The sequence below is a fragment of the Sulfitobacter sp. S223 genome (assembly GCF_025143825.1).
Taxonomy (GTDB): domain Bacteria; phylum Pseudomonadota; class Alphaproteobacteria; order Rhodobacterales; family Rhodobacteraceae; genus Sulfitobacter.
This window is the reverse complement of record NZ_CP083560.1, coordinates 3,144,925-3,202,422: the sequence shown is the minus strand read 5'-3', so window position 1 is coordinate 3,202,422 and position 57,498 is coordinate 3,144,925. Positions and strand designations below refer to the sequence as shown.

Annotated in this window: 53 protein-coding genes, 1 tRNA gene and 1 pseudogene (2 of these 55 cut by a window edge); 21 read left to right on the top strand and 34 right to left on the bottom strand. The window is 55.3% G+C overall.

Annotated elements, in window-relative coordinates; genetic code table 11:
• Positions 1-1,138: the 3' portion of a hypothetical protein gene (locus tag K3757_RS15320; protein WP_259996768.1), read on the top strand. 410 nt of this gene lie to the left of the window's left edge; only the last 1,138 of its 1,548 coding nucleotides appear in the window; its start codon lies beyond the left edge, outside the window; the stop codon is at positions 1,136-1,138.
• An 11-nt stretch (positions 1,139-1,149) separates the two neighbouring features.
• Positions 1,150-1,992 (top strand): CpsD/CapB family tyrosine-protein kinase, encoded by an 843-nt coding sequence (locus K3757_RS15315; RefSeq protein ID WP_259996767.1) that lies wholly within the window; start codon positions 1,150-1,152, stop codon positions 1,990-1,992.
• Positions 1,993-2,184: 192 nt separating this feature from the next.
• Here K3757_RS15315 and K3757_RS15310 read toward each other — a convergent pair whose 3' ends face one another.
• The gene (locus K3757_RS15310; RefSeq protein ID WP_259996765.1) at positions 2,185-4,497 is read right to left on the bottom strand and encodes a right-handed parallel beta-helix repeat-containing protein; all 2,313 of its coding nucleotides are present in this window, start codon (positions 4,495-4,497) and stop codon (positions 2,185-2,187) included.
• Positions 4,498-5,188: 691 nt separating this feature from the next.
• Here K3757_RS15310 and K3757_RS15305 point away from each other — a divergent pair.
• The 5 genes from K3757_RS15305 to K3757_RS15285 all read left to right on the top strand — a co-directional run bounded on the left by K3757_RS15305 (position 5,189) and on the right by K3757_RS15285 (position 11,159).
• Positions 5,189-6,526 carry an O-antigen ligase gene (locus K3757_RS15305; protein ID WP_259996764.1) on the top strand — a complete coding sequence of 446 codons (1,338 nt, stop codon included), beginning with the start codon at positions 5,189-5,191 and terminating at the stop codon, positions 6,524-6,526.
• A 406-nt stretch (positions 6,527-6,932) separates the two neighbouring features.
• Entirely contained in the window at positions 6,933-7,628 is a 696-nt protein-coding gene (locus K3757_RS15300; protein ID WP_259996763.1) for a PEP-CTERM sorting domain-containing protein, read from the top strand.
• Between the two features lie 38 nt (positions 7,629-7,666).
• Positions 7,667-9,307 carry a GMC family oxidoreductase gene (locus K3757_RS15295; RefSeq protein WP_259996762.1) on the top strand — a complete coding sequence of 547 codons (1,641 nt, stop codon included), beginning with the start codon at positions 7,667-7,669 and terminating at the stop codon, positions 9,305-9,307.
• 2 nt (positions 9,308-9,309) lie between these two features.
• Positions 9,310-10,257, top strand: coding sequence for a glycosyltransferase family 2 protein (locus K3757_RS15290; protein WP_259996759.1), 948 nt, complete (start codon positions 9,310-9,312; stop codon positions 10,255-10,257).
• Positions 10,254-11,159, top strand: coding sequence for a glycosyltransferase family 2 protein (locus K3757_RS15285; RefSeq protein WP_259996758.1), 906 nt, complete (start codon positions 10,254-10,256; stop codon positions 11,157-11,159). Before K3757_RS15290 ends, K3757_RS15285 begins: the two co-directional genes overlap by 4 nt.
• Before the next feature lie 94 nt (positions 11,160-11,253).
• Here the strand turns inward: K3757_RS15285 and K3757_RS15280 are convergent, their stop codons facing one another.
• Positions 11,254-11,826, bottom strand: coding sequence for a 3'-5' exonuclease (locus K3757_RS15280; RefSeq protein WP_259996756.1), 573 nt, complete (start codon positions 11,824-11,826; stop codon positions 11,254-11,256).
• 261 nt (positions 11,827-12,087) lie between these two features.
• The gene (locus K3757_RS15275) at positions 12,088-12,522 is read right to left on the bottom strand and encodes a TetR/AcrR family transcriptional regulator C-terminal domain-containing protein (RefSeq protein ID WP_259996755.1); all 435 of its coding nucleotides are present in this window, start codon (positions 12,520-12,522) and stop codon (positions 12,088-12,090) included.
• 164 nt (positions 12,523-12,686) lie between these two features.
• Between K3757_RS15275 and K3757_RS15270 the strand changes: the two genes are divergently transcribed.
• A complete protein-coding gene (locus tag K3757_RS15270; RefSeq protein ID WP_259996752.1) occupies positions 12,687-13,421 on the top strand; it encodes a molybdopterin cofactor-binding domain-containing protein in 735 nt (244 codons plus the stop codon).
• Here the strand turns inward: K3757_RS15270 and K3757_RS15265 are convergent.
• Positions 13,414-14,460, bottom strand: coding sequence for an alcohol dehydrogenase family protein (locus K3757_RS15265; RefSeq protein WP_259996750.1), 1,047 nt, complete (start codon positions 14,458-14,460; stop codon positions 13,414-13,416). The genes K3757_RS15270 and K3757_RS15265 overlap by 8 nt on opposite strands.
• A gap of 66 nt (positions 14,461-14,526) precedes the next feature.
• Here K3757_RS15265 and K3757_RS15260 point away from each other — a divergent pair, with 66 nt between their 5' ends.
• Complete coding sequence (locus K3757_RS15260; protein WP_259996748.1) at positions 14,527-15,063, top strand: TetR/AcrR family transcriptional regulator; 537 nt, start codon at positions 14,527-14,529, stop codon at positions 15,061-15,063.
• Between the two features lie 71 nt (positions 15,064-15,134).
• Entirely contained in the window at positions 15,135-16,658 is a 1,524-nt protein-coding gene (locus K3757_RS15255) for a catalase (protein WP_259996747.1), read from the top strand.
• Positions 16,659-16,855: 197 nt separating this feature from the next.
• Here K3757_RS15255 and K3757_RS15250 read toward each other — a convergent pair whose 3' ends face one another.
• The 5 genes from K3757_RS15250 to K3757_RS15230 all read right to left on the bottom strand — a co-directional run bounded on the left by K3757_RS15250 (position 16,856) and on the right by K3757_RS15230 (position 20,605).
• A complete protein-coding gene (locus tag K3757_RS15250) occupies positions 16,856-17,143 on the bottom strand; it encodes an aminotransferase class I/II-fold pyridoxal phosphate-dependent enzyme (RefSeq protein ID WP_259996746.1) in 288 nt (95 codons plus the stop codon).
• A 425-nt stretch (positions 17,144-17,568) separates the two neighbouring features.
• Positions 17,569-18,393, bottom strand: coding sequence for an aldo/keto reductase (locus K3757_RS15245; RefSeq protein WP_259996745.1), 825 nt, complete (start codon positions 18,391-18,393; stop codon positions 17,569-17,571).
• The gene (locus K3757_RS15240) at positions 18,390-19,073 is read right to left on the bottom strand and encodes an LLM class flavin-dependent oxidoreductase (RefSeq protein ID WP_260001293.1); all 684 of its coding nucleotides are present in this window, start codon (positions 19,071-19,073) and stop codon (positions 18,390-18,392) included. Before K3757_RS15240 ends, K3757_RS15245 begins: the two co-directional genes overlap by 4 nt.
• Positions 19,070-19,360, bottom strand: a complete 291-nt coding sequence (locus K3757_RS15235) for a hypothetical protein (protein ID WP_259996743.1) — start codon at positions 19,358-19,360, stop codon at positions 19,070-19,072. The genes K3757_RS15240 and K3757_RS15235 overlap by 4 nt, the downstream gene beginning before the upstream one ends.
• Positions 19,361-19,423: 63 nt before the next feature.
• Positions 19,424-20,605, bottom strand: a complete 1,182-nt coding sequence (locus K3757_RS15230) for an MFS transporter (protein WP_259996742.1) — start codon at positions 20,603-20,605, stop codon at positions 19,424-19,426.
• Positions 20,606-20,698: 93 nt separating this feature from the next.
• Here K3757_RS15230 and K3757_RS15225 point away from each other — a divergent pair, with 93 nt between their 5' ends.
• A complete protein-coding gene (locus K3757_RS15225; protein ID WP_260001292.1) occupies positions 20,699-21,616 on the top strand; it encodes a LysR family transcriptional regulator in 918 nt (305 codons plus the stop codon).
• Positions 21,617-21,748: 132 nt separating this feature from the next.
• Here K3757_RS15225 and K3757_RS15220 read toward each other — a convergent pair whose 3' ends face one another.
• The 6 genes and pseudogenes from K3757_RS15220 to K3757_RS15200 all read right to left on the bottom strand — a co-directional run bounded on the left by K3757_RS15220 (position 21,749) and on the right by K3757_RS15200 (position 26,438).
• A complete protein-coding gene (locus K3757_RS15220) occupies positions 21,749-22,264 on the bottom strand; it encodes a hypothetical protein (protein WP_259996741.1) in 516 nt (171 codons plus the stop codon).
• Positions 22,265-24,595: 2,331 nt separating this feature from the next.
• Positions 24,596-24,772, bottom strand: a complete 177-nt coding sequence (locus K3757_RS15215; RefSeq protein ID WP_259996739.1) for a hypothetical protein — start codon at positions 24,770-24,772, stop codon at positions 24,596-24,598.
• Complete coding sequence (locus tag K3757_RS15210; protein WP_259996737.1) at positions 24,769-25,494, bottom strand: tyrosine-type recombinase/integrase; 726 nt, start codon at positions 25,492-25,494, stop codon at positions 24,769-24,771. The genes K3757_RS15215 and K3757_RS15210 overlap by 4 nt, the downstream gene beginning before the upstream one ends.
• Before the next feature lie 378 nt (positions 25,495-25,872).
• Positions 25,873-26,055: pseudogene (locus K3757_RS19070) on the bottom strand (DUF6538 domain-containing protein); the annotation flags it as partial.
• Between the two features lie 25 nt (positions 26,056-26,080).
• Entirely contained in the window at positions 26,081-26,278 is a 198-nt protein-coding gene (locus K3757_RS15205; RefSeq protein WP_259996735.1) for a hypothetical protein, read from the bottom strand.
• Positions 26,271-26,438 carry a hypothetical protein gene (locus K3757_RS15200; protein WP_259996733.1) on the bottom strand — a complete coding sequence of 56 codons (168 nt, stop codon included), beginning with the start codon at positions 26,436-26,438 and terminating at the stop codon, positions 26,271-26,273. The genes K3757_RS15205 and K3757_RS15200 overlap by 8 nt, the downstream gene beginning before the upstream one ends.
• A 298-nt stretch (positions 26,439-26,736) precedes the next feature.
• Between K3757_RS15200 and K3757_RS15195 the strand changes: the two genes are divergently transcribed.
• Positions 26,737-28,356 carry a DNA cytosine methyltransferase gene (locus K3757_RS15195; protein ID WP_259996731.1) on the top strand — a complete coding sequence of 540 codons (1,620 nt, stop codon included), beginning with the start codon at positions 26,737-26,739 and terminating at the stop codon, positions 28,354-28,356.
• Here the strand turns inward: K3757_RS15195 and K3757_RS15190 are convergent.
• Positions 28,353-28,970, bottom strand: coding sequence for a BglII/BstYI family type II restriction endonuclease (locus K3757_RS15190; protein WP_259996729.1), 618 nt, complete (start codon positions 28,968-28,970; stop codon positions 28,353-28,355). The two genes, K3757_RS15195 and K3757_RS15190, sit on opposite strands and share 4 nt — an antisense overlap.
• Before the next feature lie 96 nt (positions 28,971-29,066).
• On the opposite strand from K3757_RS15190, the gene K3757_RS15185 reads away from it, so the two are divergent.
• The 3 genes from K3757_RS15185 (at position 29,067) to K3757_RS15175 (ending at position 32,603) form a co-directional block, all read left to right on the top strand.
• Positions 29,067-29,807 (top strand): BglII/BstYI family type II restriction endonuclease, encoded by a 741-nt coding sequence (locus K3757_RS15185; RefSeq protein ID WP_259996727.1) that lies wholly within the window; start codon positions 29,067-29,069, stop codon positions 29,805-29,807.
• A 588-nt stretch (positions 29,808-30,395) separates the two neighbouring features.
• Entirely contained in the window at positions 30,396-31,829 is a 1,434-nt protein-coding gene (locus K3757_RS15180; RefSeq protein ID WP_259996725.1) for a hypothetical protein, read from the top strand.
• Positions 31,830-31,862: 33 nt separating this feature from the next.
• The gene (locus tag K3757_RS15175) at positions 31,863-32,603 is read left to right on the top strand and encodes a hypothetical protein (protein WP_259996724.1); all 741 of its coding nucleotides are present in this window, start codon (positions 31,863-31,865) and stop codon (positions 32,601-32,603) included.
• A gap of 263 nt (positions 32,604-32,866) precedes the next feature.
• Here K3757_RS15175 and K3757_RS15170 read toward each other — a convergent pair.
• The 4 genes from K3757_RS15170 to K3757_RS15155 all read right to left on the bottom strand — a co-directional run bounded on the left by K3757_RS15170 (position 32,867) and on the right by K3757_RS15155 (position 36,010).
• Positions 32,867-32,941 (bottom strand) — tRNA-Gln (locus tag K3757_RS15170).
• Positions 32,942-33,015: 74 nt separating this feature from the next.
• Positions 33,016-34,338 carry a mechanosensitive ion channel domain-containing protein gene (locus K3757_RS15165; RefSeq protein WP_259996723.1) on the bottom strand — a complete coding sequence of 441 codons (1,323 nt, stop codon included), beginning with the start codon at positions 34,336-34,338 and terminating at the stop codon, positions 33,016-33,018.
• An 86-nt stretch (positions 34,339-34,424) separates the two neighbouring features.
• Positions 34,425-35,414 carry an NADPH:quinone reductase gene (locus K3757_RS15160; protein ID WP_259996722.1) on the bottom strand — a complete coding sequence of 330 codons (990 nt, stop codon included), beginning with the start codon at positions 35,412-35,414 and terminating at the stop codon, positions 34,425-34,427.
• Positions 35,415-35,476: 62 nt separating this feature from the next.
• On the bottom strand, positions 35,477-36,010 hold the full coding sequence (locus K3757_RS15155; RefSeq protein ID WP_259996721.1) for an SH3 domain-containing protein: 534 nt from the start codon (positions 36,008-36,010) through the stop codon (positions 35,477-35,479).
• A 128-nt stretch (positions 36,011-36,138) separates the two neighbouring features.
• Here K3757_RS15155 and K3757_RS15150 point away from each other — a divergent pair, with 128 nt between their 5' ends.
• The 5 genes from K3757_RS15150 to K3757_RS15130 all read left to right on the top strand — a co-directional run bounded on the left by K3757_RS15150 (position 36,139) and on the right by K3757_RS15130 (position 43,521).
• On the top strand, positions 36,139-37,125 hold the full coding sequence (locus K3757_RS15150; protein WP_259996720.1) for a D-glycerate dehydrogenase: 987 nt from the start codon (positions 36,139-36,141) through the stop codon (positions 37,123-37,125).
• 59 nt (positions 37,126-37,184) lie between these two features.
• Positions 37,185-38,963 (top strand): gamma-glutamyltransferase, encoded by a 1,779-nt coding sequence (gene ggt, locus K3757_RS15145; protein ID WP_259996719.1) that lies wholly within the window; start codon positions 37,185-37,187, stop codon positions 38,961-38,963.
• Positions 38,964-38,966: 3 nt separating this feature from the next.
• Complete coding sequence (locus tag K3757_RS15140; RefSeq protein WP_259996718.1) at positions 38,967-40,367, top strand: FAD-binding oxidoreductase; 1,401 nt, start codon at positions 38,967-38,969, stop codon at positions 40,365-40,367.
• 204 nt (positions 40,368-40,571) lie between these two features.
• Positions 40,572-43,064 carry an FAD-dependent oxidoreductase gene (locus K3757_RS15135; RefSeq protein ID WP_259996717.1) on the top strand — a complete coding sequence of 831 codons (2,493 nt, stop codon included), beginning with the start codon at positions 40,572-40,574 and terminating at the stop codon, positions 43,062-43,064.
• On the top strand, positions 43,027-43,521 hold the full coding sequence (locus tag K3757_RS15130; protein ID WP_259996715.1) for a hypothetical protein: 495 nt from the start codon (positions 43,027-43,029) through the stop codon (positions 43,519-43,521). The genes K3757_RS15135 and K3757_RS15130 overlap by 38 nt, the downstream gene beginning before the upstream one ends.
• Positions 43,522-43,524: 3 nt before the next feature.
• On the opposite strand, the gene K3757_RS15125 is transcribed toward K3757_RS15130, so the two are convergent.
• The 8 genes from K3757_RS15125 to K3757_RS15090 form a co-directional block, all read right to left on the bottom strand.
• On the bottom strand, positions 43,525-44,307 hold the full coding sequence (locus K3757_RS15125; RefSeq protein ID WP_259996714.1) for a glycoside hydrolase family 25 protein: 783 nt from the start codon (positions 44,305-44,307) through the stop codon (positions 43,525-43,527).
• Positions 44,304-44,951 carry a class I SAM-dependent methyltransferase gene (locus K3757_RS15120; protein WP_259996713.1) on the bottom strand — a complete coding sequence of 216 codons (648 nt, stop codon included), beginning with the start codon at positions 44,949-44,951 and terminating at the stop codon, positions 44,304-44,306. Before K3757_RS15120 ends, K3757_RS15125 begins: the two co-directional genes overlap by 4 nt.
• Entirely contained in the window at positions 44,948-46,021 is a 1,074-nt protein-coding gene (locus K3757_RS15115; protein WP_259996712.1) for an FAD-binding oxidoreductase, read from the bottom strand. Before K3757_RS15115 ends, K3757_RS15120 begins: the two co-directional genes overlap by 4 nt.
• Positions 46,018-46,953, bottom strand: a complete 936-nt coding sequence (locus tag K3757_RS15110) for an aldo/keto reductase (protein WP_259996711.1) — start codon at positions 46,951-46,953, stop codon at positions 46,018-46,020. The genes K3757_RS15115 and K3757_RS15110 overlap by 4 nt, the downstream gene beginning before the upstream one ends.
• Before the next feature lie 47 nt (positions 46,954-47,000).
• Positions 47,001-47,609 carry a glutathione S-transferase family protein gene (locus K3757_RS15105; protein ID WP_259996709.1) on the bottom strand — a complete coding sequence of 203 codons (609 nt, stop codon included), beginning with the start codon at positions 47,607-47,609 and terminating at the stop codon, positions 47,001-47,003.
• 69 nt (positions 47,610-47,678) lie between these two features.
• On the bottom strand, positions 47,679-48,722 hold the full coding sequence (locus K3757_RS15100; protein ID WP_259996708.1) for a succinylglutamate desuccinylase/aspartoacylase family protein: 1,044 nt from the start codon (positions 48,720-48,722) through the stop codon (positions 47,679-47,681).
• The gene (gene rimK, locus K3757_RS15095) at positions 48,719-49,624 is read right to left on the bottom strand and encodes a 30S ribosomal protein S6--L-glutamate ligase (protein ID WP_259996707.1); all 906 of its coding nucleotides are present in this window, start codon (positions 49,622-49,624) and stop codon (positions 48,719-48,721) included. Before rimK ends, K3757_RS15100 begins: the two co-directional genes overlap by 4 nt.
• Entirely contained in the window at positions 49,621-50,100 is a 480-nt protein-coding gene (locus tag K3757_RS15090; RefSeq protein WP_259996706.1) for a RimK/LysX family protein, read from the bottom strand. Before K3757_RS15090 ends, rimK begins: the two co-directional genes overlap by 4 nt.
• A 274-nt stretch (positions 50,101-50,374) precedes the next feature.
• On the opposite strand from K3757_RS15090, the gene K3757_RS15085 reads away from it, so the two are divergent.
• Complete coding sequence (locus K3757_RS15085) at positions 50,375-50,800, top strand: PACE efflux transporter (protein ID WP_259996705.1); 426 nt, start codon at positions 50,375-50,377, stop codon at positions 50,798-50,800.
• A gap of 71 nt (positions 50,801-50,871) precedes the next feature.
• On the opposite strand, the gene K3757_RS15080 is transcribed toward K3757_RS15085, so the two are convergent.
• The 6 genes in view from K3757_RS15080 to xdhB are tightly spaced (at most 51 nt apart) and all read right to left on the bottom strand, a layout consistent with a single transcriptional unit that may run on beyond the window.
• A complete protein-coding gene (locus K3757_RS15080; RefSeq protein WP_259996704.1) occupies positions 50,872-51,945 on the bottom strand; it encodes a BMP family ABC transporter substrate-binding protein in 1,074 nt (357 codons plus the stop codon).
• A 51-nt stretch (positions 51,946-51,996) separates the two neighbouring features.
• On the bottom strand, positions 51,997-52,917 hold the full coding sequence (locus tag K3757_RS15075) for an ABC transporter permease (RefSeq protein WP_259996701.1): 921 nt from the start codon (positions 52,915-52,917) through the stop codon (positions 51,997-51,999).
• Positions 52,917-53,999, bottom strand: coding sequence for an ABC transporter permease (locus tag K3757_RS15070; protein WP_259996700.1), 1,083 nt, complete (start codon positions 53,997-53,999; stop codon positions 52,917-52,919). The genes K3757_RS15075 and K3757_RS15070 overlap by 1 nt, the downstream gene beginning before the upstream one ends.
• Positions 54,000-54,032: 33 nt before the next feature.
• Positions 54,033-55,550: an ABC transporter ATP-binding protein gene (locus K3757_RS15065; protein WP_259996699.1), complete on the bottom strand. Its 1,518-nt coding sequence runs from the start codon at positions 55,548-55,550 to the stop codon at positions 54,033-54,035.
• Positions 55,547-56,350: a xanthine dehydrogenase accessory protein XdhC gene (gene xdhC / locus K3757_RS15060; protein WP_259996697.1), complete on the bottom strand. Its 804-nt coding sequence runs from the start codon at positions 56,348-56,350 to the stop codon at positions 55,547-55,549. The genes K3757_RS15065 and xdhC overlap by 4 nt, the downstream gene beginning before the upstream one ends.
• Positions 56,347-57,498: the final stretch of a xanthine dehydrogenase molybdopterin binding subunit gene (gene xdhB, locus K3757_RS15055; RefSeq protein WP_259996694.1), read on the bottom strand. It continues 1,260 nt past the right edge of the window; the window shows 1,152 of its 2,412 coding nt (coding positions 1,261-2,412); its start codon lies off the right edge, out of view; its stop codon occupies positions 56,347-56,349. The genes xdhC and xdhB overlap by 4 nt, the downstream gene beginning before the upstream one ends.

Below are 57,498 nucleotides of genomic sequence, written 5' to 3'. Positions count from 1 at the left end.
GGCAGCCATTGCCAATGATGTCGTGACGCAGTTCATGACGGCCGAGTCATTCTTCCGGAGTAATGTCGCACAAGAAACACTTGATTTTTTCGAGGCAGAGCGCACGAGATTGAGCGCGGATCTCGACATTCTAAGCCAGCGTATTCTGGATTACCAAAACAAGAATAGTGACGCTTTGCCGGATTCACTGGACTATCGGTTGGGCCGCCAAAGCATCCTGCAAGAACGCCTTGCAGGTATCCAGCGGGATTTGCAGCGGCTACGCGAACAGAAAAGACGGCTAGAAGCATTGGAGGCGCGATCCGACAGCAGCGCCACCGACTTGCCCGGCATTGTGCAGACACCTGAACAACTGGAACTTCGTGAACTGCGTGCCGAATTGGACCGCAAGCGCGCGATATTATCAGACCTCAATCCGCAGGTCCGGCTGCTGGTGTCGCGTATCGAACAGCTGGAAAAGCGGATCGCCGAGCAGGCCAGCCGCAGAATGGATGCGCCAACCACTTCTGGCATCCCGGATGAGCCCGTGGGCATCCTCGATGTGCAAATGCAGGACATCGAGGCGAATATCGAAAGCTCCGAAGCACGCGCTGCCGCCCTTGAGGCCGAGATAGGAAAGCTTCAGGCCTCTATCGAGCGTACCCCGGCAAACGCAATTGCACTCGCCGCCTTGGAGCGGGATTTGGCCAACACCCGCTCTCAATACGAGCGTGCTGTTGATCGATTGTCCACTGCCGCCACCGGAGAACGTATTGAGGTCATGTCAAAGGGTCAGAGGCTTGTCTTGATAGAGCAGGCCGACATCCCGACTAGCCCCGCCAGCCCGAACCGTCCGCTGATTGTCGGTGCAGGCGTGATTGTGGCGCTTATCGCCGGTCTTGCTTCTGTGGTGTTGGCGGAAATGCTGCGGAGCAATTTCAGACGGTCTTCGGAAATCACAAAGGCGCTTGGCATAAGGCCACTGGCCACGCTGCCGTATATCTCCACGCCGGGCGAACTTATGCGGCGACGCGGCTTGCGCTTGTTCTGGCTGATCGTAATCCTTGTTGGTGTGCCTGTCGCGGTATGGGTCATTGATGATCGGTTCGGTGTTATCGAACGCATGATCGAACAAGTGTTCGATCGTCTCGACCTGTAGGAGGAAACGCGATGGAACGTCTGCAACAAGCGATCGAAAAAGCCCGCAGCGACCGGAACCGCGAAGCGTCTTCTCCTGAAAGGACGAAAGCTGAGCCGGTTCTCAAGGAGACGCGAACGCCCAGAGAAAAGACCGGAACCACAGCAGATTGGGATGCTCTGCCGCTCCATGTGGTCAAGGCAAAGCAGTTAAAACGTAACCGTTTGATCGGTGCGCGATCCGATGCTATCTCTGTTCGGGTTGATATTTTGCGCACAAGGCTTCTTCAGCAGATGCGCAGCAATGACTGGTCGCGGGTTATGGTAACATCTCCCACTGCGAGCTGCGGTAAATCCACGCTTATCTGCAACTTAGCTTTCAGTCTCTTGCGGCAACGTGATAAGCGCGTGCTTGTTCTGGATCTTGATTTGCGCCGTCCGGGCATTGGCAAGATTCTGGGCCTGCCGAATGACACGCGCCCCGGCATTGGGGCAGTGCTCTCCGGTGAGGTGTCCTTTGCAGACTCAGCTGTGCGGCTAGGCGGACAGGTTGCTGTTTGCGCAGCTAGATCTGGCCCCGAAAGCATGCCAGAGCTTCTTAAGTCCAGGAATGCCCGTGAGGTGATTGACCGTATCCAGCACGACTACGGTATCGATATGATCCTGATTGATGTACCGCCGATCTTTGCAAACGATGATACTATTTCCGTGGCCCAGATGGTTGATTGTGGCGTGCTGGTCGTGGCAGCGGGGCAAACTTCTATCGATCAGATCGACAGGGCCGAGCGCGAGATCGCGCAATATACTGAAGTTGCCGGCGTGGTAGCTAACAAGTTACGTTTTGAAGAGTCTGCTGAAAGCGCTGAATACTATTGAGAGGCGCGCCGCGGATGAACCACTGAAGTTCCCGATTTGGCGCGTAGACCTAAAATGTGGGGAACATCATCCGCGATGGCAACTGTGTTTCACGGCAGGTTAAGTTGGGTGTTTTCCAGTGCGAATAGAACTGCAAACGGGCAGCCCGGTAAGGGGCTGCCCGTGAATTTCCGTAAACGACGTCGCTTTCAATCAGTAGCTAAAGTCGCTGTCGACGATACCGGAAGCCTCCATCATACCCGTAAAGATATCTGTGACATCAACTCTCAAAGCACTGCTGTCTTCCTGCTGTCCGTCAAAATAGGCGTCGATGCTTTCATTGGCTATTTTGCCTTCAGCGATCAGCACGTCATAGATCGTACCGGTCATCGGCTTAACAGTTTTCGATCCGCCCGAGGCGCTGGTCCAGCCGTTTGAGCCAATCGTCAGGACTTCGTTGTTGTTGATCCATGATGCGTCGAACGCTTCCGTCTGGGTTGGACCCTCGTTTACCGACAGGCTAACCGAGCCGTCACCAAACTGTGTAACAAAGCTGACGTCCTCTCCTGCTTTGATACCGTCATGGGTCAGCAAGATTTCTCCATCGTCATTTTGATAGCGTGCGATAAGGGTGTCACCTTTGACATAGGCGGTGAAGTGATCGCCGTTGCCCCTCGCATCACGCGACACCAACCCACTGTGAGACGAAAGTTTGTCAAGGTTGAAGGTCATCGCGATGGTCCCCGTTTCCATGCCCGGGAATTCGGACGCAGCAACTGTGAAGGGGCTGGTTTTGGAGTTGAAAATTGTAGGCTCGTCGAAGCTAAATACCAGATTATCGACAAGGCTATTGTCAACGACGGGGGCAACTGTGGCTACCTTTTCACTGATCCCAACGTCCCAGATCGTTCCATCGAATACCTGAGTGAAGCCAGCCTGACCCGAAGCACTTGCCCAGCCATTAGCGCCGATTTGGAGGAGTTCGTTGTTGCCTTCCATGGTTGCGCTGAAGTCAGACGTATCCGCAATCTGACCATCAATGCTCAACTCGATGCCATCCGCCCCAAAGGATACGGACGCATCGTAATCTGTGTTCGCTTGGATGTTATTGGCTGTAAGCGATACTTCACCCGTTTCGTTCTGGAAGCGGACATTCAGCACACCATCTTTAATAAACGACGTGAAATGGTCGCCATTTCCGTATGCATCACGCGACACCAAGCCAAACTGACCACTAACGGTATCAGCGTTAAAGCTGAACTGAATGTCGCCACTGCTGATCGGATCTAAGCCGCTCAGATCCAGCTCAAGAACATCCGATCTACCGGAAACCTCCAGAGACCCTTCCATCGAGAAACTAGTCGCACCAATAACGATATTATGTGTGACGTCCTCGACTGTCGTGATTTGGTCCGGCTCGGTAGGGGCAACAGGCGCTGGGGCCGGTTCCACCGGAGAAACAGTTGGCTCAGCTGGTGCTGCATCTGCGGTGGGAACGATGGCTGAGGTGCTATCGTCGCCGTTAAGCAAACTCGTCAACCGATCAACGGCACCCATGCCGTTGCTAAGGTCGATCGCTGATCCTTCGACAGGCAAGAAGTCCTGCCAATCACCATCCAGACCCTGGAAAAGAGTCGCAAGGAACGCCGGATCGCTGGAGCTGTAAAAGTAGTTCTTTTCAATCAGGGAACCGCTGGTTTCGTTCAAAAGATAGCGAGCAACGTTGTCCGTGACGGTCACGCCGCTGTTGTCATACCCGTTTTTGTCAGTCAAACGAATGACGCCGCCATTCGCGCCGGGCCATGGGATCAATGTATTATTTTCGATGACAATATTTTCTTGGCCACCGTTGATGTAGATAGAATTCGGTGAGCCAACCATGATCATATTGTTTTCGATCAGGATGTTCTTGTAGCCTTCGCCGATAGGTTCGCTGATAAACAAACCCTGACCATAGACATCGCCCGTTTTCGGATTGTCATACAGCAGGTTGCCGGAGAATGTGATATCTGTCGGGTTAGTCCCGTTGATGCCGATCAACTGGATGAGGTCCGGGTGCTGGGGCACAGTTGCGGCAACATCGTGGATCACGTTGTTTTCGAACAGACCGTATTGCGATGCCCCGGTGACGCGAACGAGGTCGCTTTCGGCATGGTGAATGTTATTGCTGCGAACCTCAAAATTCTGAATATCATTCAGGATAAGGGTGTGCTCACCGCCGCTGATGTCATTTCGCTCCAGCGTCAGTCCATTCACATCACGGAAATACATACCGCCAGTTGATACTGAATCCAAAAATGCGATGTTTGACGCATCCTGAGTAGCCCGGCCATAAGTCATCTGGACGCCGGATATTGTAATGTCGCTGGCTTTAGACAAGTCGATCATTGCAAAGCTTGCAGAACCTTGGTTCGCCGCTTCGATAGTGATATTGGACCCGAAATTCTTTGTAATTGTCAGGGCACCGTAATAGCCGTCGGCAAGAACTATTGTTTCTCCGCCAGTCGCAGATCCAATTGCACTCATCAATTGATTTGCGTTCGAGACTTGAATTGTTGTATTAGTCATATGTATCCTCAAGGCGTTCAGCTTGCATCGGCCAGATGCTGTCACGCGGTTTCATGCTCCAGAGAGACTAAAGGTCTCAATTTTTTATTAAATTGGCGCAATATTTCTGTCCGGCGGATGCCGGTTGCTCCGACAGCTGCCGGATATTTTCTTTGTTTCGCCGTTAGTCTGCTCTTGAGCCGAAAGTATTTAGAACGGTTGTATCCTACAAGTTGAGATGGGGCGATTGTGCGGTATTCCGCAGGCACGGATAAGGTAATGATGGGGCAGGGCTGTTCAATTTATGGTAGAAGTCGGCTTGGTTCCTGAAATGTTAAGATTTTTTTTGACAGACGATCTGAGGGCAGAGATGCCGAGAATCAGCAATTTTTTGCCGCTTAGAAAGGTTACCTAAGGTAAGCTTTGTCCATTTAGGGGGCCCCAAGCTTGAAAGCGCTGGCAATGTGTCAGGTCAAAAGGGACAGTTCGCCCCGTTTGAGCCGCGAATCAGCGTGTCTAAAACTGACTTGCGTGATCATTTTCCAACGTATCCGCACAAGGTCGGGTTAAATGAAAAATGAGTTTCCTGATCGGAAGTCGGGTCATGTACGCTATAGATCAGCCTTTCGATGACCTTCATCGCTCGGGCAGATCGCCGGAAGCCGATATAATGAGCAACGTAAATACACGGTCTATTCCAGTCGTGCCTGCCGATCCCCCTGTGGGAAGCGGGCTGTGGCTGGTTGTTTTCTTTATCGCGCTGCTTCTGCCAATATCTTTTGACCTTGCCGGTATTCGCCTTTCACCCCTACGTCTATTTGTGCTGTGTGCTCTTGTTCCATTGCTTTTATTGTATGTGCAGGGCAGGGCGGGGCGAAAAGTGGCCGCGGACTGGCTCTTTTTATGCTTCTCGGCCTGGATCGTCTTATCGATGGTGGTCAATCACGGGGCCGGACGATTTCCGCTGGCCATCGCTTTTGCCTCAGAAACTGCGGCCTGCTATTTGCTGGGCCGGATGCTGGTTCGCGGACCTAAAAGTTATGCGCGAATCTTTTCAGTCGTCGCGATTGTTTTGTGCGTGTTGTTGGGGCCCGCGCTATTCGAGCTTTTTACCGGTAGGCTCATCATCTCAGATATGTTCGCGCCGGTTTTTGACGTGATCCAGCGTGGGGTGAGTGCTGACAAGGGGCGGCTGGGCCTGAACCGAGTTTATACTGTTTTTGGCCATCCCATCTTATTCGGCATCTTTTGTGCGACGATGGTTTCCAACTTTGCGCTGGTCTTGAACAGTGGGAAGGCACTGCGTTGGGTCGCAGTCTTGCTGGCAATATTCATGACATTCATGTCGCTCAGCTCTGCGCCGCTGTTGGCTATTGTGGCCCAGCTTGGGCTGTTGGCGTGGTGGAAACTGACGCGGGGCGCTTGGTGGACGCTGGCCGCATTGGTTCTGGGCGCATACGTGTTTGTAGATGTGGTGGCATCGCGGTCGCCGCTTTCGATCCTTTTTTCCTATGCAACCTTCGATCCGCACAGCGGCTGGATTCGCATTGCAATATTTGACTATGGCAGTCAGGCAGCGATGAGCAGTCCGATTTTCGGTATCGGCTTAAAGCCATGGGCGAAGCCGGATTGGGTACCAAATTCGGTCGATAATTTCTGGCTGGTGATTGCCATGCGCTATGGCTTGGTCGGACTGGCTCTTTTTGTCCTTGGGCTTGCGATGCATTTTGCGGCGATCTGCCGTGCGCACATCACTGACCCGCGCGCCGCCCGTTTTCGCATTGCCTACTTAACAGCGCTTGCCGCGCTCGCTTTGACGCTAGCGACGGTTCATGTCTGGGATTCAGCCTACGCCTTTGTTGTATTTTTGATCGGCGCGGGCAGCTGGTTCTATACCTCTGATCTATCAGCCGGATCAGAGCTCATTACGGCGCAGGACGCCACTAAGCAACGCGAGCCTATGCCGTTCTCCAGGTTCACAACAACGCCCGTCCGATCCCGCCGGTAATAGTGCTGGTTTAAGGTTTTCCCGCGGCCCTCTAACGATGGTGGGCGGAACATTAAGTCAAATGAAGGCGGCAAAAGCGTGCGTGTCTCGGCGACATCCCCCAGTGTGTCAGGGCCTTTGTCCAAGAATATAACCGATCCAGTTTCTTGCGGTGCTAGCTAGGTCTGTAAAAATCTATAGGCACTGGTTGGTTGTAATTAACGTCAGCGGGCAAATTGTCTGGTGGAAATTTGGTTTCGATGTCGTGATTGGGGGGTTTTTCGGACGTCTGTATCAGTTTGCTGGCAGGGCTATTGGCTTGAACCTAAGGTGCTAATTATTGACATATTTGTAGACTTTTACCGAAATTTGGTTAACAGTAGTCATATTAATACGGTTTTTTGTTTTAACATTTCTGGAGTGGGCAATGCATAATATTCTGCGTTTTAGCCGATTGCGCGATACTGGAATCGCCGCAAGTCTTTTTATCTTCTCAATATTTGGCGCAGCATCTGCTGCACCCTATACTGACTTTTCGCTGGATTTGGCGGCTTCGTCTGTCACGATCGGCGATTCGTCTTGCTGGCCCGGCTGTGGCGTAAGCGCGAATATCAATACGTCCCTTGCAAACTCCGGCACCAACTTGGACTTTAGCTTTGACTCGCTCAATGACAGCCTAAGTGTGCCCAATCTTATTGAATGGGTAATTGACGGCACTGGATTGGGCGTTTTCGCTATGGCGCTGGACCTCGTGTTTACTGCTCCTGATGCGCAGACAAGCAGCAGCAATGGTGTTGGTGCAATCGCCACGTTCTGGGGCGTTCTATCGGCTGGCTATATCGAATGGAGCAATCCTGCTGCGCCGGTCACGTTCAACGATGGTAGCGAATTGCAAGTATCGCTGCACGAAGGCGTATATGCGTCATTGGACCCCTATAACTGGGGTGGTCCCGGTATTGTTCGAACTGGCCTGACATTTACTCCGACTAGCCTTTCGAGCCTGAATACACCTTCGCCTGTTCCGCTGCCCGCAGCATTGCCTGCGCTGCTTGTCATGGGGCTTGGAGCGTTGGGATTGGGCTGGCGTCGCCGCAAATCATCGCCAACTAGCCTACCTGCCTAATGAATTGACCGCCGCGGTGCGCGTGGAATAGTCGCCTGATGCTTATCAAGCCATCTGAGGACCTTTCCGAGCATGCCGCGGCGGCCGATGTTACCATCGTCGGCAGTGGCCCTCTGGGCCTGATCGCCGGTATGGATTTGTCGCGCCGGGGGCTGTCGGTCCTGATCCTCGAAAGCGGCACCTCAGATAAATCGACCACTGCACAGGATTTCGCAGATGCCGATTTGTCGACGCCGGATACCCATTACATTCCCTCTATTACATCCGAACGCCGCTTCGGCGGGGGTGGCCACCTTTGGGGTGGGCGCTGCGTTCCATTCGACGCGATCGACTTTGCCGAACGCCCTTGGCTGAACATGGATGCTTGGCCGATCGGTCCTGATGAGTTGGAGCCCTATCTGGCGCGAGCCTGTGAGATGCTTGGTGCCGGACGGCCCGTGTTCGAAAGGGAAATTCCAGGCTGCGCGCCGAAAGACAGTAGCTTTTCGGTGAACCAGCTAGAGCGGTGGTCGAACAAACCGCGCATAGACTTGCTGCATGCCTCTCTTCTCAACGAAACGCCAAATCTGAAGATTGCGTTGGGATGCACGGTGACCCGTCTGTTCTCGGATGCGAAGGGGAAAGTTACATCCGTTGGCCTGCACGGTGCTGTGCCTAACAAGCAGATACCGGTGCGGCAATTGATCCTCGCGGCTGGCGGCAACGCGACAGCGTCGCTTTTGCTGAATGAGCAGGACCGTGATCCTCAACTGTTCGGTGGGCAGGGCGGGCCGTTGGGTCGGTTTTATATGGGGCATGTGAACGGTCAGATTGCGGATATCGTTGTGCAGAACGATGATCTGCACCGCGCATTGGATTTCTTTCTTGACGGGAACGATTCATACGCACGTCATCGGTTCACGCCCAGCGAGGCGACCCAGCGCACCCATCATCTGCCAAATCTGGCTTTCTGGCCAGTGGTGCCGCCGATACGTGAACACGCCCATAAGTCAGGGGCCTTGTCCGCTCTATTTCTTGCGTTGGCGAGCAAGACCATCGGTAGACGCGTCATTGCAGAGCCGATCCGCCTAAAGCATGTGGGTCAGCCCCCCTATCAGCGGTCGCGCCACGTCATGAACGTGTTGCGCGACCCCATTTCGCTAATCCAGTTTTTGCCAAAATTTCTCTGGCATCGCTATGTGGCCAAATACCGTGTACCAGGCTTTTTCCTGACAAACCCAGGCGCACGTTACGGGCTTGAATTCCATGCCGAACACCTGCCGGACCCTGACAGCAGGCTTACGTTATCTGATCGGCGGGATGCGGCTGGGTTGCGCCGGTTGGCGATTGATTTCCGCTTCTCGGACATAGATGCCGAGGGCGTGATACACGCGCACCAAATGCTGGATGAATGGTTGCGTGCAGAGAACCTTGGTCATCTGGTTTACCGCAGCGGTGATCTACGGGCGGCAGTCCATGCAGAAGTGATGCATGGAAACCATCAGATCGGCACCATTCGCATGGGCCATACTCCAAAAGACGGTGTGGTGGATCAATGGGGGACAACCTTTGACTTCTCTAACCTACACGTGGCTTCTACTGCGGTGTTCCCGACATCTTCGCAGGCAACGCCAACGCTGGCGGGCGCACAGTTCACCCTCAGGCTTACAGATCACCTTGTTCAAAGCGGAAAGGTCTGAGTATGCCAAAGACGCCGGACCTGAGTGTGATTATCGTGAGCTACAACACCCGCGATCTCACCCTGCGCTGTCTTGAAACCTTGTTCGACAACACCAATGATACGAGACTACAGGTCATCGTGTTGGACAACGCGTCCAATGATGGATCAGCCGAGGCGGTGAGCCGTGCTTTTCCCGATGTGCAGGTGATTGCCTCAGATGAAAATCACGGCTTTGCGAAGGGTAACAATCTTGCGGCGAAACATGCGCAAGCAGATTGGTTGCTGTTGCTGAACCCGGATACAGAAACCCATCCCGGGGCCATTGATGCGCTGCTGGCGTTTTCGCGCAGCCATCCAGAAGCAGGTATTACCGGCGGGCGTACCGTCTTTCCCGATGGGCGTCTGAATATTGCGTCTTGCTGGGGCCGCATAACGCCGTGGAGCGCGTTTTGCATGGCATTCGGGCTTACGGCGGTATTCAGGCAAACGACGCTTTTTAACCCCGAAGGCATGGGCAACTGGCGCCGTGATAGCCCGCGACATGTCGATATCGTGTCAGGGTGCTTTCTGATGATGCCGCGTGCGCTTTGGCAAAAGTTGGACGGGTTCGACCTGAAATACTGGATGTATGGAGAAGAAGCAGATCTTTGTGCCCGCGCACGTGAGGCAGGGTACCGTCCGATGATCACGCCCGACGCGCAAATCATGCACCTTGTCGGAGCGTCGAGTGCGCAAATCGCAGATAAGGCAATTATGGTGGCCCGTGCCCGCACCACATTGATACGGGATCATTGGCCCGCATGGATGGTTCCGATTGGTGTTACGCTCATGTGGCTCTGGGGGGCCAACCGGCTGATCGGTGCGCGGCTGATGCAGATAGCAGGGGTGCCCAAAGGGCAAATGCACTTCGATAAATGGCAAAGTATTTGGGCAAGTCGGCGGCTCTGGCTCACGGGGTATATATCATGACCGATAAGAAGACTGTTGCAGAAGCGGTCATCATAATCCCCCATTACAACGATCCAGCGCGCCTGCGGCTTTGTCTTGAAACGCTGTTGCCGCAAGCGTTGGAGAACGGGGTTGATATCGTGGTGGTCGACAATGCCTCTACGGTTGATCTGTCGGCGGTAAAAGCCGACTTTCCATCCGTCACTTTTCTACACCAAGCGGAAAAGGGCCCGGGACCCGCTCGCAATCTGGGCGTGACCAGTACCACGCATCCCCGATTGTTTTTCACCGATAGTGACTGCGTGCCGGACGACAATTGGGTTGCCGTCGCTCTTGCGCAGGGTCCTGAAGACAAAATCACCGGCGGCCCTGTAGAGACGTTTGACGAAACGCCGCGTCCGCGCAGCGGTGCGCAGGCATTCGAGACAGTGTTTGCATTTCCCTTTGAGGATTACGTCAAACGCCTGAAATTTACCGGCACGGGCAACATGATCACGACACGTGCCGTATTTGAGGCAACCGGCCCCTTCGAGGGCGGTGTCTTTGAGGATAAGGATTGGTGTCTTCGGGCTGGTGCGCTTGGTTATGTGGTGCATTATGCCCCCGATCTTCTGGTCTGGCATCCTACCCGTGATGATTTTGCAGGGTTGCGGCGCAAGTGGCAGGCCAACGTGCGGGTCTCTTTTTTCCGCAACGGGGACGGTTTTGTAGACAGGTTGCGCTGGGCGGGAAGGGCGCTTGCGGTGGCCGCATCAGCATTTGTGCATCTGCCCAAGGTGTTCCGTCATCCCGCGCTGAGTCCGGATGAACGATGGCCCGCCGCGCGCACGCTGTTACAGCTTCGTCTGCTGCGTGCTGGATGGATGCTGCGGCAAAGCGTGTATCCGCCCAAACGTAAATCTGAGGGGCGGCTCTACGATTAAGATGGACGGCCTTCAGCATTATCGTGCCGCTTGACGCCTTGGACTATCATGCACTGCTGCATATCTGAGTGGAGAAGCTGCAAAGCGTGCGAGGCTAAAACGGCCATGATAATTGCATGGGTTTTATTCTTACCGCTTCGCCGACAACTATGCTGGTAGAGACAGCCTGCGCGCGCAGGACAACAAGTGCTGCGGCGCGCGCGTCTTCTCCTGCATCATGGTGGTGGAAATCTAGGTTCAGGAATTGCTTGAGATTGGCCAGGCCATGGCCCCCGTTCCCTTTAAGCTCGGGCCAAGCCGCCCTTGCAATCGACACACTGTTTTGCCAGCTGAGGCGTGGACGCGGCAGACTGTTCAAGTCACATGCCGCATTGATCGCGTGTTCGTCAAATCTGCTGTGCTGGACCATAGGGTGCCGCGAAAGCAGGGGCAACATTTTGGGCCATATCTTTGCAAAAGGGGGCGCATCCCGCACGGTAGCAGGGCCGATGCCATGAAGTTCAACGTTGAAGGGCGCGAACGACATTTGCGGATCTACGTAGATCGACCAAGTTTGAATTGTGTCATCAAACCCGACGCAGGCGATCCCGATCTGACAGATACTTGCGCTGTCACCGCACGCCGTCTCAACGTCTAAGGCGATGAACCGGAAATCTCCGTTGGGCATGTCGCTGGTCAATGTGTTGCTCCGGTTAAACGCGCATTGGCTCGCAAAATAGCTGGCGAGGTAGTCACCTGCTGATACCGGTTCCCCGGTGACGGATCGTTTCAGGACATAAGGTCATCCTGCATTTTTCTTGAAAGCGACACCCGATTGCAGATGATCTAGTTAGCATGGGTCACAGTAACAAGCTTCAAAGAAGTCACAGCCGGATTGAACTGCGGAAAGATCTTTTCCTCTTAGGGTATTTCTAGAGGTTGCTTGCCATTATTGCCCGTCGCGGAGGGCCGCGCCGTTGTCATAGCGGCTGATTATTAAATCGACGGAGCTTTCTGTCATTTCTTCGATCTCATCAGCACCGACCAACGGAGCGCCAAGCCTGACTGGCCAAAAGGTCTTGCCCTTTCGAAGTGAGATGAACCCCTCAGCCGCCTCCCGGGGATTATCAAGATCAAGCAGGTCGTCCGCAGCAGCCTCCTTTAACAATTGCCTGAAGCACGCTGAGTAATTAATTTCGCTGACGAATTTTGGGTCGCGCAGTATCTCTCCCATCAGCATCTTGTTCGTAGTCATGATGTCAGGTGACATGAAAAGCAGCACTTGCGCACGGCACATATCTGTCAGCAAAAGGCGCGCCGTGACAGTCATGACAAGATCAACGACCAAGGCTTCTTCAGCATGGATGCGCAGCTTAATAGTCAAATGGTTGTCGCGATGAAACTCATACCCCAATTCGAGGTAACAGGTGCGTCTTTCAATACAGTGCCGCCAAGGAGGTTAAGTGCTTTGTCATGGCCTAAGCACTGCCAAATGGCGCTGGTATTGTCGCGTATGGCGAAAACACAGGGCGGCGTTTCAGGCCCGCGATGCGGTTGGCTGGCGCTGACTATATTGTCAATGTCACGCTCGTCTATGCGATGACAGACAAAACCCGCTCTGTGGAATTGAAGGGATCCCGAGAGGATGACATCACAGGGCATTGGTATCGCCCGGCATATGCCCGCAAAGTACATGTCGGGTTGGCTGACGTCGGTAAAATCGTCGGTTTGGATCACCGCTTCGCGGGGCAGTCCGTCGCGCAAGGCAAACCATTCGAAGCTCAGATCGTTCACGATGGCGCAGATCACACATCAATTGCGGGTACTGCCGACACGCCCAATTCGATCCCCGGCATGCATGTTGGTCTGACGGACGGGAACGTCGCTAAACCGGTCAACTTCTGGCGCTTGGTCGGGCACAGTCACACCGTCTATTTTATGGAAACGATGATGCATGTCGCAGCGGCCGCAGCGCGCCAAGATCCCGTTAAATTTCGCTTGGCGCATTCGTCGGATGATACGCCTGACCAAAACCGCAAAGCAGGCGTGTTGAAGCTGGTCGCGGAAAAAGCCGGCTTTGGGCAACAGCTATTGGCAGGGCATTTTCACGGAATGGCGGTCCACAAATCCTTTGGAACTTCTTGTGCCGAGATTTGCAAAATCTCTGTCGATGCGGAAGGCGTTGTGACGATCGAAAATTTCACTGCTGCCACTGACTTTGGCGTGGCTGCGGACCGCCTTGGTTCAGGACGAAGGCGGTCCGTATTCTACCCGATCACTTGAGGTCCAGAACGATTTTTCCGATATAGCCTTTCGCGCCAAATGCTTCCTGAGCAGCGTTAATCTCTCGCAGGAGATAGGTTTCGGCAACCAGCGGTGCGATGTCCCCGCGTTCAATCCGTTTGACAAGGTTGCCAAAGACCTCGGGCTCTAGAACCGTGCAGCCGAAGAAGCTTAGGTCCTTGAGATAGAGCGTGCGCACATCCAGCTCGACAATTGGCCCCGCTATCGCACCGGCCACGGCATAGCGGCCACCAGGGCGCAGTACCTCCAACAGCGAGGGCCATTTGGGACCCGCGACGAGATCGATCACCACATCGATCTGACCTGCGCCCAATTCAGCCAGATAATCTGCGTCCCTATCGAGCGTCACATCAACGCCAAGGGCTTTTAGTTTATCGGACTTCGCGGGACTGGTCACCGCAATGACCCTTGCACCACGTGCTGATGCCAGTTGCACAGCGGCTGATCCAACCCCACCCGAAGCGCCGGTCACCAGAACAGTATCACCCTGTTTAACGGCGGCCCTTGTGAGCATGTTTTCGGCAGTGGAGTAAGAGCACGGGAAAGAGGCGAGCTCGATATCGGTAAGATCACTTTTCACCGGATAGGCGTGCCGCGCGGCGATCCGTGTGAATTCTGCAAAACCACCATCGCATTCTGATCCGATATACCAAGGAGTCTTCAGTTGTTTACCATTTGCTTCGCGAATGCAGGGTTCGACCAGCACCCTTTCTCCGATACGCGACGGGTCAATCTCATCGCCTACGGCGACGATGTACCCACAAACGTCAGCGCCTTGGATGCGTGGGAACTGCAACGCGTTGCCTGACCATCCGGCGTCTTCGCTGTCGGCTTCGTTTTTGGAATACCAACCTGTTCTTGTGTTGATGTCGGTGTTGTTGACCGCGGCTGCGCTAACCTTGATCAAGACATCGCGCGGCCCAGGGGGAGAGACCGGCAAGTCGTCACGACAAACAAGCTTTTCTGGACCGCCATGTCCGGTCAGTGCAACGCCGCTCATTGTGGAAGGTAAATCCATTTGATGCTCCATGTAGAATGATGACTCTACTTGCTTGAGTAGAGGAACCATTCTACTAGGTCAAGGATGAGTGATTTACAGAACCAGATTGATGCCGGGCTAGAGCGCGCTTTTGCAACGCATGGCTTTGCTGAACCCAACATCGAAACCCTGCGCAAGGCGACGGGTGTCAGCCTTCGCACGCTCTACAAATACGTTCCCTCGCGTGAGGAAATGATCCTGAGAGCGTTGGAGTATCGCAACAGCCGCTATATGGCGCATGTTTTTACCGAAGCTGTCGAGACAGAGCCGAACCCCCTCGAAAGCATCATGGACCGTGTGGCAACGTGGATGGATTTGGAAACAACGCATGGCTGTCTCTTTCACGCAGCGGTCGCTTCAGCCCCGCAAGATGAAAAACTGCGTGCTTTGTTGAACCGACACAAAGCAGAGATGGCGGAGCGTGCTGCGCGCATTTCGGGTATGCTGGGTCTGGAAGACGAAATCTCCGTCATAGTTGAGGGACTGATGCAAAGCTGGCCCCTGCGCGGTCAAGGCGCAGTCGAGGCTGCGAAGACGCTGTGCGGGCTTATGTCCAAGACCAAGCGGTCCGATACGGAATAGAATGCACATCAGACATGGGGGAACTTTCTTCGCCGGTGGTAGTTTTTCTAAACACCAAGGAGAGGTTGACCATGTCACAGAATAAGAAAATTCCCCCGACCACTACAGATGCCGGCATACCTGTTCAGAGTGATGAGCATTCCCTTACCGTTGGCCCTGATGGCCCGATCGTTCTGAATGACCACTATCTCTTGGAGCAAATGGCGAATTTCAACAGAGAGCGTATTCCGGAGCGCCAGCCTCATGCAAAAGGGTCAGGGGCGTTTGGCTATTTCGAAACCACGAACGATGTCTCTCAATATACCAAGGCCAAGATTTTCCAGCCGGGTGCAAAGTGCGAAATTGTAGCCCGTTTTTCGACAGTCGCCGGAGAGCGTGGCAGCCCTGATACGTGGCGCGACCCGCGTGGTTTCTCCGTTAAGATGTACACAGAAGACGGCAACTTTGACATGGTCGGTAACAACACGCCGGTTTTCTTCATTCGCGATCCGCTGAAGTTCCAGCATTTTATCCGCAGCCAGAAACGTCGTGCTGACAACGACATGCGCGACCATGATATGCAGTGGGATTTCTGGACACTGTCACCCGAAAGCGCGCATCAGGTTGCCTATCTGATGGGTGATCGGGGTATCCCTAGAACGTGGCGCGAGATGAACGGCTATTCGAGCCATACCTATTCTTTGATCAATGAAGAGGGTGAAAAGTTTTGGGTTAAATTCCACTTCCTCACTGATCAGGGCGACGGGAATGCGTATCTAAGCCAGGATGAAGCTGACAAGCTTGCCGGTAGCGACGGTGACTTCCACCGCCGGGATTTGTTCAATTCGATCCGCGACGGAAATAACCCGAGTTGGACGCTGAATTGGCAGATCATGCCGTACGAAGACGCCAAGACTTATAATATCAATCCGTTCGACCTTACAAAGGTTTGGCCTCACGCTGATTATCCTCTGATCGAGGTTGGAAAGCTTGTGCTTGATCGCAATCCCACGGATTTCCATACAGAAATTGAACAAGCGGCATTCGAGCCGAACAATATGGTGCCGGGTGTTGGCCTTTCTCCTGATAAAATGCTGCTGGCGCGAGGATTTGCCTATTCCGACGCCCATCGGGCGCGCCTTGGCGTGAACTACAAGCAAATACCGGTGAACGGCGCAAAATGCCCTGTTTATAGCTACTCAAAGGATGGGGCGGGCCGGACGCAAAATGTGTCTGACCCTGTCTATGCACCAAACTCTTATGGCGGGCCTGCAGCACAGCCTGACACGCGCGGCGAGGCAGGTCTTTGGCATTCAGACGGCGATATGGTTCGTCAGGCTTACACTTTGCGTAAAGATGATGATGACTGGAGCCAGGCCGGCACATTGGTTCGGGACGTGATGGATGAGGCTGCCCGAGGTCGTCTGGTTGATAACGTAGTGGGGCATCTAAGCGACGGGGTCAGCGAAAAGGTGCTTTTGCGCGCGTTTGAATACTGGCGAAATATTGATCCAGACGTGGGTGATAAGATCGAGTCCGGAGTTCGCGAGAAACTTGGCGGAGCGTCGGATGCCGAAGGGCTCGCGTCAGCAAAGAGCATCGCAGAAACAGAATAAAACGGTTTTGGAAAGCGGGTACACCCTGCTTTCCATTCCGCTTCTGGCTGGTTCTAACTATAAGACCGGCCAACAAAATGTCGGCGTCCGTCCCGCGAAACTCGCATGTGGCTAACGCTATGTTGAGCCATCAGGCGTAACTGCGGCGCGGAACTGAGTGGGAGCAAAAAACATACCTTGATAAAGGCGTAGTGACTTCAGCGCAGAAGGCGCATCAATCCGCCCCATTTTTTCTGCCAGCGCGTGCGATAGCTCTTCGATATTCTTACGCGTCGTCTCCAGTTAGCCGCGCCAATCCGCTCACAATAAAGGCCCATGTTTTTCGATCCGCTGAAGGCGACCAAGACCACGCGGAGGCGGTGGGCCATCAGCCGCAGACCGGTGGTCTCATCGTCAAGACCTTGGCCGAATCCTTGAGAGGCGATGTCGATCAGTGTCACCACCTGTTTGAAGCATCTGTGCACGACAGCTACATCATCGACCATATGAAGGTTGCTGAGCTTAGGCAGGTCATGGCTCAGGCATCGGAGGCTGTTATGGGCCTACCCCTGCCAACAGCTATCAAGCTGCCTGACACGCCTGAGTATGCGAACGTCACTGACCAGAAATTGCAAGAACATATCGATAACCGTCGAGGCATTAGGTGCGTGGGCTATATGGATCGTTTGTTCGCCTATCAGGACAAGACTGGGCGAAGTATCAGCGCCGCTGAACAGGGCCGCGGCTCTCTGATATACGATGAGCAATGATCCGGTTTAGTGGAAAATGCTATTCTGGACGCGGAAGGCCCATCGACACTGAGGGCGGGAAGCGGACCTTCGCGGCAAGTGCAAACCAATAAGGTTCTGAGAAAGAAAGCCGACATTTGGGTTTATTAGCCCTGCAATTGAGACGCAGGGCCAAGGAGAGATCAATCCCAATCTGGCGCGAGCGTTTCAGGGCTGACCAAGCGCCCCTCGGTTGTACCAAGGGCATCAATTCGGGCGATCTCTTCTGCGCTCAACGTGATTTCCGCTGCACGCAGATTGCTGGCAAGCCTGCTTGTTTTGCCGGTCCTGGGCAACGCGATGCTCATTGAGCGCGTCAAAATCCAAGCCAGGGAAATCTGGGCCGGGCTTGCATTATGTGTAGCGGCTATATCGCGCAACGTGGCGTTCTCCATGACATTGCCTTGCGCCAGCGGCGAATAAGCTTCAACTGGTATGCCCTTTCTGGCGAGGTGAGCGATCATCCGTGTTTGGTCGATCAACGGATGCAGTTCGATCTGGTTGGCGGCCAACGGCGTGTTCAAAGCAGCCTGTGCTTGGTCGACCATATCCATGGTGAAATTCGAGACGCCCCCATGACGAACTTTGCCCGCAGCAATCAGATCATTCAGCGCGCCAATGGTCTCGGCAATCGGCACATCTTTTGAGGGCCAGTGCAGTAGTAGCAAGTCTACATAGTCCGTCCCCAGTCGTTTCAAAGACCTTTCGACAGCAGCGATGAAGGCTTCTGGCGAGAACTGCTCGGGTAAGATTTTAGTAGTGAGAAACACCTCATCGCGACGAACATCGGCGCGGCGCAAACCTTCGCCGACTTGCTCTTCGTTGTCATAGGCCTGCGCCGTATCAATATGGCGGAACCCTTCGGCAAGTGCGGCACTCACCATGTCAGATACCGTATCTTGTTCAAGTTGAAAGGTGCCAAAGCCTATGGACGGAATTTGGGCGGGGCCGATCAGGGTGATACTCATTGTGCTGTCTCCATTGTGTTCTCTTGTGCAAACTCAGGCATGACGTGTTTGGCCAACTCAGCCAGAACGTCCTCTATTTCGCGTTGTGATTGGCGCAGATTAAAGGCGATGTGGGCGACCCCTGCAGCGTGCAGCGATTGAACATGTGTAATGAGCGCATTGCGACCGATACGGCCCCCGAACTGGATTGGCCGGAAGCGCGCATCTGGATCAGGGTCAAGGTCCAAGTGCATGGCGGTCAAGACCGGCGCGGAGGGAAGGCCAGCATCGATGCGCGCCTGACGCCACATTGAGAGGCGGCGCACGGCCTGATCAGGAGGGCCGGGATAGGTGAACCAGCCGTCCAATGTGCGGGCGATCCATTGCAAGCTTTGCTGGCCCATTCCGGCCATCACCATCGGGATACCTTCGGGCACATAGGGGCGCACGGTGACGGGACCTTGTGGTCCTTGCAGCGCATCCCCTGACCAGAGGTTGCGCATCTGGTCGACGCGACCGCGCAGGGTGGCTCCGCGGGCTTCATAGTCCAGCCCCATTAGCGGGTATTCCACCGGACGATCCCCCGACGCGATGCCAAGGATAAATCGCCCGCCCGATAGATGGTGCAGGCTGGCCGACATCTTGGCCAGCAAGATCGAATCCCGCAGTGGCAAGACGATACCCGCAGTGCCAAGCGCTATGCGCCGCGTGCGGCCGGCAAGAAAGCCGAGATAGGAAACGGGTCGAAAACCTGTCCAGCGTCCCCGAAGCTTGGATCGTGAACCGGCACGTCCCGCAGCCAGACCGCATCGAAGCCAAGGCTCTCGGCCAGCTCCACGCCCCTGGCGGGGTTTGAGGTGTCTGGCACACCAAAAGGGCGACCCTCGATACGGGCGCGGCGTTGGCCGGCTTCAGACCAGTCGCGGTCCAGTGGCAATTCAATGCCAAAAGTCATGCGGTCTTTGTAAATCAGATTTAGGGCAGACATGATACGAACCTCCTGTTCATTGATCTGCCCCGCTGCACGTTAGATACGGCGGGGCAAATGAGGTTATTCGGCAGCGACCGCTTGGGGTGCTGCTCCATTCAGGCGGCCGGACAGGCGCACCAGAACGATCCCGACAACCACAACTCCGGCAGCAATGTAGGGGGCCGAGGCGAGGCCGACGCCGTCGACAACCAGCCCGCCGGCCCATGCGCCACCGGCAATGCCAAGGTTGAACGCGCCGATGTTCAAACCAGACGCCACATCCACCGCGCCGGGCGACACTTCGCGTGCGATTTGCACAACGTAAGACTGCAGCGGCGGCACGTTGGCGAAGGCAAAACCGCCCCAGAAGGCCGCAACCGCGATGGCTGCAATCGGGTGTGTAAGGAACGCACCAAGTGCGACCAGTGATATCGCAAGGCCAGCAAAGATCACTGTCAGGGACGCCACTGCACCGATACGGTCAGCGAGTTTGCCACCGGCGATGTTCCCCACGGCGACGGATGCACCGTAAAGCAGCAGCACAAGGCTGACCGCGCCTGCGGACAGACCCGTGACTTCGTTCAGCATCGGCGCAAGGAAGGTAAAGGCGATGAAGTTGCCGCCATAGCCGACAGCCGTGATCAGATAGACCAGCAGAAGGCGCGGCGAAGTCAGCACCTGTAATTGGGCTTTGATCCCTGCCGAGGCGGCTTTGGTCAGATTGGCGGGCACCAAGATGGCAGACGCGATAAAGCCGATCACACCCAAAGCGACAACGCCAAGGAAAGTCGACTGCCAGCCGAAGTTTTGGCCGATGAAGGTTCCCAAAGGTACCCCCGTTACCAATGCGACCGTCAGACCAAGGAACACCAGCGCAATGGCTGAACTTTCCTTTTCGGGTTCCACAAGATCGGTCGCGATGGTCGAGGCTATTGCAAAGAACACGCCGTGGGCGAGACCAGTAATAAAGCGCGCCGCGACAAGGCTGCCGTAATCCGGCGCAAAGGCGGCATAAGCATTGCCGAGCGTGAAAAGCGCCAGCAAGAGCAGCAACAGCGTCTTACGAGGCACACGGTCAGCCATGGCGGTCAGCACTGGCGCGCCGATGGTCACACCAAGCGCATAAAGGCTAACCAACAGGCCAGCGGACGGGATAGAAACGCCAAGATCGGCGGCGATGGTGGGAAGCAAGCCGACGATAACGAACTCGGTCGTTCCGACGGCGAAAGCGCTGATGGTCAGCGCCCAGAGGGCAAGTGGCATCGGTTTTCTCCATTAAATTTGATGTCGACGCCGTATATGCCAGCCGCTATCTATTGCGAGAACAGACAAGTTTGGAATGGATCATTGCAGAAAATGCACGAATTGCTGCGCATGGGGGATTTGGCCGCCTTCGTCGGGATCGTTGATGATGGGGGCTTTGCTGAATCTGCGCGGCGCAGAGGGGTATCGGCCTCTACACTCAGCCGGTCAGTCACGCGGCTGGAAGAGCAGTTAAAAGTCACGCTGCTGCGTCGGACCACGCGGTCCATCGAAATCACCCCCGAGGGTGCCGCCGTTCTGGCGGAAGCGCGCGAGATTTTAGACCGCAGCGAAGCCCTGCAAGAGATCGCAACCAGCGGACAGGCCCCCGCCGGGCCACTGCGTGTAAACGCACCGGTTCCTTACGTCCTGCATGTCCTCGCCCCGCGTCTGGCTGAGTTTCACGCAAAGTATCCGGACATCCAGCTGTCGATCGACATGACAGACTCGCTGGTGGATCTGATCGGCAGTCACGCTGATGTTGCCATTCGGCTGGGCCAGCTGCCTGATAGCGACATGTTGCACCGCCCTTTGGGGCGTACAGCTTGGAAATTGGTGGCTGCGCCGGAATATCTTGATCGCAAAGGCTGGCCAAAAACACCGGCCGACCTCGCACAGCTGGAGCAAGTTCGGTTCGCGGCACCAGATCACATCAACACGCTGCGCTTTGCTGGTCAGTCCAGCCCCGTGACGGTGCCTCCCGCCCTGACCGCGGGTAATGGGGAGGCCGTTCGCCAGATGGTATTAGGCGGTTTGGGCATCGCACGGTTTTCCGATTTCATGATAGCAGATGATATCCAAGCCGGGCGTTTGATAGAGCTGTTTCCCGGCCAACTCGACGCCGCACCTTTGAATATCTCAGCACTCTACCTTACCCGGGTCTCGGGCCTGCGGCGACTGGGGGTCTTTCTTGATTGGGTGGGGAACATTAGTGGAGGCAAAGATATGCAAGCGCCCTTTCAGCATGCATAACGATTCCAAGCAAAGCGTAGCCTCAAAAAGGTTGCTCCGCGTTAGCCCTATATAGACATATTTTTAAGTTGTCCGCTTCCGGGAAGCTGGACTGCAGCGGCGCCGCGCTATGCGAACGGCGGCTCTGGGCCGTTACTGTTGCTCGGGGAATTTCTCCCAACCGAGCAGTCTGTTATTGGCTCGCTGGGCGTCATTTTCCATGGCGGCCTCGGTCAAATCTCTGATTAGCCACCTACTCCTCGACATCCAGCTGAACATTTCATCAAGTTGATGCCAAGTCAGGAGACGCGTATCTTCCCCAAGCTCCACTTTGAGATGTGCTTCTGGGAAATCGATGTGAGGTCGCGCGGAGATGCTAGTCAATCCGTGACATACGAGATTCCTGATCAAGAGCGCTTCCTTAAGCATTCTGACCAAACGATCGCAAAGGTCCGTCCGAAATGTACTGGTATTATCCGCTTGTTTGACCGCCAGCGACCACACATCGATAGACCTCGATATGCCATGAACCGATTTGGACTTCTTCTCTGTGTGCAGATTTTCAATTGCTTCATTAAGGGACTGTTCGATACCCGACCAAAGAAGCACGAGTGAGCCGATAGTTCCTTTCATCTGGTCGAAGGTGATGGTTTGGTCAGTATCCCGCACTTCAGTCTCAATCCGAGGTTAGATGGGCATTGTACACAGCCAAGAAATCACGTGGCCATTTCTTTGTCCACCAGATTGAAGCGCCTATGATTAATGCCCGCTTCCGTGAAGCTGCAGCGCAGCGTCGGACGACACTGTGAGTGTCCGCAAGGGCCGGAAGCGTCAATATCCGGGTTTAGTTACCCCTCCCCCAAAAATTTCCTCAGGCAACCAAACATCCCACAGTTTTTCCGCCAAGACCTTCACCTCAGGATGATCTGACCACCTATGCACGTCGATTGGTCTAGAATGTCTCGGGCTTTCTATCTCAGCCATCGTTCTCATTCGTCCATCCTGCTTAGAGATGCTCAGGGAAAGTCTGACCTGTAAGATTAGCCCCGGTTTAGCGCCTTCTAGCCTCATCCCTAGGCCGAGTATGCCGGACTAAGAAGAGGGGCAGAATAAGGGGCATTACTCGGCCCCTGTGGGCCAATCAAGCTATCGAACTAAACACTAAGTGAAGTGGCTGGGATGGTAGGAAACCTTGCGGGGCATTGTAACCTAACACCTTCTCCGACTGTCCACCCGATCTGGGGCAGTTACTGGGGCGGTTGGGCACGGTGGGGGAGCCCCTACGGACCCGAACTGCAGTGCCCACGGCCCGCCAGCATCCGCCTAAGCTGGTTGGCCCACTGGGCTCTACGTCGGGGGTCAGCAACCGCTACCAACCCGGCAGTGTCGCCACCTCACGCGCTACTGGAACGCCTAGGACCAACCTTTGGATACTCCTTGCTGAGGGCGGCTTGTGGCCCAAAGCAGCCATTGGTTCGATTGGTGGTTCTGCATTGCAGCTTTCTAATAGCAGACATTACGCGCGTCGTCGTGCGGCGGTCTGAACATACCTGATGTGCATCTTCGGCCTCAAGCTGGCTGCTCTTCGTGCCATAACCTGATAGTTCGAGTCAGTTGCGACAATGCAAAACCACGACTAGTTCTGATATCTAGCGCCGCAAAGTCTTCCGTGAATTTGACGGTACTTTCTCCGTCCACGATGAATTCTATTCGCCCGCTCGAGTATTCGTCCTCTTGATCGTAATCAACGACTCGCCACATCCCGAGGAACTCACCATCGCGAGTAACAACGGCACCTTGCGCCAGCTTTAGTTCGTATCCGCTGTCCAACCACTCATCGTGTCCAACAAAGTTTATGGGGTAGATGTAATCCATAGCGGGCAGGTTAGGCTGTTCAACATTTAGCGCAAGTCGAAAAACTGCACTAGGGATGTCCGGTCCACAGCTGCCGTAGACCGGTGGCCAAAACACTGCATTGCAGCTTCTGTAAAGCAGCCGTTGGACACATCGTGCAGCTGTGGGGGACAAAACAGACGTTCGCAGCTGCTGCATAAGATACGTTTGCACCGGCGGTAAAATCACTCTCTGGCAGAAGAAGTCCCATCCATCACTTCCAGTTACTAGCGGCCCAAGGAGTAAAGGTGTTCTATCTTCATAGTATCAACTTTATGCCGACGAGGATCGTAGTAGAGAATCTGAAATTCGACGTTTGATTTTATGGCATCTAGCGACTGTTCTTTTAGTGTGGGACAGCAACTTACGCACAGGTGTTCTCCGGGCTTGACCACGAATGAATTGGTCATGTGCCCTCGACTTTGGGTGTCGAATGACCACCCATCTTCATCCACTTGGATTATGGCAAATGGATCAATGTTAAGTGTCCCCAAATTTACTCGACAGTGCCGCACAACCAATGGATATGTGCGGCGATTCCAGAACTCCAAACTAAAGGTCGCTCTGCTACTCTTTTCCTTGGTCCCGCTTTTCAAGCCATGCGCCACTACCATAAATATCGGAGGCCACCCAAAATTCTGCCGGTAGGTAAAACGCAACGATGTGAACGCCACGATCAAGCCCGTTACTGTAAGAGTTACATAAGCAATAAATTGAGCGGAGGCGAGACTGAGACCTAGCATCTTGTTCTCCAAGTAAGACGCCTCATCCTAAGCAAGGCATTGGTTGCAAGTAATTCCTACGTCAAAAATTGCCGTTTGGGAATGTGCTGTAGCCCACGTTCCCCCAGGGATGTGGATGTCGGCTTTTAACAGTCCAAGCCAATGATCGCGCACCTGCAGAGAATGTCTGCAAACCGCCCGTTGCTGCCGCTCGCGCAGTTTGCGCCATGTGTTACGTTGAGCTTTAACCGCTTTTCCCTGCGGTGTGCGCTAAGCAGTCTTCCATCCTAGACGCGCCCCCCTCGCTTCGCTCCTTCAGTCCGGCCTATTGCCTGATAAAAAAAGCAAAGTGCCCCCGGCCAGCATTGAGCCAGCCGGGGTTAGTTTATGGGTAGCTCTTGTTCACCACGTAGTCAGCCAACCACTGCCAGTACCGACTGGCATTGATAAACCCTTGATCTATCGCAGCCACGTCTTCGGCCTCTGACCGTGATAACCCACCATCGAACTCAGCTATGGCAGCACGCTCCTCAAAGGCCTCTATGTCGGGCGGAACCATCATATAGGCAGCCGTATCTGGTCGACGATGGAGCGCTTCTGTTGGTCGCTAATGCCAGCGGAGTAAATCCCGTAGGTAATGCCGTTCTCTGACCGGGCTGACTTGTGCCCTACCAGTGTAGCGGTCCAATGCTCAGGGACCCCGGTACGTTCGCACTGGGTAATGAACCACTTTCGGGTCGAGTGGAACACCAACCGATCCAGTTGAACCAGCCGCCTCAATCGAGTGAAGCGCTTGGTCACCAGATCAACGGTTAGCTTGGGGAACAGAGGGCCGTCGGAAGGGAGCTTGTCGAAGACCTCTGCCAGACGTGAGTGCATTGGAACCAGCCGCTCAGCAGCGTCGGTCTTCAGCAGTCGAACTTCGTTGGGTCGGATGTGGATGAACCAACCGAGGTTGCCCTTGTTAACCAGATCATGGCGCAACAAACCGACCGCCTCACCAGCCCGCATTCCCGTTAGCAGACATGTCAGCAGGACCGGTTGGAGCACTGGATCGTTGCGCCTCAGTAACTGCATCACCTCTTCATCGGTAGGTACTGCATAGGGGGCCGGGCGTACCTTGGGATCGAACCTAACTGACCGGAACGGGTTCACATCCAACTCCCCCTCATAGACGCACCAGTCGATGAAGTGGTTTACCTGAGACCAGATGCGCCGCTGGGTCCGGGGCGTTATCGTTAGCCGACCTTGACCCGACCAACGCACCAGCTGGTCCAGCCCCAACCCTCGTGTCCTTTCAGACTTTCCAATTATCGGGGAAAGCTGCGCAACCAACCCAAGGAACTCTTTGCCCTGAACCCGTGTGACCCCCGTTATAGGCAACGACCCGTACTTGCTCAGAAACAACCCAACGCTGTAGCGAACGCTCTTAAATCCGCTCGCCCGTAACTCGTTACTTCTCCGGTTCAGGTATTCCCGCCCCAAGTCGATGACCGGGGGTGTCGCTTTACAAGGCTTGGTAGGGAAACAAACGCCGCCAGAGGCCTCCAGAGTGGCCCGTAGAGCGGCGACTGCATCCAGCGATGGCTGAGCCCAGGAAAGATCAGAGGTGTTGCCCAGTGTGCCGCTCTGGAAGCCTTCAGATACTGACCGGGCCTGACCGACTGTCCTCTCGAAGATAGCGTTTAGTTCGGCTGCCCTGACACGAGCCGTCGCGGGGTCGCCTGTCTTTAACGATTGCTTAAACACTGACTGACCGACGACCAGCGCAACGTCCTTGGGGTAGTGGCGACGATACAGCCACGTGTGACCCTTCAAATAGGCATACTTAATGGAAGCAGACATGCGTCTCCTCCTTTCATGTTTGGGGTTAGGTTGGGGTGGTCGCCCGGTAGATGACCCGAAGGATCAGCTCGAAACCCGGCTCGCCGTAGACCCCGACGAGAGGGCCAGTTATCGAGTAGCCGCTCACGCAGTCCTCAAAGGTATCATCGACCTCGAACAGATGTTCCGGCCAGTCGTCAAAGGCCGCGATCACAACGACATCGCCTTCCTTCAGATCATCCACGGTCGTCCCTCCAAGCAGAGAGCAACGCTAGGGTAACCAGTAGGGTGACCATCGGGTGTGACCGTGCGCCCAGCCAGATCAGAGTGGTGATCGCGGCTTTCGGGGGTGGTGACATAAGAAAACCCCCGGCCATACGACCGAGGGTGCTAAACGTCTTCATGACTATACTCCTGATTAAACTTCTTTATTTAGATACAGAAGGTTCCTCAGTTTGCTGGGAGAGCTACGTTGGCGGTAATCAAGCCGGACGTAGTGCACGTAATTGCAGATCTATTTGCGGGTAAAGGCGTTGGAGCCGAGCGGACACATGTGTAGTCGGCAGCAACGGGCGGGAAGCAGACTTTTGCCGCACCGTCTGTTCACCCGAGTGAGAATAGCAAGAACGGACATCCACTTGTCGTTAGATCTTGTGTCTTCCTCAAAATGATATAGTTTGTTCGTCAATCGATGAGGTGAACATGAGAGCAATTGATCTATACGCGGGCATTGGTGGCTGGAGCCTAGGGCTCAAACTCGCCGGTGTAGAGGTGGTTGGTTCTTACGAGTGGTGGCAGCCTGCCATAAACACGCACAATGGGAACCATGAAACAGAATTGGCGCCGGTGAACATCCGTACAATGGATTTGGATGCCTTGCCAGACGACATTGAATTTGTTGTAGGTAGCCCTCCTTGCACCCAATTTTCATATTCAAATCGTGGAGGAAGCGGGGATTTGGCCGACGGGCAAGTCGATCTCGAACGCTTTTTTGCGATTGTTGATCGTTTGAAGCCCCGGTTCTGGGCAATGGAGAACGTTCCTAGGGTAGCAAAGTACTTGGAAGTATGCTTTTCGGACCCGGACTCATCACTTTATAAGTATCGAAAACTAAATCCGAACATTGGTGTTTTCGATTTTTCAGAGTTCGGTTGTCCTCAGGCTCGCAAGAGATGCGTAGTGACCAATATTTCATTGGCACAGATATACCAGTTCAAGCCGCAATGCGCGAATTTGACGTTGGGAGACGTGACCGAGGCGCTTGGAGGCAAAGAGCGGGTGGTTGATCCGGTCTGGGGTGTCGAACTTCCTCAGTCTCAAGTTACTGAGCTCGAGCAGGAAGAACCGTTGAACGAAGAAGAGCTCCGCCTCAATCGCGAGTCCAAAATTTTCCACCCAGTTTACAACAATATGTCTTTCCCTGACCGCCTTGATGTGCCGGCGCGTACAGTTACAGCCACATGTACGCGAGTATCAAGAGAGAGTATCGTTGTCGCTAATGGAACAGGCTATCGACGCTTGACGATTCGAGAGAGGGCGACCTTGCAAGGCTTCCCCATTACGTATCAGTTTTTCGGCAAGTCATCTGCTGAGAAGACAAAAATGATTGGGAACGCGATCCCACCGACGTTTAGTTACATCCTGGCGTCATGCGCTCTTGGGCGGACAAGTGATGATTTTATTCCTCCTAGAGAGGCAGGCATTGATCTTTCTCCCCCTGTCAAGAGTGCCCTTGTCACAAAGGTGGATACTGCTGGCAAGACCTACCCCGAGAAGCGCCGGTTTCGTGCTGCTATTCCTCACCTTCGCTTTAAGAGTGGCATGAGGTTTGAGTTTGCAAACGATGTTAGTGATGGTGATACCACTTGGTCGATGCGTTTTTATTCTGGTAATTCAAAGGATATTCGGACGCACCATTTGGACGAGAGCCTTAGTTCTCGTATTCAAAAATGCAGCGAACTTGAGGGTATTGATGTGCAGGAGACTTCAAGCCGCAAGAGCTTGGAAAAGCTGATTTCCTCTGTTGATGGAGTAGGACTCCAAGAGATTTGGACGAGGCGGAGCAAAGGAGAAAGCCCATATCGCTGGGTTGATCTTCTAGGCGAAATTGCCAGCGAAGTTCATGATGATCTCGTCGCTGCTTTGCCCGAAGAGGATGCGGAGCGCATTGTGATTAAACTAGTGGGACAACGTGAGAGTAACGGTAAATTTGCGAATGAAGCAAAGCTCAAGCGTTATGCGCATCGGATAATTTCTGGAGCCATTGTCGGTGTTTGGTTTGGCCAGAAAAACTCAGCCAAGCAGCTTGCGCGGGCGGCCTAAGGCCCGACCCCAATAACAACAAGCGGCACCCCCGGTATGCCCCTGCCTTGCCTTAAGATGTTGCTCAAATCTTTCTCAAAAAATGTGGGTCCGGAGGACATTTCGCGCGCCATGCTCTTCATGGGCAATATTTCGATGCCAACATCGATTTTCCCCGCTGCAAAGAAGGCCAGATGCTTCACGTAAAGATCGTGTGCGACGAAAGAGTATTTCCCAAACTGGACTTCAACAGCAACACGATCTTTAACGAAGTCGGTTTCATTGCTTGTCGATAGTGCCTCGAACCCCGCGTCCTCTATGAGCTTCTTTTGCTCAATAGCGGACAGGTTTTGGACGCGACGCGTTGTTCGTTCATCTTCGCAAACGTAGTAATAAAATTCTTCCTTTTTCCAAGGCGGGGAACATTCTCCGAACCTATCCTTGAACTCCCTGTTCAGTGCAGGGGGTGAGTACAACGTAGCCCCAAATTTGCTCGCTTCTTTGGACTTCTTTATCTTACATGCAGGGCCATTAACCTTCGCTATGACACTTTGCACTTCCGCCCAAAGTGCGGGTTGTCGCGCCATCAGGTATTCTTCGCCGTTCAAATGCGAGTAAATCTTGTGGATTTTCATGAGGTAAAATGTCTTCCTGAGTGACAGTCCAACGGAATCGACTCGACTCCAGCGGGTATTCAGCGATTATCGCGGCCAAACCTGATGGATGCAACGATGTTACTAGAACTGCAAAAGCAAGGCTATCAAGTCGCAGTGCTGTCCCATGCCCGTGCAATCCTTGAGGTTGATTTTCCAGAGGTTGAGGCTGAACTGACCGACGTTCTCAAGGGCTTCAAGATTCCCGTAAAGGAGTTGATCTCTGGTGGTGGAGGTGAAGCCAAAGGCACGCAGAGACTGAGGAATGCCTTAGCTGAAAGGCAATGGCCAAAGTTTCACTTCCACGTCGAGCGCAAGATCAATGGAAAGCTCCTAGAAAGCCAATCACATGAAGTTGACCATGTTAGGGAGCTTTCGGCTGGTCGGGTCGCTCTTGAGATTGAATGGAACAATAAGGACCCATTCTTTGATCGTGATCTAGAGAATTACAAACGGCTACATGCGGACGGCGCGATCTCGGTGGGGGTAATCATAACGCGTGGTACGTCGCTACATGAAAACATGAGGGACATAGTCGGACGGTTTTTGGACGAGAACCAGATTCTGTCGCTCGATGGCCTTACCCAGTGGGGCTATGAACCGACTTCACGCCAAAAAGCAGCAATCAGCGGCTTGACCGATCGAGTCAATAACCCGCTCACGTTTCGCGAAGCATTTTGTCGCAAGTTTGTCGCCGACAAATTTGGTGAGGCGACGACGCACTGGCGTAAACTAGAAGATAGGGTGCATCGAGGCGTTGGAAACCCATGTCCTTTACTTTTGATAGGTCTGCCCGATGGTATCGTGGAATTTCCATGATTTATTCTCACGCTCTCTAATCTAGTACATCCATGCAATTTTGCCCAATGTCCGCTTTGGGCTGGGAGCGGTCATTAGACGCGACCCGCACCAAGGTCCGCTATGGGCCACAAGCCGCCCTCAGTCAGTTCAGGCGTATCCAAGGCATCCCAGTAGGGCGTGAGGTGGAGACACTGCCGGGTTGGTAGCGGTTGCTGACCCCCGACGTAGAGCCCAGTGGGCCAACCAGCTTAGGCGGATGCTGGCGGGCCGTGGGCACTGCAGTTCGGGTCCGTAGGGGCTCCCCCACCGTGCCCAACCGCCCCAGTAACTGCCCCAGATCGGGTGGACAGTCGGAGAAGGTGTTAGGTTACAATGCCCCGCAAGGTTTCCTACCATCCCAGCCACTTCACCTAGATAGAATAACGCAAGAACCCGCAGCACCCGCTGCCGGTTGAACTGCCCCAGTTATCGCCCCACCACCTTAGCCTTCTGAAGAGGGCTATTGGTGAGGGAGGGGGAATAGGTATAAGTAATGAATAGATAGCAGGGGAAGCATACCTCCAGAGCTCCCCTTACTACCCCTACCTACCTAGAGAGAGACCCCCTATGGGAACGATAGAGAACCCTTGGCACTCCCGCCCCATAGACGTTCACCGCTGGTCAGATCACCCTGAGCTCGCTGCCTTGGCGGAAGGTATTTGGGGGGAGTGCTTTCCCGGCGAAAGCAAGAGCGGGCCAAAGCCTAAGACCACTTTCCGCAACCAGCTAAGGGTACTGCTGCTTGATCTGTATGTCGCTTGGCTAGAGGATCCGGAGCTGAGCATTGGCGTGTCGATGTCCTCCAACTATTGGGACACCAACTCGAGATATAACGCCATACATATATCCAAGCAGATAATCCCCATCATTAAAACCCTGACCAAAGCTGGGCTGCTAGACATCGCTAAGGGTAGCTACTCAGGCCGATACTCGAAGGGCAACCGAACTACCCGAATTCGTGCTTCGGAAGAGCTACGAGGACGGTTCGCTAGGCTGGGCAGCAATCGAGACGACGTCACTCGCGTTGAGGGAGAGGAAATCATTATTCTCCGAGAGGCTGCTGACGGGCACCCCGTGGAATATGAGGACGACGAAAATACCGACCGCATGAGACAAGAGCTGGCACAGTATAACGCTATCATAGACAGCGCATTCATTGACATTCCAACACTTGAAACCCCGCGAATAAATGATGTGCCATCTGATCATCACCACAAGCTAACGCGGCGCATATTCAGCCGGGCGGACTGGGGATGTAACGGGCGCTTCTACGGTGGTTGGTGGCAGCAAATAGATAGCAACTGGCGCTCTAAGATATTCATCAATGACACGCCTGTTGTCGAGGTCGACTTCAGAAGCCTGCACGTAACCTTACTGTCCATTCAAGCAGGGGCAGAGCTTGACGGTGATCCCTACGACTTGCCATCAGAGTTGCTAGCAGCGGTGCCACCTGCTCTTCAGAGAAGCTTCGTAAAGCGACTCATCCTGACAGCCATTAACGCAGGTGCAAAGGATGCTGCATATCGAGGATTTCGCGATGGCTTCCCTACTGGCCATATGGGCAAGACACTGACCAATGTTCAGCTTGATCGGCTCCTAACCGCCTTCCTTGAGAAGTCCCCGCACATGGAGGAACTGCTCTTCAAGGATCATGGCATTCGGTTGATGAATCTGGATGGGCGAATAACAGAAAGAGTTCATCGCCACTTCAGTGAAAAGAACATCCCGGTTCTATCGATCCATGACAGTTATATCGTGGATTATACTCGCGTAGCAGAACTCAAGAACGTCATGGGAGCCGCTTCAATGGCAGAGGTTGGGGTTGGCTTAGCGACAGCGAACACCCTCCTTGGGCTAGACGAAGAAGTCGGCCTAACTCGCGATAAGTTGCTGGACTATGTAACGTGGAGGCAAACAGAGAGGTGCAATGGGTATCTTGAACGTATGGCGGCTCATGAAGCAAGAACAGGGCAAGAAATTGTACCTTACCGCGCTCCATGAAGAGATAGGCTTAGAAAAGGGGACCATTGTTCGATGGCGGATGAAAATGAGACGCAACTGACGACTGAGAAAGTGGCCTATTGGTACTTTCGCTTAAACGGCTACCTTCAAATGGAAAATTTTATCGTCCATCCAGAAAAGGGTGGTGGCCAGAGAACTGATGCCGACTTGATTGGAGTGAGATTTCCCCATCGACAAGAGCGTTTCTACGAAGAACCTGACAACGTCATGCAGGATGATCTTCAAGCGCTTGAGCTGACTGATGGCTGGATTGATGTTGTCATCGTTGAGGTTAAGACGAACGCGGAATGTACGCTTAATGGACCATGGACGAATAAGGATGCCCAGAACGTTCAACGTGTTCTAGCTGCCATAGGCTGCTTAGATCCCGGTCGCTTGGAAGAAGCCGCAGCCAGAATATACGATCGAGGGCTTTTCGAAGATGATAATCTGAGGTTGCGGGTAAGGTTGGTGGCTATTGGTGCGAGCACCAGTGATGGTCTAAAGCATAGCCATCCTCAAGTTACCCAGCTGACTTGGCACACTGTTCTCGGCTTCATTGGGGATCGCCTATACGGATACCGAAAGCCTAAGAATGACAGCCACCAGTGGGATGAGCAGATAGCGTTATTAAAGAACGTGGTCATTGAAGCTAAGTCAGGTCACGAATTTGAGCGGGAGCGTTTCATAGCCCTTAGTCTAGAGCGCCTAGGGATTAGAGCCCAAAAGCCACCCCCCCAAATACCTTCCGCCAAGGCAGCGAGCTCAGGGTGATCTGACCAGCGGTGAACGTCTATGGGGCGGGAGTGCCAAGGGTCCTTTATCGTTCCCATAGGGGGTCTCTCTCTAGGGTAGGCAGGGGGTGGTAAGGGGAGCTCTGAAGGTATGCCTCCCCTGCTATCTATTCATTACTTATACCTATTCCCCCTCCCTCACCAATAGCCCTCTTCAGAAGGCGAAGGTGGTGGGGCGATAACTGGGGCAGTTTAACCGGCAGCGGGTGCTGCGGGTTCTTGCGTTATTATATCTAGGTGAAGTGGCTGGGATGGTAGGATTCGAACCTACGGTACACTGTACCAAAAACAGTTGCCTTACCACTTGGCTACATCCCAACGTGGGCTGGTAAATAGGGCGGGTTGGCTCTGGGTGCAAGCCTTTATCCGCTCTAAATTCACTAATCTTGCACTTATTCCTGATCGGCATTCTCGCGCAGCAAATCCACGTGCTCTCCGGCGCGCTCTTCGTCGATAATCTGGCTGAGTTGCTTGTCTTCGCGCGCATCTACATCCTGTGCCGGCGCAGGAGGCACCTCAGCCCCTTCATATTCTGTCTCTGGCGCCGCTTCAGGGGCTTTTTCCGACGGTGGCATCCCCTCGTGAAGCACGCGATAGGCGGGGATTTGTGCCGAAACGCCTGCCGCATCATAGGCGGCCTGAACAAGGCGGATGGCTTCGGAACGCGCCAACACAATGCTGGTGTCGTTCTGGTTGATCCATGCCGCCATCCCCATGTTTACCCAACTGTCGCCGACTGATTCGATCCAGACCGATGCTTCGGGCGTGGCCAGAACGAACGGCAGACCTTCCAGTGTGGACAGCGCGAGGGCTTGTGCCTGGGCTAGATCGACCTCCGGTGCGACAGAAAGCTCCAGCGTGAATCGCCGTTCCGCGTTGCGGGAGAAATTGACAATTCGGCTTTTGAATACGGTCGAGTTAGGAATGCGGATGTGGTTGCCATCAAAGCTGAGCAGGATTGTCGCGCGGGAAGTAAGGCGGATAACCTTCCCGGTATCGCCTTCGATTTCCACGGTGTCATTCGGACGAAAGGGCTGCCGGATAGACAGCATGATGGAAGCGATGAAGTTTTCCACCGTGTCGCGCACCGCAAAGCCGATGGCCAGACCGACAATACCTGCCGCGCCCAGAATGCCTGACAGCAGCGCTGTTGCATTCAGGATATCAAGGGCGACGACCAGACCACCAATCACAAATATCAGCCTGAGAACCTGACGGTAAATATCCGCAATGAAGGCGTTTGGCGCCAACCGGTTCCACGGTTGTTCCCGCCGCGCGATAAAAAATCCGAACCAGACGATTAGGATGAAAAGCGTAAGCGCGATCATCGCCAGCGGCAGAAATGCAATTATTTGCTGGCCGCGCGCCTTGAAGCGGTCGACGGCAGGGTTCAGTCGTTGAACCACATCGGTAGTTTCAGTCACCTCGTTTTCGATTGCGACAACGCCTTCGATTCGACCGACCAAATCGTTCAATCGCTGCGAAGAGGGGGCATCAAGCGTGCGACCACGTAATGTCACAATGCCGGAACTGACCGAGACTGTGACATCTTCAAAGCCTTCCAGCTCGCCCATAATGTCGCGAATGCGGGTGGCAATCGCGGCGTCCTGTGCAGCATCTTCTGTCACGTTGATGGTGCCGGAGGGCTGGTCTGTTGTTTGTGCCTGCGCGGAAATTGGCAACAGAAGACACAACAATAAAGCGAGAACACGCATGGAAGGCCTCATGGAAATAATCAGGGCAAATTTGACGCAAGCCTAGGCCTGCGTCTGGGAATAGGCAATTCCTGCTTGTCCGGTAGCTAGGTGCAATCGATCAGGATCGCGCCAACCCTGCCACCTGCCAGAACGGCCTCGTGGGCAGCGACGCAATCCTCAAGGGCAAATACCTGTGCCACAGGACAGGTCAATGCGTTGTCCTCGAACGCACGGTTCAGCAGATCGATGCAGTTTTGACGCTCCGCAAAGGGCAGCAAGTAGATCAGAATGATGTCGATGGTTGCCGCTTTGAACAACAGGGGGCCGAACGGGACTGTCGGGGTCATGTCAATCTGGGAACCGTAAGCTGCGATCACTCCGTTTGGCGCAATAACTTCGGCGTTCATCGCCACGTTCGCCCCGAACTCTACTTCTAGAATGCGGTCAACAGGTGCGCCGTCGTTGGCCGCAAGGATATCCGCTGCCAGTGTTTTCGACTTGTAGTCAAGGACGGTCCGGGCGCCAGCCGCTTTCACGCGGTCTGCGTCCCGCGCGCTACAGGTGGCAATCACTTTGGCACCTCCCCAGACAGCGAGCTGAACGGCAAGATAGCCAACCGTGCCACCCCCGCCCGAGATCAGCAGGGTTTGGCCTTTGACCTTGCCACTTCCGAACACAGCCTGTGCTGCGGTTAGGCCGGGAATGCCCAGTATGGCACCGGTTTCAAGGCTGACTGCGTCTGGCAGGTCTACCGCTTGTTCGGATGGTAGGGTGATATGGGTTGAGGCGGTGCCGAATGCGCGCTGCCACTGGCCGTTCCAAATCCAGACACGGGTACCCACACGTTTGGGGTCTACACCTGGGCCGACAGCTTCGATGACGCCTGCGCCGTCGCTGTGGGGGATCACTTCGGGAAAGGCGGGCTTTAGGACACCGGGGCGGCTGCCTGCACGTCCTTTGATGTCCGACGGGTTCACGCCTGAAAACACCAGCCGTACCGTGACTTCACCGGCAGCGGGAGAGGGCGTGTCAAAGGTTTTGATATTCAAAACATCGGCCGCGGGGCCGAAACGGTCGTAAAAGACGGATTTCATGGTCGTGTCCTTTGGATCTGGCAACATCCCGACACCATGATCCAAGCATCACGAAGGCGCAATCAGTCAAACACTTCCGTGGGCAATACGCCCCACAGTCGGGCCTTTGGAGCCCACCCTTTGAACCCGCCAGAGCGCAGCAGGCACCATTCTTCGTTGCATTCGCTTACCCGCGCCACAACGCCCAGTTCCAGCGCAGCCATGACAGGCGAAGATGGATCGGGTCTTGCATGCAGGGTCAGCAGGTCTTTTTCTACCAGTACCGTGCGTGTACCGGACAGGAGGGAATAGTGAACCCAGCCGCCCATGCCATCACGGTCTTCGACGCGGCGCCAATGGCCATGCTCCGCAGTGATACGCAGCGGCATATCGCGGCGTTTGAAAACCCAGTCGATGCGGTGGGTAAGAGATGGTCCGCGCCGCACGTTACCTTCCGATGCTTTCATCGAAACATAGCGCGGAATAGGCCGTTTTGTGACCTTGCCAGCGGCGTCATCCGTCCCTGCAAGGGCTGCCGTTGCAAAGACTGACGTCAGGGCCAAGGCAAACAGGCCTACAAACCCTGCGCGTAGTTTGCGCATTCTCGATCTATTCATAATGTGCTGCCTGCACTGATTTTTATTGCTTTGGGTCTGCTCTTGTTGCGCGGGGTTCTTGTGCCTCGTCGCGTACTGGTTCACCATGCCCCCAGATCATGCCAACCGCCAAGCCTGGAGATTGAATTATGCCAAAACAACAGCTGAGTGTTGTAGTCACGCGACGGTTGCCGGAGGTGGTAGAGACCCGGCTGGCAGAGCTGTTCGATGTGCGCCTGCGCGCCACGGACGCGCCGATGACACGCACTGAATTGGCCGAAGCCATCAAAACATGTGATGTGCTTGTGCCGACAATAACCGACAACATCGATAACGCTCTGATTTCCCAGGCCGGAGAGCGACTTAAGCTGATCGCCAATTACGGTGCCGGTGTTGATCACATTGACGTCGCCACCGCGCGCCAACAAGGGGTGTTGGTGTCCAACACGCCAGGCGTGCTGACCGATGATACCGCCGACATGACCATGGCGTTGTTGCTGGCTGTCACGCGGCGCATGCCAGAAGGTATGGCCAAGATGCAAAAGGGCGAATGGGACGGCTGGGCGCCCAATGCCTTGTTGGGTGGGCGCATTTCAGGTCGACGTTTGGGCATTCTTGGTATGGGGCGGATCGGGCAGGCGGTTGCCCGCCGTGCAGCTGCGTTCGGCATGCAGGTTCATTACCACAACCGTCGCCGACTGCGTCCCGAGACCGAAGAAGCATTGCAGGCGACCTATTGGGAAAGCCTTGACCAGATGGTGGCACGGATGGATGTCATCTCGGTCAATTGCCCGCATACGCCATCGACCTTCCACCTGATGAACGCGCGCCGCTTGAAGCTGATGAAGCCCGACTCGGTGATCGTGAACACCTCCCGTGGGGAAGTCATCGACGAAAACGCTCTGACCCGAATGCTGCGCGCAGGTGAGATTAAGGGTGCTGGTCTGGACGTGTACGAACATGGCGTAGAGATCAACCCGCGCCTGCGTGAACTCGATAATGTGGTTCTCTTGCCGCACATGGGCTCGGCGACTTTGGAAGGCCGGATTGAGATGGGCGAGAAAGTGATTATCAATATCAAGACGTTTGATGACGGGCACCGGCCCCCGGATCAGGTCGTGCCGTCAATGCTGTAATCGCACGCGCCTTTAGCGGACCAGCGCGTTGGGAAATGAAGACCGAACAGGAGCAGGCGATGCGTAATATTCTAACAGCGTTATGTGTTGTGATGGCCGGTACTGCTTTTGCGCAGCAAGCGGCAGATGCCATCGCACCCGAAGCGGCAGGCACGGGCGATTTTCAAAGCTTGTCTGCCGATGTGACGGCCGCACTCAAGGCCAAAGCGGCAGGCAAGTCTGTTCAGGCGGACAACTGGATGGTCGTGGCGGCCAATCCCCATGCGGTCAAGGCGGGTGCAGATGTGCTGGCGGCAGGCGGAACCGCGGCGGATGCGCTGGTTGCGGTGCAAACAATGCTAGGGCTGGTAGAGCCGCAAAGTTCCGGTTTGGGCGGCGGTGCATTTTTGGTGTGGTACGATGCCGCGAGCGGTGCACTGACCACCTTTGATGGTCGGGAAACCGCGCCTTTGGCTGCAACGCCGCGCTTGTTTCAGGATGCCAATGGCGAACCGCTAAAGTTCTTTGACGCGGTTGTCGGAGGGCGATCTGTCGGGGTGCCGGGTACCCCGGCGCTGTTGGCCGAGGTACATGCGCGATATGGCAATCAGGACTGGGCGCAATTGCTGGCCCCCGCGATGAAGCTGGCGGAAGACGGGTTCCCGGTTAGCCCCCGTTTGGCACAATTGGTCGCAGATGATGCCGAACGCTTGGCAAGCTCGAAGATTACAGCCGCCTATTTCATGCCGGGTGGTTTTCCGGTGGCGGCAGGGCAGACTTTGGTTAATCTCCCCTACGCGCTGACGTTGAAAAAGCTAAGCGCGGAAGGGGCAGGTGCCTTTTATGCTGGTGACTTGGCCAAAACGATTGTGGCGACCGTGCAAGGGGCCGAGGCCAATCCCGGTGTCTTGTCCGAGGTTGATCTGGCAATTTTCCGTGTGAAAGAGCGCCCGGCTGTTTGTGCAAGCTTCCGCGCCCATGACGTGTGTGGCATGGGCCCGCCATCTTCTGGTGCCATAGCTTTAGGGCAAATGTTGGGTATGCTGGACGGCTACGACCTGAGTGCGGGACCAGAAGATGTGAACGTGCGGCGCCTGATCGGGGATGCCTCGCGGCTCGCGTTTGCCGATCGGGGACGCTATGTGGCAGATAGCGACTTTGTGCCTGTGCCGGTGGCGGGAATGTTGGATTCTGACTATCTGGCGGATCGCGCAAAGCTGTTGGCGGGCGACGATGCGCTGCCCGAAGTTACCCCGGGTGTACCCGAATTTGACCATGCGCTGAATTGGGCGGACGACGAAGCAATCGAGCTGCCCTCCACATCCCACATCTCTATTGTTGATGCGGCGGGGAATGTTGCTTCAATGACGACCACAATTGAAAACGGTTTTGGTAGCCGTCTGATGGTGGGAGGCTTCCTGCTCAACAATGAACTGACCGATTTTTCCTTTCGGAGTCAAAAGGATGGTGTGCCGATTGCGAACCGTGTCGAGCCGGGAAAGCGGCCGCGTTCTTCGATGTCGCCGACGATTGTGATGAAAGACGGTGCACCTGTGTACGTCGCCGGTTCGCCCGGGGGCAGCAGGATCATCGGGTATACTGCTCAGGCAATCATTGCGATGATTGACTGGGGCATGGAACCGCAGACCGCCGCTGCCTTGCCTCATGCGGTTAACCGTTTCGGGACATACGATCTTGAGGCGGGAACACGTGTCGAGGGGCTGGCGGACGCGTTGGGGGCCATCGGGTATGAAACGAATGCACGCGCGCTGACATCCGGCCTTCACCTGATTGCGATTGATGATAGGTTGCGCGGAGGCGCGGATCCGCGCCGCGAAGGCATCGCATTGGGAGAATAGGTGATGGTTAATGCAGTAGCGCTTGCGCGGAACGAAGATGGTATCAGCGCAGCTTTGGGCATTCTCAAACAGCAGTTCGGTGAGCAATTTCAGACCGGTGCGTCAATTCGCGAACAGCACGCCCATACAACCACTTGGATTGTGAACCAGCCCCCTGATGGCGTTGTTTTTGCGCGTTCAACGCAGGAAGTCGTCGATGCAGTAAAAATTTGCGCCGCACATAAGGTTCCGATCATTCCCTTTGGCACGGGAACGTCCCTTGAAGGACATGTGAATGCGCCGGCAGGCGGGATCAGCATCGATGTGAGCCAGATGGACAAGGTGCTTGAGGTAAATGCCGGTGATCTGGATTGTCGCGTACAGCCCGGTGTGACACGTATGGCGCTCAATACCCATCTGCGTGATCAGGGTCTGTTTTTTCCGATCGATCCAGGGGCCGACGCGAGCATCGGCGGCATGGCGGCAACCCGCGCCTCTGGCACCAACGCGGTGCGCTATGGCACAATGAAGGACAACGTGCTGAGCCTTGAAGTTGTGATGCCAAACGGCGAAGTGATCCGTACAGCTAGCCGCGCGCGCAAATCTTCAGCGGGCTATGATTTGACCCGGCTTATGGTCGGCTCTGAAGGGACGCTGGGAATTATCACCGAAGTAACCCTGCGCTTGCAGGGCATCCCAGAAGCTATGTCAGCCGCAAGCTGTTCGTTTCCCAGTGTCGAGGCTGCTTGCGAAACTGTTATGGCGGTCATCCAGTATGGGCTACCGGTTGCGCGGATCGAGCTGCTGGATGCCTTGGTGGTCAAGGCGGTGAATAGCTATTCGAAGCTGACTTTGCCGGAGACACCTTTGCTCTTGCTCGAGTTTCATGGCTCCGATGCGGGTGTGGCAGAGCAAGCGGAAACCTTTGGCGCATTGGCCGAAGATTTTGGCGGAACGGGATATGCGGCGACAAGCACAGCCGAAGAACGCAACCAGCTTTGGCAAGCGCGCCATGATGCCTATTGGGCGATGCTTGCGCTGCGTCCGGGGTGCAAAGCGGTGGCAACGGATGTCTGCGTGCCAATATCAAAGCTTGCCGAAGCTGTAGTTGCCGCCAATGAAAAGGCTCAAGAGATCGGCCTGATAGCCCCAATCGTGGGTCACGCCGGCGATGGTAACTTTCACGCCTCGGTCCTGATTGATATGGACGATTCTGACGAGGTGGCCAAAGCGCAAGTATTCGTTAGCTGGCTCGCTGACCTTGCCATACAGCTGGGGGGGACCTGTACCGGCGAGCATGGGATCGGACAAGGCAAGCGGCCATACCTGATCAAAGAGTTGGGCGGTGCGGTAGATGTCATGGTGGCAATCAAGCAGGCGCTTGATCCGGACGGGATCATGAACCCCGGCAAGATTTTATCTTAAGCGAATGGGTGCAGTGTTGTTTGGGGTTCTGCCCCGCCTGCGCCTATGGCGCAGTCTCCCCGGGATATTTGAGGCCAAAAGAAATGGGCGGTTGGCGCCAAATGCTATGAGGTCGGTTTTCTGCCATGTCCGGTCGCGGTTTGGCGTCGGAAATAGCGTTTGCACGATAAAACGAAGCGAAATCGGGCCAGAGGGAATCGTGTCATGAAAACGCAAGTCAAAGCATTGGTGGTAGGCGGCGGTGCCGTAGGGACGTCAATTGCCTATCATCTGGCGCGGGCCGGTTGGGATGACGTGATGCTGTTGGAGCGCGACGAGCTTACTTCCGGCTCTACGTGGCACGCGGCAGGGTTGTTGCCCTACTTTAACATGTCTTTTGCCACGACCCATATCCACGACTACTCCATCAAGTTTTATAAGACTTTGGAGGAAGAGACCGGTCTAAACGCTGGCTTCGCAGTCGTTGGAAATTTGCGCATGGCGCAGACGCAGGAGCGTATGGACGAATACATGCTCTATGCGTCTACGGCGGAAACATGCGGTGTGCCCTACCAATGGTTGACGCCTGACGAGATCAAGGCGAAGTGGCCTTTGATCCGGACCGAGGACCTGAAAGGTGCACTTTACCATAACACAGACGGCTACATTAACCCTGCTGATGTGACGATGGCGATGGCTAAGGGCGCGCGTCAGCGCGGGGTCGTGATTGAACGTAAGTGGCAGGCCGATGCTTTTCATTGGAACGGTGAAGCTTGGGAAGTAACCGTAACCAAGATGGTCGAGAAAGGTGGCAACCTTGTCCCATCTGACGAACAGGTTATCATAACGGCAGAGCATGTAGTCACCGCAAGCGGCAACCACGCGCAGCGCACAGCCAAGATGCTGGGAATCAAAATGCCTGCGATACCTGTCGAGCACCAGTTCATTGTCATGGATCAGGATCCTGAATTGGTGAAGTTCCGGGCGGAAGGCAACGCGGAGCATCCTGTCATCCGCGATGCTGATGCACAGTCCTATGTGCGCGAAGAACGTGGTGGCTGGATCTTGGGCGTATACGAGAAACACGCGCCTGCGCGGTTCGAGTATGGTGTACCTGACAGCTTCCGTGCCGATCTGTTCCAGCTCGATCTGGACCGGATCGAAGATCAATATGCTGCTATGTTGCACCGGATGCCATCGGCTGAGGATTCGGGGCTTAAAGACGATTTCAACGGCCCTATCTGCTATACGCCAGACGGCAACCCGCTGGTTGGACCTGCGCCCGGATTGCGCAATATGTGGCTGGCTGAAGGTTTCTCCTTCGGTATCACAGCGGCAGGGGGGACAGGCTATTATCTGGCTCAGCTCATGGTCAAAGGCGAGGCCGAGATCGACATGGCGAGCCTTGATCCCAAGCGCTATGGGGACTGGATGACCACCGAATTTGCAGCCCGTAAGAATGAAGAAGCTTATGAGCATGTCTATATCCTTCACCACCCAGATGAAGAACGCCCCGCGTGCCGTCCGCTGCGGACTTCTCCGGCTTATGATCGTCAGGCTGCGCGTGGGGCCCAATTCGGCTGGGTAAATGGCTGGGAACGGCCCAATTACTTTGCTCCTGAAGACTTCAATGACCATGACAGCCGCAGTTTCCGGCGCGGTGGCTGGTGGCAGTACGCGGTCGACGAAGCAAAGGCCGTGCGCGAATCCGTGGGCCTGATTGATGCGACTGCATTTACAAAACATTTGGTCAAAGGGCCGGGCGCCACGGCATTCCTTGACTGGTTTACATGTAACAAGCTGCCCAGCGTTGGTCGCATCAACTTGACCTATGCACTGACCGGCGCAGGTACCACACGTACTGAATATACCATCGTTCGGCTGGCACAGGATGAATACTATCTTGTAAGCGCAGGTGCGTGGACAGCCTATGACAGCGACTATTTGCGTAAAGCCATTGAGGATAAAGCGCCTGAATTCGGCTATATTGAATGCCACGATGTGACCACTCAGTGGGGCGTATTCGCCATCGCGGGCCCCAAATCCCGCGATGTACTGAACGAGGTCATCAAGGACGCTGATCCCGCGACTGCGCTTAGCAACAAGCGCTTTCCGTGGCTGACCATGCGCAACATCGAGCTGGGCATGGTGCCCGTGCGTGCGATCCGCGTTGCCTATACGGGTGAGCTGGGTTGGGAACTGCATCACCCGATCGAAATGCAGAACCATCTGTTCGATCTGTTGGATAAAGCAGGCGAAAAGCATGGCATGAAGCTGGTCGGTGCGCGTGCGCAAAACTGGCTGCGTCAGGAGAAGTCATATCGCGCCTTCGGGAACGAACTTGGCCGCGATGCGACGCCGCTGGAAGCAGACCTGCCGCGCTTTGTCGATATGAACAAGGACTTCCACGGTAAGCAGGCGATGGCGGATCACGGCATCAATGCGAAATGTGTCACCTTGCTGATTGACGGGCCAGATGACGCTGATCCTTGGGGTCGCGAAGTGCTGTATCATGGTGATACCCGTGTAGGACGTCTGACATCGGGCGGATATTCGGTCGCTTTTGGCAAATCCATAGGCATGGGCTACGTGAAGCCCGATACTGCTGTGGTTGGTACCAAGCTGAAGGTCAAGATGTTCGACCAACTCTGGGATGCCGAGATTGTCGAGGACAGCCCGTATGATCCAAAGAACACCACGATCCGCGTGGACGGCTAAACACTACTTCACCACCGCGTTGATTTTGGTCGCGGTGGTGTTTGCGCTGGGCGTGGCATTGTCGCCGCCACGTGTTCCCACGGTAATGGTCATAGGTGATAGGGCAGAAGAGGTCCGCGCGGCTTTAGGTATTCAACAAAGCGACGCGGCCACAGTGACGTTCGTCTTGCTGGAGCGTTGGGAAAGCCTTCGCCATCTACCAGACATAGCAGAGCTTTGCTGGGACGCCTGCCATACCAAAGCGGCACCTCAAATCGCGCTGACGCACATGCGCTTCGGTGCCACGCGCAAGGTCGTTGTCTTTTACTTGCCCGCCTTTGAGGAAAACCTCGACTGTCTGGTGGACCGTGCGCGGCATGAACTCGACGCTCTGCGCGCTCAGATGCCTGAATGCAATATCAATGCTTCACGCCTGCCGGTCTGGATTCTGCCGGCAGGCCTTGGCCGGATATCATGAACCTTATTTCACTGCGCGCGACCCAAGCCATGCAGTCCATTCTTGGGGGCTGCCGGAAAAAGCATTCAGGTCTACTTCGCCCTGAATCCCGCCGATCAAGCCTGTTGCAGAGTATTGCCAGAAGCGCCAGCTTTGGCCGGGGAAAGTTTCACGCGGAGCTTTGGCCGTGGTGCGTAGCCAGTATTCGTAGCCTTTGAAGCCCTTAAGGTTGTTCTCTTCGTAGAACCGCGGGGTTGTGTAAATGATCGGGCGCACGCCGTAGTATGCTTCGACGATCTTTAGCCAGCGTTTCATTTCGTCTTGTACCACCCGCGCATCAGGGCGCCGGTGTGCACAGGTCGGCGAGAATGGATTCCATTCCATATCAAGGACGGGGGGCAACATCCCTTTTGAGCGCGGAACATTGCGGATGAACCAACGTGCCTGCACCTCTGGTGTCGTGCAGAAATAATAGAAGTGATAGGCACCGCGCGCGACGCCTGCCTGACCCGCGCCACGCCAGTGGGATTTGAACATCGGATCCAGAAGATCCCCGCCTTCTGTCGCCTTGAGGAAAGCAAAGCTGACGCCATTCCGCCGTGCAGTGCCCCAATCTATCTGCGTCTGAAAGCGCGCTGCATCAATACCTTGCACGCGGTAGCGTGCCGGATGCTGTCCTTTGAAATCCACCGGATCCGCATCACGAAAGTTGAGGGCAACGGGCGCACCTATCGGGATAGGTTTGTCGGAGCTGCACGCTGCAAGAAGGGCGAGGCCCAGAATGGCAAATCCGGTGCGTAAATTCATAGCGGCTCCCGTTGAGCGATAAGGCTGAGGTTGTTGGCTGGCATGTTGTGCACCATGCTAAGGGCAAGACCGCTTTCTGTCAGCATATCCTTGACCCAAACGTCGTCTTTGTATCCGATTTCCGGGTTGGCTGCCTGAAGATCAAAGTGGAATTTTGCATCACCTTCCGACGTCAACACGCCGCTGCGCATGAAGGGTCCGTAGACAACGACCGTTCCAGCCGGGGCCAGCGCACGTGCTGCCTGAGACAGTACCGTCTGCGCGGCGCTTTGTGGGATAAGGTGCAAGAGGTTTCCTAAATAGATCAGATCAAAGGGATCTTCTGCGTCTGCCCACCCTGTTTGTGTTGCGTCCAGAAGGCGGGCAGGCTGCACATTGGCCAAACCGGCGGTGTAGGCATCAATGCTTTTCAAACGGTCATGCGCGATGTCGCTGGGGTGCCACTCTAGGTCGGGCAGGGCAGTTGCCAATGCCAGCACATGCTGACCGGTTCCAGATGCGATTTCCAACGCGCGCCCCTGCACGGGCGCGATTTGCTGCACCATTGCGACAATGTCAGATGTGTTTCGCTGGGCCGAGGGATTGCACAGCTTGCCGTCTTCCAACCGTGTGGCAACGCTGGCATTAGGCGGAAGGCGGGTCATGCGCGCAATCTGTCCGGACGCAATGCCGCCACAGAGACCGCGTCGATTTCAGGTTCCCGCCCATGAACCAGATCCGCCAATAACGCAGAGGCAGCGGGTGAGGTTTGGAACCCGTATCCGCCCTGACCAGCGCACCAGACAAATTCAGGTACATGCGGATCACGACCAAGCACAAGCGTGCGGTCAGGAGCAAAGCTGCGCAAACCCGCCCATGTGGCCAGCGGCCTTGTCACTGGTTCGGTTACCATCTGTTGGTAACGGTCCAGACCTTCAGCCAGTGTCATATCGTCGGCGTAGGCATCATGCGGATGCGTTGCGACTTCCTCAGCGGGGGAGACAAGCAGGGCACCGGCATCCGGCTTTGCATACCAGCTTTCATTCGGACCGAAGAACATCGGCCATTTGGTGGTGTCGTGCCCGCCGGGGGCGGCCAGACGCGCCATTGATCGGCGGTGTGGTACAATGCCCAAGGGGGTCACACCGGCGATGCCCGCGATCAGATCAGCCCAGGCACCTGCCGCATTGACTAGCGTGCCAGCGGTGTAGCTATCGCCTGCGATCACCTCCCAGCCCGACGCATCCTGCCTGATGCCAGTGACGATGGCATCTGTGATTATCTGACCGCCGTTGGCGCGCAGAACGCGGATGAAGTCCTGCATCAAGCGGTCTGTGTCGATATCGAAGGCTTCGGCATGGTAGCCCGCAAATGCCACTTTTGATTTATCCAGCACGGGCACAAAATCGACGGCTTCGTCAGGACTAATCTGGTCGACGCCCATATGAACCAGATCGGCCTTGAAGGCGTCCTCTTGTTGATCATCGGCGATAATCAGAAGGCCCCTCTGGGACAAATATCCGCCATCCTGAAAATGAGCCATACCAGCATGATTGAGCGCCTGAACCGATGGTGCACCGTAGTTTTCCTCAATCAGCGCGGCCGAGCGGCCAGAGGCATGATAGCCGGTCACGCTCTCCATCTCTAGAACCGTTACCTGTGCATCTGCCGAAAGACGGGCCGCTGCAGACAATCCGGCAATGCCGCCGCCGATGATGATGATATCGCTGTTCATGCTTCTTCTGCCCTGTCTGTTGCTGGCGGCGGTGCTGGGATCAATGCGGTCATTTCTGCGTAGAGGTCGGGTGACATGGCATAGTCCATTGCGGCCAACGATGGCGCAAGCTGTTCATCCGAGCGGGCCGAGATGATCGGTGTCGGCGCTGTTGGATGGGCTGCGGCCCATGCCACTGCAAGGGTCGCGGGATGCACCCCCTCACGCGCAGCGATCTGGCTAAGAGCCTCGGCGGCAATGTGCATATAGTCAAATCGGTAGCGCGCCGCATAGCGGTCATCTTCGGACAGCCGGCCTGTTCCGCCGCCCGCGTATTTCCCGGTCAGTAGTCCACCGCCCAAAGGAGAATACGGCGCACAGAGCATCCCGAAGTCCTGCGCCATGGGGAGGATTTCGACCTCTGCCTGTCGTTTGACAACGTTGTACATGGGCTGGATCAAAGTAATGGTCAGATCGAATTTAGCTGCAATTCCGGCGGCTTTGGCGGCCTGCCATGCAGCAAAATTCGAGATGCCGATATGACGAATAATACCGCCTGCTTTTAGCTGCGCAAAGGTTTCAAAGCTAAGGTGCATGTCCGTGTCAGGATCAAAGCGGTGCAGATAAAGCACGTCGAGCACATCAAGATCCATTCGCTTTCGCGACGTCTCGGCAGAGGTGCGGATATTCTCGGGGGTCGCGCCGCCCGTATAGGCCGCTTTGGTCGCTATGATCAGCCGCTCTCGGTGAGGTTTGATCATCTCTCCCAAGAAGGTTTCTGATGCGCCATCGGTATAGACATGCGCCGTGTCGAAATGGGTGATGCCCGCATCAAGAGAGGCGTCAAACATCGCTTGGGACGCCGCGCGATCAGCGCGACCGCCAAATTGCATTGTGCCAAAGGCAAGGCGGCTAGCCGGGGTGCCATCAAGGCTGGTAAGGGAGTGTGTCATTCCCTTTTGGTGCCACCCTAGCGGAGCCTTGGCAATGGCGCAGGCTGCTAGACGCCGCCTTTTTCTACTGCCCGCTGATAGGCAGGGCGTGCTTCAAGAGCATCCACAAACGCAGCCAGCTTCGGATAGGCGTCCCGCCGTTCAAGCCGCATCGCGATTTGCGCGGGAAAGCTAAGCATGATGTCCGCAGCAGAAAGGTCATCAAGCACAAAATGACCCGACGGGCGCAGCATCTTCTCCATATAGGCAAAGTGGTTGTCCAGCTCGGATTGGATGCGCGGATGCAGGGGCGCTCCGGCCTCTCCCAGACGACCTACGTACAGATTGAGCAGGATCGGCGTCATGGCTGAGCCTTCGGCGAAATGCATCAGTTCCAGATGCCGCAGGTAAGCTTGGGTGCCCACCTCTGGGATCATCTGTGGTGCGAATTTTGCGCAAAGCAGTTCGGTGATGGCAGCACTTTCACAAACTGTTTCGCCGTCCATCTCGATCACGGGCGATTTTCCCAACGGGTGCACCTTGAGCAAAGCGTCGGGGGCAAGGTTGGTCTTGCTGTCGCGTTCATGCAGGACAAAATCATAAGGCGCGCCGATTTCCTCCAATAGCCACAGAATTCGGAGCGAGCGGGACCTGTTGAGGTGATGCAATGTAATCATCGTTAAAGCTTAGGCGGTTTGTGTTGAGCTGCAAAGCATCCACTGACAGCGTGACGCAACGGGAGAGTGCTAGATGATTTCATCCTCATCGAACAAAGGCGCTTCTTCTAGCTGGCTGGCCAGCTCGTCCACTGCGGCTTCAGCCATATCGCCGGATTTGACATCGGCAATGTGGAACAAGGCATCGCCTTCATGCACGATGGGCACCACCGCGCGGCCAACAATGATACCACTGTAACGGGATTTGATCTCGATCTCGTCCTCACCAAAAGGATCAGAGATTGCAGCAACGACATCTCCTTCGGTCACGACATCGCCTTCGGCTTTGAACATCCGCAGCAGCCCGCCTGCAGAGGCACGCAGCCAGTGGCTGTCTGCACACAAAAGCGGGGCGGCTTTGGGCTTGGCGATGCCTGCCTTGGGCAACTGCCCGATGTCTTTGAGCACGCGCAAGATTCCGGCAACACCTGCGCGCACGGACATCTCGTCAAATCGCATGCCTTCGCCAGCTTCGTACAAAAGCACGTCGACGCCGATTTTCTTTGCCTCTTGCCGCAGGCTGCCATCACGTAGGGCGCTTGTCAGAATGACAGGGGCGCCGAACGCTTTCGCCAGCCGCATTGTGTTGCGGTTGTTGGCCGATACACGGATTTGTGGCAGGTTGATCCGGTTGATCGCAGCAGAGTGCAGATCAATACCCAATGAACAACGCGCGACAATCTCATTGAGAAAGATATGCGCCAAGCGCGATCCGAGTGATCCGTTCGGAGACCCCGGAAAGCATCGGTTAAGATCGCGGCGATCCGGCAGATAGCGCGAATGGTTAAGAAACCCGAAGGTATTCACAATCGGCACGACAATCAGCGTCCCACGCAAGGACTTCAGGTTTTTGGAGCGCAGCAACCGGCGCACGATCTCTACGCCGATTACCTCATCGCCGTGAATGCCGGCGCTGACGAAAGTCGTCGGTCCGTCGGAGCGGCCATGCACGATATGAGCCGATAACGTGACAGGCGTATGATCCGACAGGGTGCTGACAGGGATTTCTATCGTCTTGCGCGTGCCTGCTTTGACAAACTGTCCTGCAATCTCGAAATCAGGACGCCGCTTCATCCTTTGCCTTTTGTCTTTGTGGCGTTCGGCTTTGCATTCTTCTCGATGTATTTGATGATCATGCCTGCAATATCCAGATCGGTTGCCTTTTCTACTCCCTCAAGACCGGGAGAGGAGTTTACTTCCATGACCACGGGGCCGTGGTTTGATCGCAGCATGTCCACGCCGCAGACATTCAGGCCCATCGACTTGGCTGAACGCACAGCGGTTGAGCGTTCCTCGGGAGAGAGCTTAATCACTTCGGCAGAGCCGCCGCGGTGTAGGTTGGAGCGGAAATCATCTTTGGCACCGGTACGCTTCATCGCGGCGACGACCTTGCCACCAACAACGATGGCGCGAATGTCGGTGCCGCCTGCTTCTTTTATGAATTCTTGCAGCAGGATGTTCACGCCGGCGCCGCGAAACGCCTCGACCACGGAAACCGCAGAGCGCTTTGTATCCGCCAGAACAACGCCGATACCCTGCGTGCCTTCCAGAAGCTTGATGACCACAGGCGCGCCACCAGCAAGTTCAAGCACTTCGTCGGTCTGCTTGGGATCGTGTGCAAAGGTTGTGACGGGTAGGCCGATCCCGTCCCGCGCCAAAAGCTGCATCGAGCGCAGCTTGTCTCGCGAACGGCCAATGCCGACGCTTTCATTCAGCGGATAGACGCCCTGCATCTCGAACTGCCGCAGCACGGCGAGGCCGTAAAATGTAACCGAGGCCCCGATCCGTGGGATGATCGCATCATAGCCTTCCAGCTTTTCACCGTTGTAATAAACTTCTGGTCGGCGAGAGGCGATGTTCATGTAGCACCGTAGCGTGTTGATAATATCAAACTGGTGACCACGGGCTTCGGCAGCTTCCTTCAGACGCTTGTGCGAATAGAGGTTCGGATTACGGGCGAGCATAGCAATTTTCATCGGTCGGATCCTTCAAATACGGGTTTGTCGCTCACCAGGTATGATTTGCCCGGATGCACAAGGATGTTGCGGTTGCGTAATGCGCGGCGCCCTAGAATTAGGGGAAAGCGCATGTTGCCGCGATCTGTCAGGGAAATGTCGATCTTCCAACGCCGTCCGGCCAATACCATAGGCGTCCTGATAACGATACGTGTCTCTGGCGTGCCGCTGGTATTGGTTATGGCGCGTTTGGTGTGGACGGGGAATTCACAGGTCTGCCCTGTGGCACCTGTCGGGGACGGAGCCGTGAAGCGCACCCATTTCTCTCCGTCTTTTTGAAACGTCTCGATGTTTTCGGCATGGAGCGCGGTCGTCTTGGCGCCGGTATCTACTTTGACCGCAAAGTCGTGCAGGCCCATTTCTGGCAGGCTGATGCACTCGTGCCAGCCAACCACAAGAAAGGATTGCAATAATTCGGTCGTGTTTGTCTTGGTCATCGAGATATCCATGAGAAAGCGGGAGCGCGTGCGCCGTCCTGATCCCGCGCGATGTAGCAGTGGTACGCGAGTCCCGAAAGGGTAACAATGAGAATGAAGCGTTAGCCCGTGGGTGACACGGCGAAAGCCGGTCAAGAGGGGGCGTAATCTAGCGATATTTTGATTGCTGGCGTGTTGAAAAGGCAATCATCACGTGTCATTTGATTTCCTGTGAGGACGACCTCTCCGAATGGATCATCGCCGGGACGGCCCGGTAACTGTTTTTGAGGTACCCATGCGCTCCCTTTATGATCGTTTACGTCACGCCATTAGTTTCGAAATCATCGGCTTACTTCTGGTCGTTCCCCTTGGATCATTGCTGTTTCATGTGCCCCTCGCAGATTTTGGTGTCGTGGGGTTGGTAAGTGCGACGCTCGCGACCCTATGGAACATCGTTTACAACTACTTTTTCGATAGGGCGCTCCAGCGTGCATATGGCACGACCCTGAAGACCCGCATGATGCGCGTTGTGCACGCCGCCTTGTTCGAGCTGGGATTGCTGGTTGTGCTGTTGCCGTTCATCGCATGGTATCTGGGCGTCACAGTATGGCAGGCATTCATAATGGATTTGTCTTTTGCGGCATTCTATATGGTCTACGCGTTTTGCTTTAATTGGGCATACGATACGCTTTTCCCGCTGCCGGAATGGGAAAAAGCCTAGCTCACCAGTTGCCAATGCAAAAAGGCCCCGCGAATACGCGAGGCCTTTTCGAGATCAACGGTTAAAGTCGCTTATTGCGGGATATCGCCCTCAATGCCTTCAACGTAGAAGTTCATGCCGGCAAGGGTGCCATCGTCCGCTGTTTCACCTTCCGCAAGGAACGGTGTGCCGTCCTGCTTGTTCAGCGGGCCGGTGAACGCATGGTAGGTGCCGTCAGCCAATGTTTCTTTCAACGCAAGAGCTTCTTCTTTCACGTCAGCAGGTACTGCATCGGAAATCTCGCCGATGCCAACCATGCCGGCGCCAATGCCGTCCCATGTGTCGGTTGACGTCCAAGTGCCGTCCATAACCGCCTTGGTGCGCGCAATGTAGTATGGCGCCCAGTCATCAATGATGGACGACACGCGCGGGAAGGGAGCGTACTGGCTCATGTCCGAGGCTTGGCCGAACGTCACAACATTGCCAGCTTCCTGAGCCGCAGCCTGTGGCGCGGTGGAATCTGTGTGCTGCAGGATCACGTCAGCGCCTTGTTCGATCAGAACCTTGGCTGCGTCTGCTTCTTTGGCTGGATCAAACCATGTGTAGGCCCAGACGATTTTAAACTGCACATCGGGGTTTGCTTTGCGCGCGTGAATGAACGCAGAGTTGATGCCACGAATTACTTCTGGAATCGGGTAGGAGCCGATGTAACCGATGGTGTTGGACTTGGTCATCTTGCCAGCGATGTGGCCTTGAATAGCGCGGCCTTCGTAAAAGCGCGCTGAATAGGTGCTGACGTTGTCGGCACGTTTGTAGCCAGTGGCGTGCTCGAACTTCACGTCCGGGAACTTTGCCGCGACGTTGATTGTCGGGTCCATATAGCCAAACGATGTGGTGAAGATCAGATCGGCACCGTCGAGCGCCATCTGCGTCATCACACGCTCGGAATCGGGGCCCTCTGCCACGCTTTCAACGAATACGGTCTCTACCGCATCGCCGAATTCTTCCTCAACGGCCACGCGGCCTTTGTTGTGCTCATAGGTCCAGCCACCGTCGCCGATCGGGCCGACGAAAACAAAGCCGACTTTGGTTTTGTCTTGGGCAAAGGCCGCTGTTGCCATGCCGGCAACCAGCGCGGCGCTGGCCAGCAGTTTGGTGAAGTTCATTTGGTTTCTCCCCAGTTGGTCTTGGTCCGCTCGTTGGCGGATTTATTTGCCTCAGGACGAGGCGTGGAAAATGCGTCCCAGCGATCCCGGCGCGGCGCTTTTGTCGCGCGACAGGAATACAAGGACCACAATAGTTATAACGTAAGGCGACATTGCCAGATATTCGACAGGAATGGCAACGCCCGCGCCCTGCAGATTGAGCTGTAATTGAACAAGACCGCCAAAAAGATAGGCACCCAGCAGCACGCGAAACGGCTTCCATGAGGCGAACACAACCAGCGCGAGAGCAATCCAGCCGATACCAGCCGTCATGCCTTCGGTCCATTGCGGCACACGAATGAGGCTGATGTAGGCGCCCCCAACGCCTGCGCAGGCCCCACCGAACATAATGGCCAGCGTGCGGATACGTTTTACTTTAAAACCAAGCGCATGGGCCGCATCGTGGTTTTCGCCAACAGCGCGCAGAACAAGCCCCGCGCGCGTAAATTTCAATGCAGCCCAGACCGCAATTACCAGAGCGATGCCAAGGTATACGATGATATCATGGCTCAAGAAGATCGGTCCGATAACGGGAATGTCACCCAGTATACCAAAATTCACATCCGCAAGGCGCGGCGGTTTTACCCCGACATAGCTTTGGCCTAACAGCGCCGAGAAACCCAACCCGAACAGCGTCAGCGCAAGACCAGAGGCGACCTGATTTGCCAGCATCACCTGTGTCAAAAACGCAAAAAGAAGGCTCAGTATCGCGCCACCCGCAGCGGCAGCGACAAAACCCAATAACGGCGAACCTGTTTCAACGGCGGTGGCAAAGCCACTGATTGCGCCCATGATCATCATCCCCTCAACACCAAGGTTGAGGACGCCGGTTTTCTCAACGACTAATTCGCCTATGGCAGCAAAGATCAACGGCGTTGCAGCGACAAAGAAGCCGGCAATAAATAGGATCGGATTGATTGCAGACAGGTCCATCAAGCAGTCTCCCTGCTGCCGAAGCGCAGTGTGTAATTTGTGAAAAGATCAAACGCGAGCAGGAAGAACAAAAGCATCCCCTGAAACACCTGAATCGCTGCCGCAGGTAATCCCATCTTAGATTGGGCAATGTCCCCGCCGATGTAGGTAAGGGCCATAAGCCCACCTGCCAATAGAATGCCCACCGGATGCAATCTGCCTAAAAATGCCACGATGATCGCTGTGAAGCCGTAACCTACGTTAAAATCAATTGTGACCTGTCCGGCTGGACCAGACACTTCGAACACGCCTGCCAGTCCTGCCAAAAGGCCCGACATTCCCAAACAGAAGACCACCAGCCGTGTGGGGTTCACGCCAGAAAATGCTGCGGCGCGCGGCGCGTCGCCTGTGACCCGAATGGCAAAGCCCAGCCTGTGCCGCGCCAACAAGACATAGGCAAAGATCACCGCGATAAAGGCCGCAACGACACCCCAGTGCATACCGGTACCTGCAATCAAGTCAGCGTTATGCGCACTGGCGTATTGCTGTAGATTCCGCGATCCGGGGAACCCGAACCCTTCGGGGTTCTTTAGCAGGCCCAAAGACATCGAGGCCAGAAATTGTTCTGCGACGTAGACCAGCATGAGCGAGACCAAAATCTCGTTTGTGCCGAATTTCACCTTCAACACTGCTGGTATCATTGCCCAGATCCAGCCGCCGAAGGCTCCGGCCAGAACCATCAAGGGAAAGACCAACGCACTTTCCATGGGATAGAAGGCAAGGCCTACACCTGCGCCAAAAAGCGCACCCATAATGTACTGACCCTCGGCGCCGATATTCCAGATGCCCGCCTTGAACCCAAGGCTCAATCCAATGGCGATCAAGACAAGAGGCGCGCCTTTGATAAGCAGTTGGGGGCGATAGAAAAATGCAAATTCCCCAAACACAGGTTCCCAAAAAATGGTCCTGATTGCTTCGAAGGGGTCTTTGCCCAAAACGGCGAACAGCAACCCACCAAAGATCATCGTGGCAACCACGGCCAGCAGCGGTGCTGCAAGTGAAAACGCGCGGCTCGGCTCGGGGCGCTTTGTCAAAGCAATCATGTGCGGTCCTCTGAGAAGGTGTTGGTCGTAGCGTTAAACATGCGCCACCTCCATTCCGTGGGCGCCGCCCATCATCAGGCCAATCTCTTCGACAGTAATCCCCTGCGCCGGACGCGGCTCTGATAGGCGGCCTTCGTTCAATGCGGCAAATCGGTCGGATATTTCCATCAGTTCGTCCAGATCCTGACTGATCACGATGACAGCCGCGCCGTTCTCAGCCAGATCCAGCAGTGCTTGCCGGATCGCCGCCGCTGCAGAGGCATCAACGCCCCAAGTTGGTTGATTGACGACCAAAACATCGGGCCGCTGCATCACTTCGCGGCCAATGACGAACTTTTGCAGGTTACCACCCGACAATGACCGTGCCGCAGCGCCCGGGCCGGGAGTGCGCACGTCAAACCGTTCAATCACACTTTCAGCAAAGCGTGTCGCTGCCGGCCAGTCCAGAAAACCCCTGTGATCCAACCCCTCACGGACAGATCCGGTCAGCATGGCATTTTCGGTAAGCGACATGTCTGGTGCGGCGGCGTGTCCCATCCGTTCTTCTGGGGCCGCCAGCAATCCGCGCTGACGCCGCGCGGTTGGTCCCAGAGGGCCAATATCTTCTTCCTTAAACGCAACCATGCCGCGCGCAACAGGGCGCTCACCGGACAGCGCCGCCAGCAGTTCGTCTTGGCCATTCCCTGCAACCCCGCCAATCCCAAGAACTTCGCCAGCGCGCAGCTCCAACGAGATGTCCTTGAGCGCTATGCCAAAAGCGTTGGGGGCAGGGGCGCTTAAGCCGGTCAGGTCCAGCACAACATCTCCCACCGCTTTTCCTGCACGCGTTGGCGTTTGTAGCAGCTTGCCAACCATCAGCTCTGCCATCTCGCGCGCTGTTGTGTCGCGCGGTACGCAATCGCCTACAACTTTACCCAAGCGCAGGATCGTGGCGTTGTCGCACAGGCTTCGAATTTCTTCGAGCTTGTGTGAAATATACAGAATTGCGGTCCCCTCGGCACTAAGCTTGCGCAGGGTTTTGAACAGGATTTCCACCTCTTGCGGGGTAAGAACGGAGGTCGGCTCGTCCATGATAAGAAGCTTGGGTTCTTGCAGCAGACAACGGATAATCTCGACCCGCTGACGCTCACCTGCGGATAGATCGCCCACGATACGGTCAGGTGACAGCGGCAGGCCGTAGGTTTCCGATACGGTCGTGATCTGGGCAGACAGATCGCTTAGACGTGGCGCATTCTCCATGCCGAGCGCGATATTTTCGGCGACGGTCATCGCATCAAACAGCGAGAAATGCTGGAACACCATGCCAACCCCTGCGGCACGGGCAGCGCGGGGCTCGCTTGGTGAAAAGGGCTGGCCGTGCATCTGCATCGTGCCACTGTCGGGCTTCACGAGCCCGTAAATCATTTTCACCAGTGTCGATTTGCCGGCACCGTTCTCTCCGAGCAGGGCGTGGACTTCCCCCGGTGCAATCCGGAGCGATACGTCGTCATTTGCGACAACACCTGGATAGGCTTTGGTCAAAGAGGTCAGCGAAAGCAGAGGTGCGGTCATTGGGCGTAGGTCCTTTGGTCGGCCGCACTATCATCCATGGCTTGCGCCTGTTGCAAGAGCTGTAGCGCGGTAGAATGGGCAATCTGGTCTGGATGTTTACCCAAGGTCTTGTCGCCAATGGGGCAGGTGATGCGATCGGCAGGAAGGTTCATCGCATTTAATCTTTTGAAAAATCTAGATTTCTTCGTATCTGAGCCTATCAGGCCACACCACGTAAAGCCCCGTTCCAAAAGCGTAGCGCACAGGGCCAAATCAATCTCGTGGGAATAGGTTACGATGATATGTTGGGCAGATCGTGGCGCGTGGCGGGCCAGTCGCGGCATATCCAACGCTGGCAGAACCGTGATGCCTTCTGGTGCAGTATCTGGAAAGCGCTCTACACTGGTATCAATCCACGTAATATCAAAGGCTCCCAGCGGAGAGAGGCGGCGAACCAGCGCACGCCCGACGTGTCCTGCTCCCCAAATCCATAGTGGACCGATCGGGTGGATAAACAACGGCAACTGCGCAAGCGATTGCCAGCTATCGACCTGCTGCGGGACTCGACCATAACGCAGTGAAACAGAACCGCCACAGCACTGACCCAAGTCGGGGCCGAGCGGGATGGTTTCAGTGTGCCCGTCGCGCCCGTCCTGCATCATAGCGCGCGCTGTCGCTATGGCGCGAAGCTCAAGCGCGCCGCCGCCGATCGTGCCAAGCGTTGTCGAAGGGGTGACACACATCGCTGTCCCTGCATCGCGCGGCGCAGACCCGCGCGTGCCGGTAATATCGACATAGATCGCTTTGTTCGTTTCGCTCATCGCTGCTGCCCTGCGCGCGCTCTGCCGATGGCCGCCATCACTGCTTCGGCTGTCGCAGGTGTTTGCAGGTCGGCATACTCATCGCCGCAAGCGGCCACTGCATCGGCAAGGGCTGACCACGCAGAGATGCCCAACATAAAGGGCGGCTCTCCCACGGCTTTGGAGCGATAGATTGTCTGCGCCGGATTTGGCTCGTCCCACAGGGTCACGTTGAAGATATCCGGCCGATCCGAACATGCGGGGATTTTGTAGGTCGATGGGGCGTGGGTTTTCAGTGCTCCGGCGTCATCCCACACCAGCTCCTCTGTCGTGAGCCAGCCTGCCCCCTGAACATAACCGCCCTCAATCTGCCCGATATCGAGTGCAGGGTTCAATGACTGGCCAGCATCGTGCAGGATGTCGGTGCGCAATATCCGGTTTTCGCCGGTCAGCGGATCAATCACAACTTCGGTGATCGCCGCGCCATAAGCAAAGTAGAAAAACGGCCTGCCGCGTCCGGTTATCCGGTCCCATTGTATGTCTGGTGTTTTGTAGAATCCGGTCGCGGAAAGGCTGATGCGCGCTTCGTAGGTCAGTTGTGCGGCTTGCGCAAAGCTGACCGTTTCAGAACCGGCATAGACCGTTCCATCGGCGAACCGGACATCTGAAGCGGTGCAATCATAGAGGGTCGCCAGATGTTCTGACATACGATTACGTATGGTCTGACAGGCATTCTGGACCGCCATCCCGTTGAGGTCTGTGCCGGAGCTGGCAGCGGTTGCTGACGTGTTTGGAACCTTCGCCGTATCAGTCGCGGTGATCTTGATCTGATCAAGCGGTATGCCAAACTCTGCGGCGGCCACTTGTGCTACCTTCTGGAACAATCCCTGTCCCATCTCGGTGCCACCATGGTTCAGGTGGATCGAGCCATCCTGATAAACATGCACCAAAGCGCCTGCCTGATTGAGATGGGTCAGAGTGAAGGAAATACCGAACTTGACCGGCGTCAGGGCAATGCCGCGCTTCAGAACAGGTTGTTTGCTGTTCCATTCTGCGATCGCTGCGCGTCGTTTTGGATAATCAGCGCTTTTACTTAAACGCTCGACCAGCGCATTGATAATACAGTCGGCCACTGGCTGGTGATAGGGCGTTGTTTGCAGGTCGTCTGT

Bases quoted from the DNA above. Each gene is read 5' to 3' on its own strand.
- K3757_RS15130 (WP_259996715.1), top strand. From the start codon at position 43,027: ATGATCCAAAGAACACCACGATCCGCGTGGACGGCTAAACACTACTTC.
- K3757_RS15230 (WP_259996742.1), bottom strand. From the start codon at position 20,605: ATGCCACTTGCCCTCTGGGCGCTGACCATCAGCGCTTTCGCCGTCGGA.
- K3757_RS15160 (WP_259996722.1), bottom strand. From the start codon at position 35,414: ATGAAATCCGTCTTTTACGACCGTTTCGGCCCCGCGGCCGATGTTTTG.
- K3757_RS15180 (WP_259996725.1), top strand. From the start codon at position 30,396: ATGGGAACGATAGAGAACCCTTGGCACTCCCGCCCCATAGACGTTCAC.
- K3757_RS15315 (WP_259996767.1), top strand. From the start codon at position 1,150: ATGGAACGTCTGCAACAAGCGATCGAAAAAGCCCGCAGCGACCGGAAC.
- K3757_RS15250 (WP_259996746.1), bottom strand. From the start codon at position 17,143: ATGGTCGATGATGTAGCTGTCGTGCACAGATGCTTCAAACAGGTGGTG.
- K3757_RS15105 (WP_259996709.1), bottom strand. From the start codon at position 47,609: ATGATTACATTGCATCACCTCAACAGGTCCCGCTCGCTCCGAATTCTG.
- K3757_RS15190 (WP_259996729.1), bottom strand. From the start codon at position 28,970: ATGAAAATCCACAAGATTTACTCGCATTTGAACGGCGAAGAATACCTG.
- K3757_RS15215 (WP_259996739.1), bottom strand. From the start codon at position 24,772: ATGATGGTTCCGCCCGACATAGAGGCCTTTGAGGAGCGTGCTGCCATA.
- K3757_RS15115 (WP_259996712.1), bottom strand. From the start codon at position 46,021: ATGAACAGCGATATCATCATCATCGGCGGCGGCATTGCCGGATTGTCT.
- K3757_RS15260 (WP_259996748.1), top strand. From the start codon at position 14,527: ATGAGTGATTTACAGAACCAGATTGATGCCGGGCTAGAGCGCGCTTTT.
- K3757_RS15110 (WP_259996711.1), bottom strand. From the start codon at position 46,953: ATGACACACTCCCTTACCAGCCTTGATGGCACCCCGGCTAGCCGCCTT.
- K3757_RS15080 (WP_259996704.1), bottom strand. From the start codon at position 51,945: ATGAACTTCACCAAACTGCTGGCCAGCGCCGCGCTGGTTGCCGGCATG.
- K3757_RS15125 (WP_259996714.1), bottom strand. From the start codon at position 44,307: ATGAATTTACGCACCGGATTTGCCATTCTGGGCCTCGCCCTTCTTGCA.
- K3757_RS15285 (WP_259996758.1), top strand. From the start codon at position 10,254: ATGACCGATAAGAAGACTGTTGCAGAAGCGGTCATCATAATCCCCCAT.
- K3757_RS15100 (WP_259996708.1), bottom strand. From the start codon at position 48,722: ATGAAGCGGCGTCCTGATTTCGAGATTGCAGGACAGTTTGTCAAAGCA.
- K3757_RS15155 (WP_259996721.1), bottom strand. From the start codon at position 36,010: ATGAATAGATCGAGAATGCGCAAACTACGCGCAGGGTTTGTAGGCCTG.
- K3757_RS15175 (WP_259996724.1), top strand. From the start codon at position 31,863: ATGGCGGATGAAAATGAGACGCAACTGACGACTGAGAAAGTGGCCTAT.
- K3757_RS15135 (WP_259996717.1), top strand. From the start codon at position 40,572: ATGAAAACGCAAGTCAAAGCATTGGTGGTAGGCGGCGGTGCCGTAGGG.
- K3757_RS15225 (WP_260001292.1), top strand. From the start codon at position 20,699: ATGCACGAATTGCTGCGCATGGGGGATTTGGCCGCCTTCGTCGGGATC.
- K3757_RS15195 (WP_259996731.1), top strand. From the start codon at position 26,737: ATGAGAGCAATTGATCTATACGCGGGCATTGGTGGCTGGAGCCTAGGG.
- ggt (WP_259996719.1), top strand. From the start codon at position 37,185: ATGCGTAATATTCTAACAGCGTTATGTGTTGTGATGGCCGGTACTGCT.
- K3757_RS15270 (WP_259996752.1), top strand. From the start codon at position 12,687: ATGCGGTTGGCTGGCGCTGACTATATTGTCAATGTCACGCTCGTCTAT.
- K3757_RS15140 (WP_259996718.1), top strand. From the start codon at position 38,967: ATGGTTAATGCAGTAGCGCTTGCGCGGAACGAAGATGGTATCAGCGCA.
- K3757_RS15150 (WP_259996720.1), top strand. From the start codon at position 36,139: ATGCCAAAACAACAGCTGAGTGTTGTAGTCACGCGACGGTTGCCGGAG.
- K3757_RS15070 (WP_259996700.1), bottom strand. From the start codon at position 53,999: ATGATTGCTTTGACAAAGCGCCCCGAGCCGAGCCGCGCGTTTTCACTT.
- K3757_RS15300 (WP_259996763.1), top strand. From the start codon at position 6,933: ATGCATAATATTCTGCGTTTTAGCCGATTGCGCGATACTGGAATCGCC.
- K3757_RS15120 (WP_259996713.1), bottom strand. From the start codon at position 44,951: ATGACCCGCCTTCCGCCTAATGCCAGCGTTGCCACACGGTTGGAAGAC.
- K3757_RS15310 (WP_259996765.1), bottom strand. From the start codon at position 4,497: ATGAGTGCAATTGGATCTGCGACTGGCGGAGAAACAATAGTTCTTGCC.
- K3757_RS15090 (WP_259996706.1), bottom strand. From the start codon at position 50,100: ATGACCAAGACAAACACGACCGAATTATTGCAATCCTTTCTTGTGGTT.
- K3757_RS15185 (WP_259996727.1), top strand. From the start codon at position 29,067: ATGTTACTAGAACTGCAAAAGCAAGGCTATCAAGTCGCAGTGCTGTCC.
- xdhC (WP_259996697.1), bottom strand. From the start codon at position 56,350: ATGAGCGAAACGAACAAAGCGATCTATGTCGATATTACCGGCACGCGC.
- K3757_RS15200 (WP_259996733.1), bottom strand. From the start codon at position 26,438: ATGAAGACGTTTAGCACCCTCGGTCGTATGGCCGGGGGTTTTCTTATG.
- K3757_RS15245 (WP_259996745.1), bottom strand. From the start codon at position 18,393: ATGAGTATCACCCTGATCGGCCCCGCCCAAATTCCGTCCATAGGCTTT.
- K3757_RS15305 (WP_259996764.1), top strand. From the start codon at position 5,189: ATGAGCAACGTAAATACACGGTCTATTCCAGTCGTGCCTGCCGATCCC.
- K3757_RS15075 (WP_259996701.1), bottom strand. From the start codon at position 52,917: ATGGACCTGTCTGCAATCAATCCGATCCTATTTATTGCCGGCTTCTTT.
- K3757_RS15255 (WP_259996747.1), top strand. From the start codon at position 15,135: ATGTCACAGAATAAGAAAATTCCCCCGACCACTACAGATGCCGGCATA.
- K3757_RS15165 (WP_259996723.1), bottom strand. From the start codon at position 34,338: ATGCGTGTTCTCGCTTTATTGTTGTGTCTTCTGTTGCCAATTTCCGCG.
- K3757_RS15065 (WP_259996699.1), bottom strand. From the start codon at position 55,550: ATGACCGCACCTCTGCTTTCGCTGACCTCTTTGACCAAAGCCTATCCA.
- K3757_RS15280 (WP_259996756.1), bottom strand. From the start codon at position 11,826: ATGCCCAACGGAGATTTCCGGTTCATCGCCTTAGACGTTGAGACGGCG.
- K3757_RS15295 (WP_259996762.1), top strand. From the start codon at position 7,667: ATGCTTATCAAGCCATCTGAGGACCTTTCCGAGCATGCCGCGGCGGCC.
- K3757_RS15085 (WP_259996705.1), top strand. From the start codon at position 50,375: ATGCGCTCCCTTTATGATCGTTTACGTCACGCCATTAGTTTCGAAATC.
- K3757_RS15235 (WP_259996743.1), bottom strand. From the start codon at position 19,360: ATGTCTGCCCTAAATCTGATTTACAAAGACCGCATGACTTTTGGCATT.
- K3757_RS15265 (WP_259996750.1), bottom strand. From the start codon at position 14,460: ATGGATTTACCTTCCACAATGAGCGGCGTTGCACTGACCGGACATGGC.
- K3757_RS15290 (WP_259996759.1), top strand. From the start codon at position 9,310: ATGCCAAAGACGCCGGACCTGAGTGTGATTATCGTGAGCTACAACACC.
- rimK (WP_259996707.1), bottom strand. From the start codon at position 49,624: ATGAAAATTGCTATGCTCGCCCGTAATCCGAACCTCTATTCGCACAAG.